This window comes from Vibrio sp. Y20_XG_PY13, assembly GCF_024181925.1.
GTDB classification, from domain to species: Bacteria; Pseudomonadota; Gammaproteobacteria; order Enterobacterales; family Vibrionaceae; genus Vibrio; species Vibrio parahaemolyticus.
In genome coordinates this window covers 57,672-108,285 of the sequence record NZ_JAMZAL010000011.1, presented here as the reverse complement: position 1 = coordinate 108,285, position 50,614 = coordinate 57,672, and the positions used below count along the sequence as shown (strand labels likewise).

Genomic DNA, 50,614 nt, shown 5'->3' with positions numbered 1-50,614 from the left:
ATTTAAGATTTTGTTCGGCTCAATGAATACTGAACATTACATAAAGTAATGTTTGAATTGACTGTGCTGAATCCGAAGATTCAATGGTCACTTCGTTTCATTGAAACCTAATTTGATACCGAAGTATCGAATTGGATTATCATCAACGAGTGCCCACACAGATTGATAGGTCTATATTGTTAAAGAGCTTGCTTTTCGAGAAGTTTTTCTCTCAAAGCGGAGGTGCATTCTAGCGATTTGGTTGTTAGTGTCAAACACTTTTTTCAACTAATTTTTCGTAGAAGCTTTTTACCTCTCCGACTCTGCTGAAGCCTTATCGCGTCTGCCGTGTCGGTGGATGCGCATTATAGGGAGAAGAATTTCTTTGGCAATACTAAAAATGCATTTTTTCTAAAAAAACATGCCAAATGGACACTTTCCACTCAACATCTAAATTCACCCAAATTAACACCCAGCATTTCTACAGAATACTCACAAAAAACTGTGGATAACTACTCATCACTGTCAAAGAAATAGGATATTCGCGAGCGTGGGTTTAGGTACTCTTTTATCTTATCTGGCAATTTAGATGGATGAATCGCATTTACGATCCTCAAATCTTTCGATGCAAGCTCAATGATGGGAGCTTGAGTTCTTGGCACTGATGGGTCGTAAACCAGAACATTTGGAAATAGCAGGTTTGAAGCGTTCACTGAGATGACCAATCCCACCATATTATTAGATAACTGAACAACCGTGCCAGGAGGGAAGACGCCCATGAACTTGATCAGAATATTAAGGTTTTCTTCTTTATATAGGTGTTTACAGTTTTTATATAAATGAGAAAGGGCGGTGTATGGGATTTTCTGTTCTGAAGCGATCGGTGTATGGCACAAATTATCAAATGCATTTGCCACTATGACAATTTGAGCCAATTCATCAATTTCATCCCCTTTAAGACCCTCAGGATAACCGGAGCCATCTCTTAACTCATGATGCTGAGCAATCACGGTTTTAGCTGGTTCAGGAAAACCTTCGATCTGATTCGCGAGATCCAAACCATATTTAGTATGTAACTTTAGGTAGTTGGTTTCTGGCTCGGTTAATGGCACTTGCTTTCTTAATATAGCGGTAGGGATTTTGATCTTACCCATATCATGAAACAGAGCAGCGAAAGAGAGCTCTTTTAGTTGCTTGGCAGAATACCCTTTCGCACGCCCAATCATCATGGCAATAACCGCAACGTTTAGAGAATGAAAATAGATATCTTCAAATTCGTTTTTGCCGTTCATTAGATGAAGCGTGACGTTATCATCGCACATCAACTTCTCAACAATGTCTTCTATTAACAGTCGAGCTTCATCAACAGCAGCAGTTGGGCGGTTACGAATTTTCGTCATGACTGATCGCATCCGCGCAAGTGAGCGCTCAAACTCTTTCTCACACTGAATCACTCGTCGACGATATGCACTGAGCTTTTCAATTCGTTTCTGTTTTTCTTGCCACAGTTTTTGCGTTTCTAGATCCAACGATTCATTGCTTGTTGTGCTGTCCGTTTGGATTTGATTAACGGGCAATGGTGCGGCGTCGCTTTGTTCGGGATTAAAGTACACGAACTTCACACCGAGATGACGAATCATCTCGATCTGTTCCTGGTCTTTAATTTTAAAACTATTGAGTAGGAAGGGGTGATCGTTCCACTTTAGCGGAAGGCGGATATGTAATCCCGGCTGAATACGATCCACTGTAAGTTTAATTGCTGCCACTTTTTCACTACTATTAAGTTTTCACGATAAACCAAGAATAGTAGTAGATTCTGTAAATAAATTCATCAATAAGAACTCACAAGTGCGAGTCATTCGCGTTAAGAACCAATGTGTTGTTCATAATTTGAATCAAGCTCATACCTGAGTATCAATCAGAGTCTTGTTTTAATACTCGATCCGCATGACGCAGTTTCAGCTTGGCTTCGAAGACAGGTTTTTCTATGTGCTCCTGTTTTTTTACTAACCCCATTAACGTTTGCACAGCCGCTCGCGCCATATCACTAATAGGGAAATGCACAGCAGATACCGTCGGGTACAAACTTTCACATAGGTCTACACTGTCAAAACTGGTTAAAGAGATTTGCTCCGGCACCGAAATTTTATGCTCATGAAGATATTGCATCGCCCCAACCGTCATTTCTTCGCTGCATGAAAATACAGCAGTTACCTCTGGGTGACGTTTTAAAATGGAAGCCATCGCATCATAACCGCTTTGTCTGCCGTAATTCCCTTCTTCACACCAACTTTCATCAATGTCGATACCAGCTGTTTTCATTGCATCAACATAGCCAAGCTTTCTGAGCAAACTATTGTGACGTAGGGATGGCCCGGTAATACAGGCAATGTTTTTATGGCCACCAGCGATTAAGTGCTCAACAGCGATACGACTTGCATGGTGGTGATTAAACGTAATGCAGCGCTCTTCAATCCCTTCGACATAACGATCGAGAAGCACAAAAGGCGTAGGAAGTTTTGCTAACTCACGTAGATCATTATCGGATAAATAGCGACTATGCAGAACATAGCCATCGCAACGAAGATCGTTGAAACGCTGAATCGCTTCTTTCTCTCCTTCAGCAGAATGATGGCCTTGCGCAGTGATGAGAAACTTCTTATGAATGTCTAATTCTGTTTGCACTTGCTCCATCATTTCACCGAAAAATCCACCGGTGTAATAAGTCACCAACAAACCGACCATATTACTTGACGATGTTGCAAGAGAACGGGCGATCGCACTTGGACGGTAATTCAATTGCGCCATGGCTTGTTCTACTTTTTTTCTAGTTTCTTCACGAAACTTTCCTTCCCCATTAATGATGCGAGAAACGGTAGAACGATTTACACCGGCGAGTTCGGCGACATCTTTAATCCTTGCCATAATGCTAATGAATCCAACTGCTAATAAATAATGAATGTTTTTATTCGAAAAATGGCTGCCAGCAATTCGTAAGGTGACTATAGGGGGCGAATCTGGCAGCCTTAATCATACACCTACAACTTGGCTGGTAGAAACGAGTGCGGAGTAATCCGTGACGGCTATACCATGCTGCGCCAATTGCTCTTTTAGAATGGGAGATGTGAGCACTTGTAGCTCTAACTCTCTTTGCAGTGCATAGCCACTTTTCATAATAAGGGGCTGGTCGGCATAAGCAGGATGACACATCACCTCTACCACATCGTAATTCTCTTTTAAGCTCAGAAGGTGTTGCATTAATCCGTCCAAACTTACCTTTTGATCGTAAAACTCATCGGTAAAGAAATAGCTTGTCGTCATTGGTTGATGACAGATACCACTCCCGCGAAGTGGCACGCGGTGCTCTTTCGCTAGTTTCTGAACAATAGGAAGAATCTGGGGGTGCGTATGAGCATGATGATGACTATCAAGATGACTGAGCGTTAGTCCAAGTGACAAGAAGTGATCAATTTGAGCTTTAGCTTCATCGTAAACCGCTTGAGCATCAAAATCTTGCTTGTTCCACAATTCACTGTATTTGACGAAATGCGTTCTACCATTGGTTAAGTTTGGGTGCTCCGTGAGAGGAGCACCTGCTGTAAACCGTAGATGTACGCCAATTTTTAAGTCTGGATTTTGATGAGCTAACTCGATTGCATTCTGCTCGGCATCCATCCCTACCATCATAGTAGTCGATTTCACGACACCATCTTGATGGGACTTTACAATGCCGTTATTAACACCTTGAGTCAGACCAAAATCGTCCGCATTAAAAATGACTTTCATTGACGCTCTTCCTTAGTATTACAACGCTGTAAGTTTAAATTGAGGCAAATAAGGCGCATTAACCGCTAACAGCTCATCCAATATCGCTTTCGCTCGACCAATGTCTGGCACCAAAGGATTATTCGTTAATGCCATTAATGCTTTGTCGTAGTTACCTTCAACAGCGGCTTCTATCGTCAACTGCTCATAAGCTTTCACTTGATGCAGTAGTCCTTTGATGTTGTTTGATAGCTCACCAACAGCAAGTGGTTTTGCTCCCCAACTACCAATCACTGCACTGCATTCAATCACGGCGTCATCCGGTAGACCATTGATCGCGCCATTGTTTAAGACGTTTACGACATGAATGCTGTTACGGTTGTTATAAATAGAGTCGACGAGATTGAGTGACGCATCTGAGTAATACGCTCCCCCTCGCTCTTCCAGCTCTTTCGGTTTGTGGTCTAAGTTCGGATCTTGATAGAGCTTAAACAATGCGTTTTCGGTTTCCATGACTTGCTCTGCGCGAGTCCCTTTTTCACCTGCGCTCTGCTTTTCTTCTGCCAACATAGCGTCTGTTTGGTAAAAATAGCGATGATAAGGACAAGGAATCGCACCGAGCGCTTTTAGAAATGCCGGATCCCACGGTTCTTCCCAAATGTTCTTCATACTGAAGTTAGCGCCATCTCCGACTTTCTCTAAGACGGTTTGAGTGATGTCTTCGCCTTTCAGCCACGCTTTATGTACCCAGACCAGATGATTTAGACCTGCAAACTCCAACTGTAGCTCTTTGGGCTCGCAATCCATCATCTCTGCAATCATCATTTCCATTGAGACGGGTACATTACATAAGCCGATACTTTTGACTTTAGTATGCTTACTCACCGCTTCTGAGACGAGACCAGCAGGGTTCGTAAAGTTGAGCATCCAAGCGTTTGGCGCCAACTCTTCAATGTCTTTACAGATATCAAGAATGACCGGAATGGTTCTCAGTGCTTTAGCAAATCCGCCAGGGCCTGTGGTTTCTTGTCCGATCACATCGTATTTGATAGGAATTCTTTCATCGTTTGCTCGAGCAGCAAGCCCGCCTACACGGAATTGAGTCATGACAAAGTCAGCGCCTTTGATCGCAGCACGGCGGTCAAAATCCGCTTTAATTTCAATATCCGCGCCCGCTTTATCGACCATCCGCTGAGCCAAGCCCTTGATGATTTCTAGTTTTTCCGCGCCGGATTCTATGTCCACAAAGTGAATCTGTTTAACTGGCAAGTAATCCAAGCGTTTGATTACCCCTTCAACCAATTCCGGGGTATAGCTACTGCCACCACCAATAATGGCAAGTTTGATCGCCTCTCTAGACATAATGATTTCCTTACTTGTTCGCGAGTTGCTTGTTCAAAGCGACAATCTCAACAGCCATTTCTTGCGCTAGAATCGTTGTCATTAAATGATCTTGAGCGTGCACCATAACCAGAGTCATCGGCACTTTGCCTTCCCCCTGATCTTCTTCGATCAGTTGCGTCTGAATTAAATGCGCCTTGTTAATGCACTCTCTGGCTTGCAACAATTTCTCTTCTGCTGCTTCAAATTTTTGCACTCTCGCCAAACGGAGTGCTTCATAACTTAAACTTCTGGCTTCACCCGCATTACAGATGATTTCCATTACAACCAGTTCTTGTTCCATTTTCTCTCTCCAGAAATATGGGCTGCTTGGTAAAACAGCCCATTCATAATTAAGCGGTTACGCCTTCACCAGCAGGTTGTTCTGCCTGTTTCGTTTCTTTGGTTGTTGGTAGTTCTTGCTCAAGCATTTGCTTCTCAAACATTTTGAAGAATGGGAAGTAGATAAGAAGGTCAAGAATCAACAGCCCCACTACGAGCAGTACCGGAGAAAACGTCCAGCCGCTTCCCCAAGACGCACCAATAATTGCCGGCGTCGTCCATGGCGTAGTAGCTACACCCATACCTACGAAGCCAAGGTGCACAGCAAAGTAAGCAATCGTTGCGTTAATTACTGGAGCAAAAACAAATGGGATGAACAATGTTGGGTTCATTACGATTGGGCTACCAAAAATCACTGGTTCATTAATTTGGAAGAAGCCAGGAACCGCACTCATTCGGCCGATACTCTTTAGGTGAACAGAGCGGCTAAATGACATCAGTAGAACCAACGCTAACGTCGCACCAGAACCACCAATGAAGATATAGAAGTCCCAGAACGGCTGAGTGAAGATATTCGGAACAGGCTGCCCAGCAACAAATGCGTCGATGTTTCCACTGATGTTTGTTAGAAAGATTGGCGATAGAAGGCCAACCACAATCGCGGCACCATGAATCCCTGCAAACCAAAGTAATTGACACATGAGTAGTGCACCAATGATGGCAGGCAAAGTATTTGATGCGCTGATTAATGGCTTGAACATCGCCATAACTGCATCAGGAATCAACATGTCGTATTGGGTTTGAACGAAGATGCTTAATGGATAAAGCGTGACAAACACAGCTAGAACAGGCAGTAACACCTCGAAAGAACGCGCGATCGCAGGTGGCACCTGCTCTGGCATGCGAATCGTGATGTTGTGCTTTTTCATAAATCGATACAGCTCAACAGCAAAGAAGGCACACATTACTGCAGTGAAGATCCCTGTACCGCCCATGTGTTTCATCGCTAACGTGCCATCTTGAGCTGGTGCAGCCACCAGCAAGAAACACATTAAAGATAAAACCGCGCTAGTGATCCCATCCATTTTGTACGCTTTCGCCAGACTGTAGGCGACACCGAGCGACACAAAGATGGTCATGATCCCCATCGACATATTGAAAGGCATCATAATGGTGTCAAAGTGAGTGGTAGCAAAGTCGAGCCAAAGACGACCAAAGGTAAACGTCGTATCTTCAGCAAATGGTGGAAATGCAAAAATCAAAATGAAACTGCCCACGATGATAAACGGCATAGCGACAATAAAACCATCTCTCATTGCGCGAACGTGGGGTTGATTACCCACTTTTGCAGCGATAGGGGCTATATGCTTTTCGACTGTTCCTATAATCGCGTCATAAAGCTTCATAGAGTCCATCCTTATTTCAGACAAAATAATCCCGCATCAAATATTTATATTTGATGAACAATTTTCTTTTATTTCAAATTATTGGCTTAGTTAATTAATTCTAATGCTTGTTCTAGAACTTCGTCCCCTTTCATCATTCCATATGCTTGGGGAGATATCGCATCGATATTTTTTCCGTACTCTTGCGCTGTTTTTCTTAACTCTTCCAGTTGAAAACGTACCTGAGGACCTAGTAAACAAACGTCATACTCTTTAATCGCCTCTTCAAATGCATTCACTGACATCGCATCAATTTTGCATTCAATTCCTTTAATTTCAGCAGCTTGCTCCATTTTTTTAACAAGCATACTGGTCGACATCCCTGCGCTACAGCATAAAAGGATCTTTTTCATAGCCTTACTCCCGTTGTGTAAATTTCAACCTGCAAAAACTGTAGCAAAAATAATCAGCACAAAAAAGCGCAACCGGTTGCGTTATTCGTGAACAGAATCTCACTTTAGAAAATAAGGTCTATTTTTTAATAATTATTTAGGTCTAGGATAAAAGTCAGAGAATTAAGGAAGATTACGAATTTACATTTACAACTATCAATATATTACTACTGACAACGTCATTATTAATTTCGAAAAGGAATCGAAAATGAAATTAAATAAACTGGCTATTGCAACGCTTGTAAGTGCCGCTCTATCTCAATATGCATTTGCCCAAACTGACACCAAAGGAACCATTTATCTGACGTTTGATGATGGCCCAATCAACGCCTCAATTGACGTCATTAATGTGCTAAATCAAGAAGAAGTAAAAGCGACGTTTTACTTTAATGCGTGGCATCTAGATGGTATTGGTGATGAAAACGAAGACAGAGCGTTAGAGGCACTAAAACTGGCGTTGGATAGCGGCCACATCGTCGCAAACCACAGTTATGACCATATGGTTCATAACTGTGTTGAAGAATTTGGCCCAAACAGTGCGGCAGAATGTAATGCAACGGGTGATCACCAGATCAACTCTTATCAAGATCCTGCCTACGATGCCTCGATGTTTGCAGAAAACTTGTCAGTACTAGAAAAATATTTGCCGAACATCACGAGCTACCCAAACTATAAAGCGAATGAGTTTGCTCGTTTGCCATATACCAATGGTTGGCGCGTCACTAAAGACTTCAAAGCAGACGGCTTATGTGCCACGTCCGATGATCTTAAACCTTGGGAGCCTGGCTATTCATGTGATACGGCAAACCCATCCAACAGTGTAAAAGCAGCCATCGCGGTTCAAAATATCCTAGCGAATAATGGCTATCAAACTCACGGTTGGGATGTGGATTGGGCCCCTGAAAACTGGGGTATTGCGATGCCAGCAAACAGCCTTACAGAAGCTGAACCATTCCTTGGGTATGTCGATTCCGCGCTAAATACTTGTGCGCCTACGACAATTAACCCTATCAACTCCAAAGCACAAGAGTTCCCATGTGGTACACCTTTGCATGCTGATAAAGTTATTGTGCTAACTCACGAATTCCTGTTTGAAGACGGTAAACGTGGCATGGGTGCAACTCAAAACCTGCCGAAGCTCGCGAAGTTTATCCAGCTAGCCAAACAGGCTGGTTATGTCTTCGATACCATGGATAACTACACGCCGAACTGGCAAGTTGGTAACAACTACAGCGCCGGCGACTACGTTCTACACCTCGGTACGGTATATCAAGCAGTAACAAGCCATACAGCGCAACAAGATTGGGCGCCATCACCAACATCTAGCTTGTGGACGAATGCGGATCCAGCTACTAATTGGACTCAGAATGTTTCATACAAACAAGGCGATGTGGTGACTTATCAAGGTTTGCGTTACCTAGTTAATGTACCGCATATATCTCAAGCAGACTGGAGTCCGAACTCACAGAACACCTTGTTCACAGCTCTATAAGCTGTTCCCTACTATCATCATGTAGTAGTTTGCGCGAGGCATACCCCTCGCGCTTTTTTCTTTTGAAACGCGGAAAATCGGTATTCAACTCGAATCTCCAAACACACGTAAATCTAAGCGCATCTCCCCCAAACGACGAAAGGCCGCTATAAAGCGACCTTTCTATGTATGGTACTGATAAGTGAGGGGAGTGGACTTACATCCAACTGTGCAGACACTCCTGACGCCACGCTGGATTTGAATTTACAAACGCCAGATACAACAAAGCCCCGACTTTCGTCGAGGCTCTGCCTTAGAATATGGTACCGGTGGGCGGACTGATTGGACAGGCATTCCTGCCGCCACCGCGAAGGCAACGTTAACTTTCTTTTGATATTTTCAAGCACCTAAAACGACGAAAGGCCGCTATAAAAGCGAACTTTCTATGTATGGTACTGATAAGTGAGGTGACAAGGCTTGCATCCAACTGGGCAGACACTCCTGACGCCACGCTGGATTTGAATTTACAAACGCCAGAAACAACAAAGCCCCGACTTACGTCGAGGCTCTGTCTTGGAATATGGTACCGGTGGGCGGACTTGAACCGCCACGCCCGAAGGCAACGGATTTTGAATCCGTCGTGTATACCAATTTCACCACACCGGCATCTCTGGGCTATTGCCCTTTGATGGTTGGCATTATACGGAAGCTTTTGACCTGCGCAAGCAGAAAAACCTTAAATAACTATCGTTTGCTGATAATTTCGCCACAAAGTGTGACAAAGCTAAGCTCAGAGAAGAAAATCAAATTCATCTTCACAAAAAACCGCGTAAAATTCTCTTGTTTAGAAAAGATTTACAGTCGATTCACTGTAATATCAGAAACGTAGCCGTTGCCAATGTTAGCGAGTGCGCCATGTATCATTAATGCTGCTTCTTCTGCGCTCATAAAGCTACTCGTATCCAAGCTCTTACCACTGGTTTCCCAAAACTCCGTCGCCATTCCTCCCGGATACACGGCAATAATCTTCATTGGCTTACCTTTCAGCTCCAGACGAACCGATTCAATCAATCCTTTGACTGCCCATTTCACAGCGCAGTATGTTGATTCCTGAGCTTTTGGTTGCTGCGCCGATTTGGGCTGACTTCATCAGCCTCCTCGACAGAGTCAGAGCAAGGGATACAAAACCATGAATGCACCATAATGCTAAAGCAATCTTATTGGTCACTTTCGGATTAAAAATACCGTTGCTTCGGGCGTAGCTAATCAGTAATGAAGCCTATCTAACCATCGCGTTTGCTCATAGTTCGCCAAGGAACTCTCAGCGAACTACAGCTCAAAAGCCAGTTTAATCAATCGATATAAATATAGCGTTACATCATAACGAATACAAACTTTAACTCCTACACATTCAAGAATAAATAGTAAGGTTTAGTTAGCAATGAACCGCAATATATATAAACTTAAATAATTCTAATTGGATCTGTAAAATTACATAGAGCATTTTAAATCTAGTCGTATTTATACAAACCTTTATTACCTTCCAAGTGAGTTAGAAAATTGAGCTTTGAATATCATATCCATTCGTTACATCCAATTGACCAAAGTTAATATAACATTTGATTAAAAGCATCGGATCACAGTAATGGCAGATAATTTCACCGTAATGGTCAATCGAATTCATATCACTAGCAAGCACTTTTCCTTGACCACGATTTCCGACCTTAGCTTTAAGTAAGTTCCGTTCTAATCCAGGAAATATAAAATGTAAAGTGACTGTAACATCGCAACCAGCGACTCCTTCCACGCACGAATTTTTAGCAGCAGTTTTATAAAAAAACTGCTTTACTAAATCTGACCATCCAGGTCCATCAGATGGAAATGAAGCTTTGTAGTATTTTGCATCGATAATTGCCCATCGAGTGTGTTCTTCATTTTTTATGACAGTATCTGTTCTTTGGCCTTTCCTTGCAACCTCATGAAAGTAGTCGTCTTGGTGGTAATATGGAACTGGTAATTCCTTGTTTAAGTTAATTTTATTCGGTAAACATGCATCCAACATACCTTCCCAAACATGGTGAAACTTTCTTGTTCCCACTAATAGCAGATCACCTTCTATCTCTGAACGACGCTCAATATAATTTTTCAACATTCCTATTAGCCGTATATCCCTCTCTGAGTAACTATTAGTTAATTCACGCTCAAGGTGAGAAAGTTGTACTTCATCATCACCTAAAGGTTCTGCAAAGTGACTTAGGCGCTCGTTAAAAAGAGTATCATCTCCAAATAGTAGAGCCCCATATATTCGTTTAACTTCTCGGATTATATTGGCGTGAATATTTGAAGTTTCGCATTCAGACACATAACTCATACTAATAGTTTCAAAATCTAAATAAACACCGGCCTTCCTTGAAGGAAAAGGAATATGTCGAGAGATAGTTTTGTTCCAATCAACTCGCCCTTGATTAGAGGTATACTGTTTCTTTTTTCGAACATATATACCGTTACTAAAGTAATCTTCAATAAGTTCTGAAGCTAGGGATAAGGAAACACTTCCAATCAATTCACCTTCATTGCCCTCATTTACAGAAGATAACTTACCATTATAGTATTGAGTCAGACTGTGAAGAAGAGAGCATGCTCCTTCAATACTTTTCCCTCTCTCACCGCTATTCTTAGGTAGAAAAACACTTATCTTTCCGTTTTGTGATATAAAACCACAGTAACGGATACTCATATGATCAGGGGCGATTAAACCTCTTTGTTGCATCAAATTTCTAAGAGGAAAAGGAAGTTCGGAAATAAGGCCCCCATCGTAATAATACTCAAACGTGGCCATCTTAATCTTCTTTTCTCGTACCATTCCCTATGATCAGTTTATCGATCTCATCAGAGAATATACTAACGCTTTCTTCCATAAATAGAGAATGTAACTCACCAAAGGTTTTTATTTTTGGACTGAACAAGCGATTTCTGTCTTGTTTTTTATGCCGAAGAACATCGTCCCACAAGTAAACGAATAGTTTGCCACATAAGGCGGAACGTGCGGAACTCCAATCCTCTCCCAAATCAACCTTGTTAAGGAAGAACGGGCCAATTAGACGGTCCTCAGCAACGTTAAAGGACTTTAATTGGAAATTGATGACGTCATCTGCAAATTTTCGCCATGAAATATTATATACCCCATCATTAGTTAAAATTTCTAACTGTTTATCAGGTGAATTTATGAAGTCTATAGGCAGATACTCAAAAGACCAACGACGCTTAAATGCAGTATCAAGAGGCATAACAGCTTGATCGCTACTGTTCATAGTAGCCAGTATTGATAGGTTTGATGGAATGGACAACTGATTTATTTCATCAAATCCAACATCATTTAACTTTTGATTAATGTAACTAAGCATATCAGGATCGGCTGCATCTATTTGGTAACAACTATTCCCGGCGTCATCTCGATCCAATAACTGGAATAGCTCACCAAATACAGCAGCAGCAGGTGCTCGATTAATCTCCTCAATAACTAAATAAACTTGTTCAGTCGGTTTTACTATTGCTTTGATAAGAGCTTTTGTAAATGGTCCAGCTCTATATTGATAGGTTATATCTCTGCCTTCCATTTTTGGCTTAAGAGCACCTACAAAATCACTGTATTGAGTATCTGGATGAAAAACCGTTTTTATACAATGTGCACCAGCAGTTTCAGATCCAATTTTATAGCTTTTACCTGTACCAGGCGCACCGTAATAAATCTTGTTAATACCCTTATCAAGAGCTGTTCGTAAATAGACTTCTGGTTTTTTAGTATTACTTGAACCATTAACACAAAAAACACCTTGATATAGAGGTGTACTAGTATTCAAAATCACAGAGTAAATAATACCCCTATCTCTTTGATGTCGAACAATAATAATCTCATGACCAGCCCCCCAATCTTGACGTACCTTTGCAACACCATTTCCAAATGAAAGTTGTATATAAGGATACTCTCCTTGTTGATTTGTTACTATTTTTCTACGGTAATTAATATCACCTTCACCAAGTTCAATATTTCCTTTCTTAATATAAAGAGCGTCAACAAAAGCTCGAGTATGAGTAAAGTTTTCTGAGTTTTCTAAAATAGGAAAAAAAACTCTAATCTCACCACCACTATTATCTAAATTCAATTGAACATTAGAGCTACTGGAGTCCCCTGTATAACCCCGCTTCACAGGAAATGCTAGAACTCCATAAACCTCATTTTCATCAATACCTAATGCTTCACACTCGCTTGAAAACGAGGATTTTACACGGGTAAACGCTTGAGATAATGTCATAGAAACTCTCTAAATATTAATCACATTAAAGAGACTATAACTTAAAAAATCAACTAGTTAAATAATTTAAAAGCAGATGATGAACCACAGCTTTAGCTAATGGTACTGGCACAGCATTCCCAATCAGCTTATAGGCTGCACTGTAAGATATTTTTAGACGCTTTCGAGTCTCCTCAAAACGATCATCAAAACCCTGTAGTCTAAAGCCCTCCAAAGGTGTGATTCGGCGAATAGGCTCACTAATTAGATCAACATCAGGTCTTACGAACGGATCTGAAGAGTTAATATAAGAATCGCTAAAGTAGTTATCTTGATTGGCTCTGTGCCACTTAGCCATTGAAGCAGTAATTGGCCTTGCAAGAGCATTATCAATATTAACATCACCTTGCCATTTAGGATTTTTATAAAGAACTGTTTGTCGAGTTCTTTTCGGTATGTAATGTTTACTGTCTACATTATTTTTTTCCAACAAATGCCAAGCTGTAGGGTACTTTGTCTTAGACAAGTCTAATTTAGGTGGGACATTAAGAGCCTTTTTTCTATGATAATTCTTGACTCCAGCAAAAAAAATCCTTCTCCTTTTTTGTGGAACCCCATAGTCAGAGGCTACTAAATCCCAAAGGTAAACATGATACCCACAATCCTCTAGGGCACTCTTCATCTCTTCTAGTACACTTCCCTTTTTTAAGGTTGCAATTTTCTGAACATTTTCTAAAACAAAGAACTCAGGCTCATATTCATCTAATAAATGAAGAATATTGTAAAATAATTGACCTCTTTCATCCTCTAGACCTTTTCGATAGCCTACGTTAGAAAAAGACTGACAAGGAAAGCCACCTAATAGCAAATCAAATTTATTTAATTTAAAACCTAAAGGATTTATTACTGTTTTTATATCTTCAACATTATTGACAAATTCAATATCCTTTAAGTCTCCATCAAAATAATGCTCAGAATAAAATTTTGATGCATTTTTTTCAATTTCACAAAACCCGGCATGTTCAAATTTAGCAGGTAAGTCATTAATCGCATCCACTGCGGATTTAAAACCACCAATTCCAGAAAAAAAGTCAAAGTACTTAATTTTTTTCATTGTTATTCTCAAATATGTTCTCTAACACCATAAAGCTAGCTAACCCCAAAGCTCTTGAGACTAATGGACTAACTGCATTGCCTATTTGGCGATACCATTCATTAGGCGTGCCTAAAAACAGATAATCATCACTAAAACCTTGAACACGCGCAGCTTCTCTTGGAGTCAACCCCCTTGCACTGTTTGGGTGTATATACATATGGCAATCATAGTACATGTGTGCAGTAATCGTTTTACATGGCTTGTTAAATGGCAATTTGTAAAATTTATCTTTGAAAATATTGTCTCTATTTTTATATGGATTTATATGTTCTATTTTGGGACTATCTGATTTATCACCTTCAGATAAAAGACTATATATTTCAATATCTCTATCATTGTTATATTTTGATTTATGGTTGAAAACCATTCCAGAATCAGGGTTAACATTTATTATACTTTTATATTCTGTAGATTTCTCACCACCTTTCATAAAGGTGCCACCCCACTCATCCATTTCGCAATAAGTAGCATTTCTTTTAGTTTTAGCTTTTATATCAGGCAAATCAAAAATAGCATCCCATAAAGTAAATCTTTTACTAACTTTACTCGACTCTACACTAGTTCTAAATATGTCAAATAGTTTATGTGATTTTAAATAAATACTCTTTTGCCCGAAAATGAAAAGCCTTTTCCTTGTTTGAGCTGCACCAAACTCAATAGAGTCTAGTATCATAACTTCGATTGAGTAACCGATTTTATAAAAATCAGATGATATTTCATCTAAGTGATTTGCAATTCCTACAACGTTTTCCATTATAAATATTTCAGGCTGTACAGAGTTTACTTTTTTAACGAAGTATTTATAAAGAAGGTTTCGACTATCATTTTCTTTTTTCTGCTTATTAGCATTACTAAAACCTTGACAGGGGGGGCCGCCAACAATCAGAGGAGCATACTCAAACCCATTAGTATCATCATGCTTTGTAATATCATCATTAATAATGTCTCTTACGCTTAAGTGAGGTCTATTAAAATGATATGTTTTTATTGCCGAGAGATCTTTTTCAACGGCCTTTACAACAGAAAAACCATTGCTCTCAAATCCGATAGACATACCACCCGCTCCACAAAACAAATCATAAAACCCATATTTAGAATTCGTAATTGGCGCTTTTTTCTTGTTAAAAAAATCCTTTACAGCCTCTAAATCCATAAGCAATTTATTTGACTTATTTAGATATTTAATCTTCGAAAGTAATTCATCAATGTAACCAGCTAACAAATTTTCCGTTGCAACATTACTGGTTCTTTGATGTACTTGCTCGTATTTTTGATACATAATCAAACTTCTAGGTAAATTTTAGAGTATTTTACCATGCTATGTTCTACATGGTAACAACTCAAATGTGTGCTTTTTATAAGTGAACAAATAGAGCCTAACTCAGAAATGCACGTTGTTGAATATCTAACCACCCACCTTCCGAATACTACAATACTTCCTCTACTCAGATGCTTGCTTTTATCCGGTTCATTAGCGTACTTCACGCCACATCTAACCATACAGCAGCTCGGCGCATACATAGATAAGTAGACCAGCGTTACTATCATATAATCTAACAGCAACAAAGACCTGATCCCACTAAAGGATCAGGCTATCTATACCGCACATACAGCCAGATCAAATCGTTCACCACTACACTATCAGGGTAATATCATATTAAATCGGACTTCCTAGCGGAGTTATTTATATGTTTAGTTACACTCGATGAAAATCAGCACCGTTTTGAGAGTTCCCATAAGCGACATAGACTTCCATTTACAACAACGCCATCAAAAACCATACCAAACATCAAGAAACTCAAAATCGTACAAGTCGGCAGTCAAGAGACCGACCAACCTAGACAGAACTCCACAACTAAATGAAAATCGTGCGGAGCACCACAACGTAAAACACTAGCCAACTTGATATCACACTGACTCGCTGAGTCAGCGACTAGGAGTGATTAAAACTCAATGATACGAACAGCATTAACGCTGCAACAACTTGCCACTCTAAGCTATAAAAGTAAAATTAATCAATAACTTGTAACCATATAAAACTGAAGCCAATTCAAACCATCAACATACCCTAACCCGAGCGTCCCTAAGCACTTCATTTGCTAATTAAGGTTAATCTAGGAAGCACCTTGAAACATCCCTACTTGTATCACCTTGAAATTTACACAGCCAATAGCTCTAGAACCCCTCAGTTACGCACTCAAACACCAAGAAGTGGGGGAGTTTGCTCCGGGTTTATCATTTACAACCCGCCCACAAACAACAAAACCCCGACCACATGCATGATCGAGGCTCCAATAGTGAAACGTCATTATGTCGTTTCACTCAGTAAAGTAGAGAGGAACCTAAGCTGCGACGTCCAGCGCCACCGCTCCATTGCCGGTAGACTCAATAGAGACATCCAGTACGTTGACCATATCAAGCTCCGAACTTGCGAGTTTATCCCGTAACGTTTTATTCTCCGCTTCAAGTTCAGCGATACGCACTTCCATTGCTTCAAACTTCAATGACAGCTCATCCGCTTCAACGGATTGCTGTTCTTCCTTAACCACTTTCTCACGTTGAATAAAATCACTCATCATCTGAGAGATAACAGCACTCTCCACATTAGGGTCACTTTCCAACACATCCAGCACCTTACCTCTTAATCCCGCATAGCGTTTACCAGCGAGCTTATACACATTAGTAAATCCCACCTTACGACACTGCTCTAGTGTTCCAAATTCACACAGACTCGACCAACGGGTTAAAGTGCGGTTGTCCACAGTACGCTGACCATTACCGATAATGTTTTCTTCACGCCATTTACCGAACTTATTCTTGTTACCTTGAAACAGCTTCTTGGCTTCCGACATGGCTTTACCAATATCGTACTGAGCTTGCTCGCACAGATCTTTATCGACAACACGACCTGCACCCGCATTTTCTAATGCTTCAATAATATTCTCGGCAAGAGCTGTAGCCGTTCTTTAGTCAGTTCTAATAGATCAATTTGTTCATTCATGGGTATGATCCTTATTTTTAATTGATGCCCAGAATTTAGTACCAAAACCCAACATAATCAAAAGGTTAAAAATTAACCAGAAAAATATCAAATAGAATCTAATTGTTCAAACAATTGTTCCACTTCTTGATGGGATGCGAGATCACAAGCTCGATAGCCAACATTGTTCGATAAGCAGTTTGTGACTGTAGAGAGCTTACTCTCACTTCGGCCAGTCAGATAAGTGGCTTTCCCTTCCGCATCATAAAGCTTGGCCAACTCCGCCCCTAAGCCGCTACTTGCACCTGTGATGACAATCATTTTCTACCTCGTTCGTAAAAGTGCTTTCTAATGTGTGTACCAATTAAGGTAACGGAATATAGGCTGATTCACATCTTACGAACGCCATTCTTTGAAGCAGCATGACTTTCTGATTTTAACGCTCGTTAACTTCTAAATATGCCCAATAGTTTTCAAAACTATCCAATGGTTCGGATACCAGTACCTTGATCACGAAGCCCATCAAGCACAAAGAGAACCCGGAAATTTCACCTATGCTTAAACCAAGAATAATGTTTTGAATTTCCTATCGACTTTCTCACTAAAGATAAGAGGCACATGAGAATGACCGGCTCCAAATGGCAGTGGCTGCTTAAACAAATGACACGCAAACTGTGGGTTCGTACATCACTTTTCGCCTTACTTGCTGTTGTAACCGCCCTGATCTCTATTGTTTTAAATAAATTCATTACCCTGCCTCCCACCATCAATGTCAGTAATGAGCTGCTGAATAACATATTGAATATTCTCGCGACGTCGATGCTGGCGGTGACTACGTTTTCACTCAACATTATGGTTTCAGCGTACAGCGCGGCCAGTGCAGGGGTCACTCCTAGAGCTACTAAGCTATTGATGGAAGACAGCACAACGCAAAATGCTCTGGCGACTTTTCTTGGCTCATTCTTGTTTAGTTTGGTAGGCATCATCGCACTTGGTATTGGCGCCTATCACGAGCAGGCACAAATCTATTTGTTCATCGTAACCATGGTGGTGATCATTATGATCATCCTGACTCTACTTCGCTGGATTCAGCACCTATCTGTACTTGGTAGAGTCTCGGAAACCACCTCAAATGTGGAACAAGCGCTATTAAGTGCGATTCGAAAACGAGGCTGTGAGCCTTGGCTGGGTGCATTTCCTTGGAGTCATCCAGAACACACGCCGAGAGGAAGCAAACCGATTGTCAGCAAAGAAATTGGTTACTTACAACATATTGATATGCACCATCTAGATAGTGTTGCTAAAGCCTCTCAATCCACTATCTATATTGAGAGGCAGCCAGGGAGTTTTGTTTATCTTGGTCAACCATTGGCTTGGGTCTGTGGCGAATTAGCAGAAGAAAGTGAGGTAACGGCAGCGTTCACGATCCGAACTGAGCGATCCTATGACCAAGATCCTCGCTTTGGCTTAGTTGTACTTGCGGAAATAGCTTCTAGAGCCCTCTCTCCTGCCGTGAATGATAATGGTACTGCGATTGATGTTCTGGGACGTTCGATTCGGGCGCTTTCACTTTGGGGAGAACTTATTAGCCAACAGCCGACCAAAACTCGCTTCCCAAGATTGTTTGTGCCCTCGCTAAACTGCCAAGATTTATTCGATGATGTCTTTTTGCCGATAGCGCATGATGGGGCAGCTCAACTGCAAGTTCAGGTTCGCCTGCAAAAGGCATTACTAGCTTTGTCTAGTATGCATCCCAAGCTGTTTAGCGCTCCAGCAACCAAGCTTTCAGAGAAAGCTTTAGAACTCGCGTTGACCCAACATTTTACTGAAGATGAAAAGCATCAACTTGCGCAACTTTCGAACCAGGTAACTGACCCAAAAACACGGCGCTGACGATCCATTCAATCAGCATCGTTTTAAGCATACGCCTCAAACATGCGTATGCGCAGCCATCATCCTTCGTGAAAAGCTCTTAGATTTGGTCGTAATTGGAGAGTCTGTGCGTCAGCTCTCTTTTCACAGACTGGCGGAATCTATATCCTGACGCACAATTTTTAAGGTAAGTGATGGAATTATGACTACTTCTACAACTCTTCCACCAGCGGGATTTTTCCGTCGATTGGCCGCTTTGTTTTATGACACTCTAATTGTCTTAGCCATTGAGATGATGGCGGCGGGTGTCGTAATAGCAGTGGTGTTTGCTTTGAATACAGCAGGCTTACTGAGCTACGGAGAATATGTGGATGCCGCAGATATGTTAGGGAAACACCCGGTGTTGAGTCCGATATTCACACTTTATCTGGCGGTAGTCTGGATTTACTTCTTCGTCTTTTTCTGGACGCGAGCAGGTCAAACCCTAGGCATGCGCGCTTGGAAAATGCAAATTCGAAACGCGAAAGACGGCGCTCCAATTACGGCAACTCAAGCATTAATCCGCCTTGCGACATCAGGCTTTGGTCTTGCGAACTTAACCGTGCCAATTGACCCGCAAAAACGTGGTTTCCACGATATCTGGGCAAAAACTGAAGTGGTGGTTTTGCCAAAAGCAAAATAAATCGCCTAGAAACAAAAAAGGAAGGCATAGCGCCTTCCTTTTTCTTTGATTATAGCTTTCTTCTTAGCAACGCCACCGCAATCGCCAAAAACGCTAAGCTCGGAGCTAAGGCACCAAATATCGGCGGTATGCCATACACCAGAGTCAATGGCCCGAAGAACTCGCTGGAGATATAGAAAGTGAAACCAGCCACAACGCCAGATAAAACTCTCGCCCCCATTGTTACGCTTCGCAGCGGACCAAAGACGAAAGACAATGCCATCAACATCATTACGGCAATCGACAAAGGCTGCGTCAGCTTACGCCAAAATGCGAGTTCGTAACGTGAAGCATCTTGCTCTGATGCTTTCAAATACGTCACGTAATCATATAAGCCGCTCAGAGAGAGCTCTTCTGGTTTTACTGTCACCACGGCTAGCTTGTCAGGAGCCAACGACGTGTGCCATTCCATTTGATCCATCTCTTGTTTGGAAATCACGTTTTCGTCTTGCATGTTGGTGATTTGCACGTCACGCATCAACCAATTGTTATCTTGTTGGTAATCCACTTCTTCAGCGAAGATAACTTTTTCTAAGTTCTTGTCATCATCAAAGCGCCACATGTTCAACGCATACAACTTGTCATCTTCCACTTTACCGATGAAGATGAAGTCGTTGGCATCACGAGCCCAAACCCCAGCACGAACCGAAACGATGCTGCCGCCAGACAATGCAAAAGATCGCAAATCACGCGCCATTTTCTGAGCTTCTGGTGCCCCCCATTGGCCTAAAGTCATCACGATAAGCATCAATGGAACGGCCGTTTTTAGCACGGACAAACCGATATCCAGCTTGGAGAAACCCGCCGCTTGCATGACCACAAGCTCAGAGCTCGACGCCAGCATACCCAAACCGATCAGCGCACCCAGCAATGCTGCCATTGGGAAAAACATTTCAACATCACGAGGCACGCTCAACAAAACGAAATACAAAGCGTGCGTCAGGTCATATACACCACGCCCCACTTTTCGTAGCTGTTCCACGTATTTGATGATACCCGATAGGCCAACAAATGTTGCCAGAACCAAGGCTGTGGTAGAGATGATGGTTCTACCGATGTAAAGGTCTAAGATTTTGAACACAGCTTACGCGAGCCTCTTCTTACGGAATTTTTCTTTCATTCGTCGAGCAGGAACACTGTCCATCATATTGGCCATGATCGCGACAATCAGCAACATCGCATTAATAGGCCACATTCCAATCGCCGCCGGAATCGCACCATCTTCCAATGCCGATTTTGTCGCACTAATCGCAAGGAAGTATGCCAAGTAAATCAGAATCGCCGGGCCCATTTTGGCAAAGCGCCCTTGACGAGGGTTCACCGCAGACAAAGGAATCACAAGCATCGTCAACAATGGGATACATACAAACAGAGAAATACGCCATTGCAGCTCCGCTTGCGCTTCAGGATCCGGATGGCCAATCAAATCCGCCGTTGGGTAAGCTTCCCAGTCACGACCTTTCTGTTTGACTTCACGCTGCCCGATCACCCCTTCATATTCATCAAATTTGGTGATCATATACTCCACGCGAGTTGGCACACCTTCATAACGCGTACCTTCTTGCATCGTAATAACCTGACGGCCATCTGACAGTTCTTTTACTTCACCTGAAGAAGAGAACATCACACTAGGTAGAACCGAATCTCGTGGACGCATTTGCGCGACAAACACGTTACTAAGCGTGCTGTCTTTAATATCGTCAATGAATACCACGGATGAACCATCTGGCGTACCTTGGAACTGACCCTTTTTAAGTAAGTCGACGCTGTTTTCCGCCGCGACTTGTTCGTAAAGGTGCTCCACTCGGTCTTGAGACCAAGGTGATAACCAAAGTGCATTAAACGCAGCCACACCAGAGGTGATCAACGCCAAGTAAAGTGCAGCTTGCACTAGGAACTTGTTGCCGATCCCCGTCGCATTCATCACGACAATTTCGCTTTCTGCATAGAGACGACCAAAAGTGATCAATATGCCGATGTACAAACTCAATGGCAGCATCAATAAACCCATTGCTGGCATGTTCAAACCAACAATAGAGAAAATCAATCCAGCAGGAATATCCCCGTCAGAAGCATCAGCGAGAACACTGATGAACTTCTGGCTCACAAACACCAAAAAAAGTACGAAAAAAATCGCAAATTGACTCTTGAGTGTTTCGCGGATCAAATATCTAACAATAATCACGCTGAAATTACCTATACAAAACTTGTTTTTTTGGTCGAATCACTATAGTTTCCCGTTGAACCATTTATTTTTTTAAAAATTATAAACTAAATGTTAGTCGCTTAAATCAGCTCTAAATGTAAGCTCGGAGCTAAAATTCAACAAGTAAGCGATCATTATCTAACATTTAGAGCAATTTGTCTTCAGGATGTAGGAGTACGCATGGAGTTCAGTGTTAAAAGTGGCAGTCCAGAGAAACAACGTAGCGCATGTATCGTTGTTGGTGTGTTTGAACCACGTCGCCTTTCTCCAGTAGCCGAGCAACTTGATAAAATCAGTGACGGTTACATCAGTTCACTACTTCGCCGTGGTGATCTAGAGGGTAAACCTGGTCAGATGCTGCTACTGCATCAAGTACCAGGTGTTTTGTCAGAGCGCGTTTTACTTGTCGGTTGCGGTAAGGAACGTGAGCTTGGCGAGCGCCAGTACAAGGAAATCATTCAAAAGACGATCAGCACACTTAACGAAACAGGTTCAATGGAAGCTGTATGTTTCCTAACAGAACTGCACGTTAAAGGTCGCGATACTTACTGGAAAGTTCGCCAGGCAGTAGAAGCGACGAAAGATGGTCTATACACATTCAACCAATTCAAGAGCGTTAAACCTGAAACTCGCCGCCCACTGCGTAAACTTGTTTTCAACGTACCAACGCGTCGTGAATTGAGCCTAGGTGAAAAAGCAATCACCCACGGTCTAGCCATTGCGTCTGGTGTAAAAGCATCGAAAGACCTTGGCAACATGCCACCAAACGTAGCCAACCCAGCTTACCTTGCCTCTCAAGCTCGTCGTCTAGCGGACGATTACGAAAGCGTCACCACCAAGATCATTGGTGAGCAAGAGATGGAAAAACTGGGCATGACATCTTACCTAGCGGTAGGTCGTGGTTCGAAGAACGAATCTATGATGTCTATCATCGAGTACAAGGGTAACCCTGACTCAGATGCAAAACCTATCGTGCTTGTGGGTAAAGGTCTAACCTTCGATTCAGGCGGTATCTCATTGAAACCGGGCGAAGGTATGGATGAGATGAAGTACGACATGTGTGGTGCGGCATCGGTATTCGGTACAATGAAAGCGCTAGCGAAGCTAAACCTACCAATCAATGTAATTGGTGTTCTAGCAGGCTGTGAAAACATGCCAGGCAGCAACGCTTACCGTCCAGGTGACATCCTGACCACAATGTCAGGTCAAACTGTTGAAGTACTAAATACTGACGCAGAGGGCCGTTTGGTTCTGTGTGATGCACTGACTTACGTAGAGCGTTTCGAACCAGACTGTGTTGTTGACGTAGCAACGCTAACAGGCGCTTGTGTTATCGCACTTGGTCACCACATCAGCGGCGTTCTATCGAACCACAACCCACTGGCGCACGAACTTGTAAACGCTTCTGAGCAATCAAGTGACCGCGCGTGGCGTCTACCAATGGCGGATGAATACCACGAACAGTTGAAGAGCCCATTTGCTGATATGGCAAACATTGGTGGTCGCCCTGGTGGCACTATCACTGCGGGTTGTTTCCTGTCTAAGTTTGCGAAAAAGTACAACTGGGCACACATTGATATCGCAGGAACTGCGTGGAAGTCAGGCGCAGCGAAAGGCTCAACGGGCCGCCCTGTCTCAATGCTTGTCCAATTCCTTTTGAACCGCAGCGGCCAAGAGACAGAAGAGTAATTTCTGAACTAAATCGAAAAGGGCCGCAAGGCCCTTTTTTATTACCCCGATTTTCTTCATTGAAAATGGGCTTTAAGATGGTCTTAGGATGAGACCAAGGCAAGTGAGAGAATGATGCAAACTGCGACCTTCTACATCATTAACGAAGAGAGCCCGCAAGCAACGACGGCTGGCTTTGAAGAGTACATCGTTTTTTTGGCGCAGCATTTCGCACGCCAAGGCGCTAAAGTGTACCTAAACTGCCAAGATAAACCGCATGCCGAACAGCTTGCTGAAGCTTTCTGGCAAATTGATGCAGACCAGTTCATGGCACATAATCTCGTTGGCGAAGGACCGAAATACGCCACCAATATTGAAATCGGCCACGATGGCGTGAAACCATCTTGGAATCGTCAACTGGTAATTAATTTGGCGGAAAATGAGACAACCTTTGCGAACAAGTTTGCTCAAGTGGTAGACTTCGTGCCTTGCGAAGAAAAAGCTAAACAGCTCGCAAGGGAAAGATATAAAATTTACCGACAAGCAGGCTACCAGCTGCAAACGATCGAAATTCAATATCCTTAGCGGTCAATCCTTATAGTTAAGCTCTCTCTTTAGAGAGTTCACTTATAGAGATTGACTAAGATTCAACCATCAACGTATCCATTTAAAGAGCGCTATGGAAAAGACATACAACCCAACTTCAATCGAACAAGCTCTGTATCAGACTTGGGAAGAGAAAGGCTACTTTAAGCCACACGGTGACACTACTAAAGAATCATACAGCATCATGATCCCGCCACCGAACGTCACTGGTAGCCTACATATGGGCCACGCGTTCCAAGATACGATCATGGATACGCTTATCCGTTGTGAACGTATGAAGGGTAAAAACACCCTTTGGCAAGTAGGTACTGACCACGCAGGTATCGCTACTCAGATGGTTGTTGAGCGTAAGATCGCAGCAGAAGAAGGCAAAACTAAGCACGATTACGGTCGTGATGCTTTCATCGACAAAATCTGGGAATGGAAAGGCGAATCAGGCGGCACAATCACTAAGCAGCTTCGTCGTCTTGGCGCATCGGTAGACTGGGATCGTGAACGCTTCACGATGGACGATGGTCTGTCTAACGCCGTTCAAGAAGTTTTCGTTCGTCTATACGAAGATGACCTAATCTACCGCGGTAAGCGCCTAGTTAACTGGGATCCAAAGCTACACACCGCTATCTCAGATCTAGAAGTAGAGAACAAAGACACTAAAGGCCACATGTGGCACTTCCGCTACCCGCTAGCAGATGGCGTTAAAACAGCAGATGGCAAAGACTACATCGTTGTTGCGACCACTCGTCCAGAGACCATGCTAGGCGATACTGGTGTTGCGGTTAACCCTGAAGATCCACGTTACAAAGATCTTATCGGTAAAGAAATCATCCTTCCTATCGTTGACCGTCGCATCCCAATCGTGGGCGATGAGCACGCTGATATGGAAAAAGGTACTGGCTGTGTGAAAATCACACCTGCGCACGACTTCAACGACTACGAAGTTGGTAAGCGCCACCAGCTACCAATGATCAACATTCTGACGTTTGACGCAAACATTCGCGGTGCGGCTGAAGTATTCAACACAAACGGCGAGCCAAGCGACGCTTACTCAACAGAACTTCCTGCTAAGTACCACGGCATGGAACGTTTTGCTGCACGTAAAGCTATCGTTGCTGAGTTTGACGAGCTAGGCCTGCTTGAAGAAGTGAAAGATCACGATCTACAAGTTCCTTACGGCGACCGTGGTGGCGTGGTTATCGAACCAATGCTAACTGATCAATGGTACGTACGTACTGCGCCTCTAGCGAAAACAGCAGTTGAAGCAGTAGAAAACGGCGACATCCAATTCGTACCTAAGCAATACGAAAACATGTACTTCTCTTGGATGCGTGACGTTCAGGATTGGTGTATCTCTCGTCAGCTATGGTGGGGTCACCGCATCCCAGCTTGGTACGACAACCAAGGCAATGTTTACGTAGGTCGCACTGAAGAAGAAGTTCGCAAGAACAACAACCTAGAGTCAGTAATTGAACTGCACCAAGACGAAGACGTACTGGATACCTGGTTCTCTTCTGCACTATGGACGTTCGGCACTCAAGGTTGGCCAGAGCAAACTGACGATCTGAAAGTATTCCACCCTTCAGACGTGCTAGTGACTGGTTTCGACATCATCTTCTTCTGGGTTGCGCGCATGATCATGATGACCATGCACTTCGTGAAAGACGAAAACGGCAAACCACAAGTACCATTTAAAACGGTTTACGTTACTGGTCTAATCCGTGACGAAAACGGCGACAAGATGTCTAAGTCGAAAGGTAACGTGCTTGACCCAATCGACATGATCGATGGTATCGACCTAGAGTCTCTAGTAGAGAAGCGCACTGGCAACATGATGCAACCTCAGCTAGCGAAGAAGATCGAGAAGAATACTCGTAAGACGTTTGAAAACGGTATCGAAGCATACGGTACAGACGCACTACGTTTCACGCTGGCAGCAATGGCATCAACAGGTCGCGATATCAACTGGGATATGAAGCGCCTTGAAGGTTACCGTAACTTCTGTAACAAACTATGGAACGCTAGCCGTTACGTAATGATGAACACAGAAGAGCAAGACTGTGGCTTCAACGGTGGTGAGATCGAATACTCACTAGCGGACAAGTGGATCGAGTCTCAGTTTGAACTTGCAGCGAAAGCGTTCAACAACCATATCGACAACTTCCGTCTAGATATGGCGTCTAACACGCTGTACGAATTCATCTGGAACCAATTCTGTGACTGGTACCTAGAGCTAACGAAACCCGTTCTATGGAAAGGTACAGAAGCGCAGCAACGTGGCACTCGTCGTACACTAATCACGGTTCTTGAGAAGACGCTACGTCTGGCTCACCCAGTGATTCCTTACATCACTGAAACTATCTGGCAAAGCATCAAGCCACTAGTAGACGGTGTTGAAGGTGAGACAATCATGCTGCAAGCACTGCCTCAATTCGACGAAGCAAACTTCAACCAAGAAGCGCTAGACGATATCGAATGGGTGAAAGCGTTCATCACTAGCATCCGTAACCTACGTGCTGAATACGACATCAACCCAGGTAAGCCGCTTGACGTTATGTTGAAAGCAGCAAACGCAGAAGACGCAGCGCGTCTAGAAGCAAACAAACAAGTACTGATGTCTCTAGCGAAACTAGAATCTGTACGCGTACTTGCTGCTGACGAAGAAACGCCAGCGTGTGCGACAGCATTGGTTGCTAAGTCTGAGCTGATGATCCCAATGGCGGGTCTGATCGACAAAGATGCAGAACTTGCTCGTCTTGATGGCGAAATCAAGAAGACTCACGGCGAAATCAAGCGTATTGAAGGCAAACTAGGTAACGAAGGCTTCGTTGCGAAAGCACCTGAAGCAGTTGTTGCTAAAGAGCGTGAGAAGCTTGAAGGCTACAAAGAAACACTAGCGAAGCTGGAAGATCAAAAGAAAACCATCGCCGCTCTTTAATCGTTAGCGTTGGACTAGAAGCGAAACGCTTATGCTCTTAAAATCAGAAAGGTTGGTCATCATGGCCAACCTTTTTTGTATTAATCCATTCAGTAAAAACCTCCTATCGATAGTTTTTACCTATCAAATTAATATCCACCACCCATTGGCGTTAATGAGAAGTATTATCGATAATGTATTCATCGAAACAAACACGATTGAGTAATTATCATGAAAAAGACACTAACATTCGCAACGCTGCATTTTACTATCGCATTTAGTGTCGCTTACGTGCTTACTGGCGACATTCTAATTGGTAGTTTAATTGCCATGATTGAGCCATCAGTAAACACCGTCGCTTTTTACTTTCATGAAAAAGCTTGGGCAAGTGTTCCCGCTTTAAAAGCTCGTCAGTTCATGACCAAGCTAAAAACCGCGAGTTTCGCAACAGTACACTTTAGCGTAGCGTTTACGGTGGTTTACTTGTTAACGGGTGATGCATTTATCGGTGGTGTTATGGCAATGCTAGAGCCATCATTAAATACCGTAGCCTACTACTTCCACGAAAAAGTTTGGTTACGCAAATCGTCTGATCAGAGTTCAGCGCCGCATTTTTGCTTCCACAAACACGCATAAGAGCGGGTCGAAACCGAAGCAACAGCGAGCTCAAACCGATTCATCATTGACAATGTTGCGTATCGCAATTAAATTAATTGCGATACGCAACTTATTATAGGTAACTTAAGATGAATCCTCGTCAGCTCAGACATTACTCCCGACAAACCGTCCGCTTGTTAGGTATGCTTGATAAACAATGTGGCGAGGTTACCCTCACCCCAGTACAAGCTCACGCCTTGGGCGAGATCCAATTACAGCCACTGACTATCAATCAACTGGCGCAGCAGCTTAACGTGGATAAATCCAATGCCAGCCGCACCGTAACTGCTCTCATCAAGCAGAGCCTGGTTGAGAGCATCGAAAATCCAAAAGACAAGCGCAGCCAGTTCATAGCTTTGACCGAGCAAGGCCAACACGCGCTATCTCAACTCGACCAACAACAAAATACTTTCTTCGAATCATTGCTATCCCATCTGGACGAAAACGAACAGCAACAGCTCAAACAAGGGCTTGAAGTGTATCTAAAAGGCTTAACCAAAGTATGCCAAGCAAACCAATTTGTTCTTCGCCCACTCAGCAAGGCCGATAACCCACAAGTCGCCGACGTGATTCGTCAGGTTTCCGCGGAATATGGTCTAACCGCAGACAAAGGATACGGCGTCGCAGACCCAACACTTGATGACATGTATTCTGTGTATAACCAACAAGGTGCCGCTTATTGGGTAATTGAGCACAATGGCGTCATCGTCGGTGGTGGTGGTTTTGCTCCACTAGCAGGCGAACCTAACGTGTGTGAACTACAGAAAATGTACTTTTTACCCCAAACTCGCGGACACGGCTTGGCAAAACGTATCGTCGCGCTGAGTTTGCAACTGGCGAAGCAACTTGGCTATCAAAAGTGTTATTTGGAAACGACAGAGTGCTTAAAAGAAGCGATAGGTTTGTATGAGAAGTTAGGCTTTGAGCATTTACATGCCCCGCTTGGACAAACAGGGCATGATGCATGTGAAGTAGTGATGCTTAAAACACTGTAATAAAGAGCATTACTAAGAATTAAAGCACAACATGGGTAACGCAAAGCTCTTGGCTAAGCGCAACTGAAAATGCTTGGCGCTGCCCATCTAATTCCACCGCAAGTTGGTAGAGATCTTTCGGATCGGGATTATTCAAATCAGCGTACTTAGGCGCTTCGATCTGAAATAACGCACTGGCATGATCGGCGCGCACATCAATTGGAATATGGTAAGTCATACCATCAAACTTCACTGATGCCGAGACCAAACCCGGCACAAAAGTCTGATAGTAAAGATCCACTTTAAACTCACAACCACCACCGTGGTGCCAGATTTGTTCGGTCGCGACACGCTCTAAACGTACGTTGCGAATAAACTGCAGATAAGGCACTTGCCACACGCCTAAGCGGTCATCGCTTTTTCTATATTCATGATCGGACAGTGAACACAGCTCAGGTTTATCTTCATCAAACAGAAGATCTTCGTCTTCCTCTAAGAACAAGATTTCAAAGCGGTTGCGCCCCATTTGCATGTAAGGGCGAATGTCTTTCTTGTAGACATTCTGAGAGCCATCGCAGTCAAACAATGCAACGCCATTCAAACGCACCTCAGCGTGGTAGTCCACCCCACCCAGCACCATTTCAACCGCCGGGAACGCCATCATGGATTCATCCACCTCAATGTCGTGCATCAAGTGCCATTCTTGTTGGCGAATGGCCGATTCCGTCAATTCAGCGGGCAGCACCTGACTCAGAGGAGCAGGGAAAGTGATGTCATCCTGTGGGATAGAAAGGTCCGTCAGTGGAGAGACTTGCCATAATCCGGCGAGTGAGAGTTGCATATTTACCTTGAGCTAGATCAATTTTCACGCATTATAGGGAGAAATCCCCCATAAACTCAACGTGAATTGTTTATCGTTACCCACCGTTGTCATTTTCTAGGCATAAAAAAACCAGCGATAAACGCTGGTTTTTCGAAAACATTAAATTACTCGTCTTCATCATCTTCGTCAGAGTAAAGCGCATCTTCGCCTTCGTAGTACGTACCCCATCCATCGTAGATGATGTCGTATTTTTCAGCTAGGTGAACCAGCTTTTCAACTTGTGCGTCAATCGCCTCTGCATTTAGAGCCGATTCCATTGTCGCGTCACAACACAGCAGTTTGTTGCCGTCTTCGTCTTCTGTTTCTTCTGCTTCTAGAACTTCGAAGCCCATTTTGAACGCTTCAACAACCGCTTTTTCTAGCGTATCGAAATCTTCAGCAAAAAGGTGGTGCTCAATTTCGTATAGCGAATCTGGATCGCTGCCATCTTCTAGCAATGCTGCAATGATATCGCGAGTCTCTTCCTTTTGAATCTCAATTAATTCTTCTACTGATAGATATTCATCTTCGTGAGACATGTTTTTGGCTCCAGATTAGTTACTTGATGGAAACACTATACCCGATACTGAGTATGCTGATCCGGTGAAATATGGCATGGATTGCGATGAAAAGCCACAAACAAACGCCAAACCGCGATGATTCTTCCTGCCCAAATATTAAAACCCATCACAAAGAAACAAAAAGTTAACAAAAAACGGTATTTTTTAATATTCAGAAGATCCTAATTGAGCTCATTGTAGGATATTTGATGGTTTGTTGAGTGATTATGACGCCTGAGTGAATACAGCCACGCTACCAATTTGGAAGGATAACGAATAAAGAAAACTTAAAAACTGCATATTTTAGAATAGAAATGCACATTTTATGCACTAAACATGTAATCTTTCCTGCAAAATACAAAAAGAATAAAAACGCATTCATTTAAAAACCAGCAATATGGAATTAAAAACCAAAAATTAAATACAAAAATGCCAACCAAAATAAAAACCACTAAAAACACAACCGATCACGACATTTAAACGAAGTTAACGAATTTGCATCTTTGCCGTAAGATTGTCATAACTAATGGCTGGAAAATTTGTAAGGATGCAAAATGAGTAAGCTGTACGTTGGATCAGAAGTTGGTCAACTTAGACGAGTACTTTTAAACCGCCCAGAGCGCGCCCTCACCCACCTCACGCCGTCAAACTGTCATGAGCTATTGTTTGATGACGTACTTGCTGTAGAAGCCGCGGGTGAAGAGCATGATGCTTTTGCTCGAACCTTGAGAGAGCAAGATGTTGAAGTACTTCTGCTCCACGATTTACTGGTGGAAACCCTAGCCGTTCCAGAGGCAAAACAGTGGCTGTTGAACACGCAGATTTCTGACTTCCGCTACGGGCCAACCTTCGCTCGCGATTTACGCCAATATCTTTTGGAAATGGACGACGAACACCTCGCGACTATTTTGCTTGGCGGCTTAGCCTATTCTGAGTTACCTATTCAATCTTCTTCGATGCTACCGAAGATGAAGCGCCCACTGGATTTCGTGATCGAGCCACTACCAAACCATCTATTTACCCGCGACACCTCATGTTGGGTATATGGCGGTGTATCACTCAACCCAATGATGATGCCTGCGCGCCAACGCGAAACAAACCATTTACGCGCTATCTATCGCTGGCACCCGATCTTTGCAGGCCAAGACTTCATTAAATATTTTGGTGATGATGATCTGCATTACGACAACGCAAACGTTGAAGGCGGTGACGTACTGGTGATCGGTAAAGGCGCGGTATTGATTGGCATGTCTGAGCGCACCACGCCACAAGGGGTAGAAAACTTAGCGGCAAGCCTGTTTAAAGCAGGACAAGCGAGCGAAGTGATCGCCATTGACCTGCCTAAGCACCGCTCTTGTATGCACTTAGATACGGTCATGACACATATGGATGTGGATACCTTCTCAGTCTACCCAGAAATCATGCGTAAGGATCTGGATACATGGCGTCTGACCCCGAAAGGCACAGATGGTGAAATGCATGTCGAAGCGTCACACAACTACCTACACGCGATTGAATCCGCTCTTGGTCTTGATCAGCTTAAAATCATCACCACAGGCGGTGACAGCTACGAAGCAGAGCGCGAGCAATGGAATGACGCGAACAACGTGCTAACTGTGAAACCAGGCGTTGTGATTGGTTACGAGCGCAACGTCTACACCAACGAGAAATACGACAAAGCTGGCATCCAAGTGCTGACCGTTCCTGGTAACGAATTGGGTCGTGGTCGTGGTGGTGCTCGCTGTATGAGCTGTCCAATAGAACGAGACGATATATAGCCGATTCACCTTTTACATTAAGTGAATAAAAACTAAGGTTGATGTGAATGCATCAACCTTTTTTAGTTTTATTTTAAAATAATTATTCACAAATAAAGCATTTATATGTTTTAATGCAATGACTCAATTCAATCACACGTACTAAGGGACGAGCTATGGCTTTCAATTTACGTAACCGCAACTTTTTGAAGCTATTGGATTTCTCAACCAAAGAAATCCAGTTCTTGCTCGAACTGTCTGCAGAGCTAAAAAAAGCAAAATATGCAGGAACAGAGCAGAAGACACTTCAAGGTAAAAACATTGCACTCATCTTTGAGAAATCTTCTACTCGAACCCGATGTGCGTTTGAAGTCGCCGCCTTTGATCAAGGCGCACAAGTCACCTATATCGGTCCTTCAGGATCTCAAATCGGCCATAAAGAATCGATGAAAGATACCGCACGCGTCTTAGGTCGCATGTATGACGGCATCGAATACCGCGGCTTTGGTCAATCCATTGTGGAAGAGCTTGGCGCTCATGCGGGCGTGCCGGTTTGGAACGGATTAACTGACGAGTTCCACCCAACGCAAATCCTCGCAGATTTCCTTACCATGCAAGAACATGGTCGTGGCAAACAGCTCCACGAAATGACCTTTGCATACCTTGGCGACGCTCGTAACAACATGGGTAACTCATTGATGGTTGGCGCAGCGAAAATGGGCATGGACATTCGCCTAGTGGCACCAAAAGCGTTCTGGCCAGAAGAACATCTTGTCGCGACTTGCCAAGACATTGCCAAACAAACCGGCGCGAAAATCACCTTGACGGAAAACGTCGAAGAAGGCGTGAAAGACTGTGATTTCCTCTACACTGATGTTTGGGTTTCAATGGGTGAAGCAGCAGAAGCATGGGATGAACGTGTCGCGCTTATGACGCCTTATCAAATCAATATGGATGTCATCAAGCAGACGGGTAATCCGCACGTGAAGTTTATGCATTGTCTACCTGCGTTCCATAATGATGAAACCACTGTCGGTAAAGAAATCGCAGAGAAATACGGCATGAAAGGCCTAGAAGTCACCGAAGATGTGTTTGAGTCAGAGTACTCTATCGTCTTTGATGAAGCAGAAAACCGCATGCACACAATCAAAGCCATTATGGTTGCAACGCTAGGAAGTTAGTGTTTTTTTGGAAAGCAAAAAGCATGATGTAATCGCTTGCGCTCGCAAAAGTTAGGCGTATAATGCTCGGCAATTTGTCTGAGGATTAAGAAATGACCAAGCTGATTGCTGACGTAAAAACGCGATTTGCTCTAACTAAGCGACTACGCTTACGTGGTGTTATTTTCGTTAATTCTATCGATTTTTAAACCTCCCCATTTGGGGAGGTTTTTTTATGTCCAAAATTCCTCAGCGGTCAATTTTGGAGATAGTCATCACTGTTATAGGGAAGAAGATCATGGCGAACTCGCTTTACCAGAAGCACATCATCTCTATTCCAGAGCTTTCTCGTGAAGAGCTGGAACTTATCGTCGAAACTGCAGGTAATCTGAAAAAGGAACCTCGACCAGAACTGATTAAAAACAAAGTCGTTGCGAGCTGTTTCTTTGAGCCATCAACGCGTACTCGCTTGTCGTTTGAGACCGCGATTCAACGCATTGGTGGTGATGTCATTGGTTTTGATAACGATGGTAATACGTCTCTGGCGAAGAAAGGGGAAACGCTTTCTGATTCTGTACAAGTTATCTCTTCATACGTCGATGCATTTGTGATGCGCCACCCTCAAGAAGGTGCAGCGCGCCTTGCTTCCGAGTTTTCGAATGGCGTTCCAGTGATTAACGCGGGCGACGGTGCTAACCAACACCCAACACAAACTCTGCTTGACCTCTACACCATCGCGGAAACGCAAGGTCGCTTAGACAACCTAAACGTAGCATTTGTCGGCGATTTAAAATACGGCCGCACCGTTCACTCACTGACTCAAGCACTGGCGAAGTTCAATAACATCCGCTTCTACTTTGTCGCTCCAGACGCATTGGCGATGCCAGAGTACATCTGCGAAGAACTCGATGAAGCTGGCATTGAATACAGCCTACACACAGAGATGGAAGCGGTAATTCCTGAGCTCGATATTCTTTACATGACTCGCGTTCAAAAAGAGCGTTTCGACGAGTCTGAATATGCGCACATCAAATCGGCTTACATTCTGACGGCGGCTCTATTGGAAGGCGCGCGTGAAAATCTAAAAGTACTGCACCCGCTACCTCGTGTTGATGAAATCACGACAGACGTAGATAAAACCCCACACGCGTACTACTTCCAGCAGGCACAAAATGGCGTGTACGCTCGCCAAGCGCTGTTGGCTTTGGTTCTAAACAAAACACTGTAATCGAGGAGACAAAAACATGGCTAAAGAAACTCAATTGCAGGTAGAAGCAATCAAAAACGGCACCGTCATCGACCACATTCCAGCACAAATTGGTATCAAAGTGCTGAAGTTGTTCGATATGCACAATTCTTCTCAACGTGTAACGATTGGTCTGAACTTGCCATCTTCAGCTCTGGGTCACAAAGACTTGCTGAAGATTGAGAACGTGTTCATCAATGAAGAACAAGCAAGCAAACTGGCGCTGTACGCACCGCACGCGACGGTAAACCAAATCGAAAACTACGAAGTCGTGAAAAAACTGGCTCTAGAGTTGCCAGAGAAAATCAACAACGTGTTTGAGTGTCCAAACTCAAACTGTATCTCTCACAACGAGCCAGTAGAAAGCAGTTTTAAAGTTTTCGAGAAGAAAGAAGAGATTCGTTTGAAGTGCAAATACTGTGAGAAAGTATTCTCACGTGAGATTGTGACTGAGCGATAATCTCGCCAACGTCCCGAACTCTCATACGCATGAAATACCCTGTCTCGGCAGGGTATTTTGCTCTTTACCTGCCGCAGGTTTAAAGGCAAACTGATTACCTTCAAGCATATTAATAAGGCTTGGGTATACTCTTTCTTCCCCTAAAACAGATGGAAAAATCAAATGACGAAAGTACTTCACACTGAGTCTGCACCAGCAGCAATCGGTCCTTACGTTCAAGGCGTAGATCTAGGCAACATGGTTCTAACTTCTGGTCAAATTCCAGTAAACCCAGCGACAGGTGAAGTGTCTGCTGACATCGCAGAACAAGCTCGTCAATCTCTAGACAACGTTAAAGCGGTTGTTGAAGCATCTGGTCTTAAAGTGTCAGACATCGTAAAAATGACGGTTTTCGTTAAAGATCTAAATGACTTCGGTACAGTAAACGAAGTGTACGGCAAATTCTTTGATGAGCACGAAGTAGCAAACTACCCTGCTCGCTCTTGTGTTGAAGTTGCACGTCTACCAAAAGACGTAGGTATCGAAATTGAAGCAATCGCGGTTCGCAAATAATTGCGATATCAGATTGAATGAATAAAAAATGGGTAGCCTTAGCTACCCATTTTTTATTCGGTGTTTAACCCGTTTAAGCGGCGTTACGCTGTTTTACTTCTTCATCCAGCGCTTCTAGCTTTTCCTTCATCTGCTCGCGGCATACATTTGCGAGTTCACGAATGCCATCTTTACCGTAACCTTCAGTGCTCACCGGTGGCAACATTTCAACAATCACATGACCATTGTTCCAGCGGTTAAGTTTAATGTGGTCAGTAGAGCTGCATACGATTGGAATAATTGGCACTTCAGCGCCGATTGCCGCATGGAACGCACCCGTTTTAAACGGCAGCAAACCACGACCACGTGAGCGTGTACCTTCTGGGAACATCCAAACCGACACATCACTTTCTTTCATGCTGTTAACCACTTGATCGATGGTACCTTTGGCTTTTGAACGGTTTGCACGGTCAATCAGAATATTGCCCGTCAACCAGTACAGCTGACCAAACAGTGGCATCCACGCTAGGCTTTTCTTACCGACGGTCACCACTTTTGGTGTCACTGCCGCAGACACAGTAAACATGTCCCAGTTGTTTTGGTGGTTAGCGATGTAAACGTGCTGACCACGAGAGTACGCATCTTCAGGAATACGTAATTCTAGCTTTACCCCAAATACGCGAGACATCTTGGCAAACAAGCGGCCAAATGTGAAAACGTGTTTAGGATTTCGAGGGCTTAATAGGCAGTAACCACAACCACCAATAAACATCACAATTGCGAAAATTGCGACAGCAAATACACGTAACAGTGCAATCATTCTTGTTCTCCAGGAACCGGCTTTTGCCAGATACAGCTATTAATATCGCTTTTTACATAGTCAGAAACTATGACAGAAAGCGCGATATAAAAAAGCCGAAACCTGAGTTTCGGCTCTCTTCATATCCAAGTCACCTGCTGTGCAGTTTAACTTGACTAGCTCACTCGCTCAATATTTGCGCCAAGTGCAGCCAGTTTATTTTCAATTTTGTCATAACCGCGATCGATGTGATAAATACGATCTACGATGGTTTCGCCTTTCGCGATACAACCAGCAATCACCAAACTTGCCGAAGCACGTAGATCCGTTGCCATCACTTGTGCACCACTTAGTGATTCAACGTCACCACAAATAACCGTATTACCTTCAATCTCCGCTTTCGCACCCATACGCATCAGCTCAGGCACGTGCATAAAGCGGTTTTCAAAGATAGTTTCAGTGATCACGCCGCCGCCTTTCGCCATCATGTTCAATAGCGTAAATTGCGCTTGCATGTCTGTCGGGAAACCAGGGTGAGGCGCAGTACGGATACTCACCGCTTTTAACTCACGGTCTGTCATATCAACAGAGATCCAGTCTTCACCTGTCTCCACCAATGCGCCCGCTTCTTCTAGCTTCGCTAGAACCGCTTCAAGCAAGTGACCGTTGGTATTACGACAAACCACTTTACCGCCAGATACCGCTGCAGCTACTAGGAATGTCCCCGTTTCAATACGGTCTGCTACGACACTGTGCTTGCCACCACCTAAGCGCTCAACACCTTCGATAGTGATGGTGTCTGTACCCGCACCAGAGATTTTTGCGCCAAGTTTATTTAGGAAATCCGCCGTATCGACGATTTCAGGTTCGCGCGCTGCGTTATCTAACGTTGTGGTACCTTCAGCCAAAGCTGCTGCACACATGATGGTAATGGTCGCGCCAACGCTCACTTTGTCCATCACGATGTGCGCGCCTTTCAGACGAGCATCAACTTCAGCTTTCACGTAACCATCTTCAAGTGTGATGGTTGCGCCTAGTTGTTCCAGGCCAGTAATGTGCAAGTCAACTGGACGTGCGCCGATAGCACAACCACCAGGTAGAGAAACTTGACCTTGACCAAAACGAGCCACAAGTGGGCCTAACGCCCAGATAGAAGCACGCATGGTTTTAACTAAATCATAAGGAGCGCAATATTCATTGATGCTGCTTGGATCGACGTGAACAGAACCGTTACGGCTTACTTTAGCGCCAAGGCGTTTTAGTAGCTCCATGGTTGTGTCGATATCGCGAAGATGCGGTACGTTTGCCACTTCTACAGGCTCTTCAGCCAAGATAGACGCAAATAAAATAGGCAGTGCTGCGTTTTTTGCACCAGAAATGGTCACTTCACCAACTAGTGGTTTATCTGACCCAATAACTCGAAACTTTTCCATCAATAAACCTTAAAGCGACATCAGTTTCTTATCACGAGCCCACTCTTCCGGTGTGAACGCTTTGATCGATAATGCGTGAATGTCGTTACGCTGGATGTATTCCATCAGAGGACCATAAATCAATTGCTGCTTCTTAACGCGGCTCATTCCTTCGAAACAAGCATCAACAGCAACCACTTCATAGTGGCTACCTTCACCTTTTACATGCACTTCTTGAAGGTTTAGTGCTTCTTCTAATAACTGTTGTACTTTTGCGCTGTCCACAATTTACCCCTGATAATTCTTTATGTGTTTGGCCACTAAAGATTCAACGTTGCTAAGTTGAAACAAAGTGCGCAGTTGCGCCGGCACGAAACTGAGCATTATATGACAGTTTTGCTTTTTTGCATGCTCTAATAAGTGGATTAACATCACCATTCCTGCAGAGTCGACTCGTTCGATCTCTTCTAGTGAGCATTCCAGTTCTTTTTGCGACGGTTTCCACTGCTGGGCAAAGGCCCACAATGACGGCACTGAGTCTCTATCCAGCGCCCCCGTTAGTGTTAACGTATCTTGTTGCAACTGCCACTGTGCGTGAGACTGAGCCATTACTTTTTCGCCTCAAAGCGAATTGGCTCCGCTGCAAGTTTTTCAAGGTCTTGCGCTACCGCAAGAATACCGTCTTGGCGAATTTTGGTGTTCCACTCAGATTGCTTGCTTGAAAGTAAACTAATGCCTTCTGCAACCATGTCGAACGCTTCCCATTCGTCAGTTTTGTTGTCTTTACGCAGTTTAAATTCTAGTTTGATGTTTGGACGAGGCGCATCAATGATCTCAACTTTGATGCTGGTAATACGTTTAGAGTCGTCTAATTTCGGCTCTGGACCAAACTCAATTTGTTGATCGCTGTATTGCGTCAAGACTTGTGCGTAAGACGCAATCAAGTAAGCACGGAACGCATCTACAAACTCTAGCACGTCTTCACGTTTTGCCCCTTTCAAGTTAGGGCCAAGCAGTTTCAGTGCTGCATAACGGTCGTTGACGTAAGGCATCAGCTCTTGCTCAACAATCACCTTTAATAGATTAGGATCTTGTTTGATTTTTGGCTGTTCTGCTTTTAGTCGGGCAAATGTCACTTCAGCCACTTGCTTCATCATTTGATATGGCTGAGTTTTATCCACTTCTGCCGCGCCAACCCCAAAAGCGGTAAGCACCACAGAAAATGAAAGTAATAGTCTAGCTAACATAGTTATTCCTTACTTGAACCGTCTGAACCACCAACGCTGTAAAGTACCTGACCAATTAAGTCTTCAAGCACTAACGCAGATTTAGTGTCTTCGATGGTATCTCCGTCTACCAGCATAGCTTCGTCATCAAAAACAAACCCTGGTACTAAACCAATGTACTGCTCACCGATCAACCCTGACGTCAGAATTTGTACGCTGGATGTTTCTGGAAATTGATTGTACTGGCTGTTAATGGACAAGCTGACCACTGGCAATAAGTTATCTGGATTCAGAGTAATGTTACTTACACGACCGATAACCACGCCTCCAACTTTCACCGGAGAGCGTACTTTCAAGCTGCCAATATTATCGAACTCGGCTTTGAGGGTGTAAGTATCACCAGAGCCAATGCTTTTTACGTCAGCAACTTGAAAAATCATCACAAGAATCGCGCAAATTCCCGCTAATACAAAGCTGCCAACCCATAATTCTGTTTTACGTGTTTGTTGCATGATTAATTCCCAAACATCAATGCGGTCAGTACAAAGTCTAGTCCTAGTACTGCTAAAGAAGAATGCACAACAGTGCGCGTAGTTGCTCGGCTGATCCCTTCCGAAGTAGGAATCGCATCGTAGCCATTAAATAGAGCAATCCAAGTTACCGTAATGGCAAACACAAAGCATTTGATCATGCTGTTGCCGATATCTTGTCCCAACTCAACAGAAGATTGCATGGCTGCCCAAAAGCTGCCGTGATCCACACCTTTCCAATCCACACCGACGAGCTGTGCCCCCCAGATGCCAACAGCCATGAAGATCATCGCAAGTAGTGGCATTGAGATAGCCCCAGCCCAAAAACGTGGTGCAATCACTCGTTTCAGTGGGTCAACTGCCATCATTTCTAAGCTTGAAAGCTGCTCAGTAGCTTTCATCAAACCAATTTCTGCCGTCAGCGCAGAGCCTGCACGTCCAGCGAAAAGAAGCGCAGTAACCACCGGCCCAAGTTCACGCAGTAGTGACAACGCGACCATCTGACCAAGACTGCCTTCCGCGCCGTAATCCACCAGCACTACATAGCCTTGCAAGCTAAGAACCATGCCGATGAACAAACCGGAGACTACGATGATAGCCAGTGATTGCACGCCAACGGAATACAACTGTTTGATGAGTAGAGGAAAACTTTTAGAGGGTTGAGGCTTAGAGAAGATAGCGCCAACAAGCATCAAGGTTGCACGGCCAAAAGCTTCACAGATGGCGAGCGTGCGTCTTCCTAATGAAGCGACAAATTGAATAAAGCTAGCGACCATCAAATAGATCCTTTTCGATACTTTGCGCAGGAAAACGAAACGGCACTGGGCCATCTGCATCACCTTGTAAGAACTGCTGCACTCGCGGGTCTGGGTTTTGACTCAACTCCTCTGGCGTGCCAAACGCGATGATCTTGCCATCTGCTAGTAGGTAAACCCAATCAGCAATACTCATGACCTCCGGTACATCGTGTGATACCACAATAGACGTAAGGCCTAGAGCTTGGTTTAAGTCTTTGATCAACTCAACCAAAACACCCATGGTAATTGGGTCTTGTCCCACAAATGGTTCATCGAACATGATTAAATCAGGGTCAAGTGCGATGGCACGAGCCAATGCGGCGCGCCTCGCCATACCGCCCGAAAGCTCACTTGGCATTAATTGCGCGGCTCCGCGCAGGCCAACCGCTTCGAGCTTAAGCAGCACCATAGTACGAATCAAATCTTCTGAAAGATTGGTGTGTTCACGCAGTGGAAAGGCCACATTGTCAAACACATTCAAATCCGTGAACAGAGCTCCGGATTGAAACAGCATGCTCATTTTCTTACGAGCGTTGTAGAGTTTTTTGCGAGAAAGAGTCGGAATGTTGTCACCATCAAACCAAATCTCTCCTTGTTCGGGATACAACTGACCGCCAATTAAACGGAGCAGTGTCGTTTTACCGATTCCCGATGGTCCCATAATCGCCGTCACTTTACCTTCAGGAACATGCAGATCAATACCATCAAAGATCGTGCGATTTCCTCGTGAAAAAGTGAGGTTGTTCACGGTGACTAAATCGTTGTTCGACATATCATCTCTTCTACTGTCAGAGCATTAACGCTCGCAGAGTTGTCAAGTCAATCCACTTCCGAATAGCGCTAAGGGTTCCCTTATCGCCGCTTCGGTACATTTATTAGGCTGCAATCATAAGCACATTGGCTTGGAATTTAAAGCACTGTTCGATTAAATAAAGCCGACCAAATTCAAGCTATTCTCCATAAATTATGGCCTGATCGTCACCAAGTGTTTAAATCCTAGACCAGAATCATCACTTTATTTGCAATGATTGAATGAGTGACAATTACATACATTTTCGTTACTAACCTTTAATTTATTCGTTGTTTATCTTCCATTTTAAGCTGCAAAAGGTCAAAATTAGCGGTTACTCATTTCACTCATTTAATACTTAGGAATTCTCATGCTCGAAGCCGTAGCGTTGCTTATCGTCGGTCTTGTTTTACTTGTTTGGAGCGCAGATAAACTTGTTTTTGGTTCTGCAGCTATAGCCCGCAACGTCGGTATTTCACCTTTAGTGATCGGTATGACCATTCTTGCAATGGGCTCATCAGCACCAGAAATGATGGTGTCAGCAACAGCCGCTTGGGACGGTAAAACCGATACCGCTGTCGGTAACGTTTTGGGTTCAAACATTGCTAACATTGCCCTAATCCTAGGTATTACTGCGCTGATCAAACCTCTTTCTATTAGTTCTGCAGTTATCCGTCGCGAATTACCATTAATGATCGCGGTAACTGTGTTAGCTGGGATTTTACTGTGGAACAGCCACCTTGGTTTTTATGAAGGTGTCTTACTATTTGTTCTGTTTGGTGCTTTTTTATTTGCTATGTTGCAAATTAGCCGCAAAGAACAAAAATCTGGCGATGCGTTTCTTGAAGATCAAGAATCAGAAATCCCACAAGGCGTTAGCAACCCTAAGGCCATCATGTGGGTGGTTATCGGTTTAATATTGCTTCCTTTGGCAGCAAGCCTGCTGGTCGACAATGCGGTTATTATTGCTAAGCATTTCGGCATGAGCGACCTAGTGATCGGTCTGACAATTATTGCCATCGGTACGAGTCTTCCTGAGCTTGCAGCATCACTTGCTGGTGTATTGAAAGGCGAAGACGACATGGCAGTTGGTAACATCATCGGCTCGAACGTTTTCAATATTTTGGCGGTAATGGGCCTTCCTGGCATCATTAACCCATCCACACTAAGTGAATACGCAATGGGACGTGACTTTTGGGTCATGCTTGGCGTGTCACTGTTGTTAGTAGCAATGTGTTTAGGTAAGTCACGCAGCATCAACCGCCTCGAAGGGGCGATTCTGTTTACGTGTTTCTTGGGTTACCAAGTGTACCTATTTGCCAACATGGCCGCTTAATCCCATTAATAAGTAGAGACAAATTGGAGCCCTGATATGTCCAATCCATTTGATTTTCGCGCTGCAGCTAAACAAGTTCTAGATATCGAAGTCTCGGCTCTGCAAGAGCTAGACAAATACTTTGATGAGCAGTTTGAACAAGCTTGCGAATTGATCCTTTCCAATAGCGGCAAAGTTGTCGTGATGGGTATGGGCAAATCAGGCCACATTGGCAACAAGATTGCAGCAACGCTTGCCAGCACAGGTACATCAGCGTTTTTCGTTCACCCGGGTGAAGCAGCGCATGGTGACTTGGGTATGATCAGCGCGGGTGACATTGTTATCGCCATTTCTAACTCTGGCGAGTCCCATGAAATCTTGTCTCTCTTCCCTGTTCTAAAGCGTTTAAACATTAAAATCATTAGCATGACGGGCAAGCCAGAATCCAACATGGCCAAACTGGCTGACTTGCACTTGCAAATCACAGTCCCTCAAGAAGCTTGTCCACTTGGCCTTGCACCAACCAGCAGTACCACAGCAACTTTAGTAATGGGTGATGCGCTAGCAGTTGCCCTACTTCAAGCGCGTGGATTCTCAGCAGAAGACTTCGCTCTCTCACATCCTGGTGGTGCTTTAGGAAGAAAATTGCTACTTAAGCTGTCTGATATTATGCACTTCGGAAATGCATTACCGAAAGTGTCTCCAGATGCGTTGATTCGCGATGCACTTTTGGAGATTTCAGAGAAAGGTTTGGGAATGACCGCAATCGTGGACGAACACGATGCTATGCTTGGTATATTCACCGATGGTGACTTACGCCGCACTTTGGATAAGCGCATTGATATTCATACCACGGCTATTGGCGAAGTCATGACGAAAAATCCAACCACGGCACATCCAGAAATGTTAGCAGTGGAAGGATTGAACTTAATGCAGAACAAAAACATCAACGCACTTATCCTATGCAAAGAAGATAAAATCGTTGGCGCATTAAATATGCATGATTTACTAAAAGCTGGTGTGATGTAATATCGGCAACACGAAACATTCAAACGATTGATTACACAGATTAAGGCAATAGTCAGGGAAGTACTGAGCTAAACAAAAGGCCTTTAATATATGAGTTTTACTCGCCTTATTTATTTGCTCTTGGTTTTCGTCGTCGCATGGTGTGGTTATTACCTGCTCACACCAAAAGGTAACGATGCAATTCAAGTAGCCCCAGACACCGAACTGCCATTGTTCAGTGGAACTGGTTTAGAAAACATCACCTATGGTGAAGATGGTGTACGTAGTTACATCATCCGCTCCAACAACTTAGATTACTATGCTAAGAGTGGAGAAACGATTTTTAACAGCCCTACCTTGATGGTTTACCGAGAAGGTAGCGTCGTCGAGTGGAAGGTAACAGCCACAAGAGCTGTTTTAGATGAAGACCAAGTGCTGACTTTGTACGACAAAGTCTTAATGCAAAACCTATTACCGGGCGCCAGTTTCGATACGATGGCGACCGATAAGTTGGTCATCAATCTAACCAATCGTGATTTTAAAGCCGATCAACAAGTAATGTTGGTTGGACCGCAATTTGAAACTACTGGAGGCGCGATGCAAGGAAACTTAAAGCAGCACACCGCGACTCTAACGAATGAAGTTCAAGGTCGATATGAAACCGTTACACCTTAGTCTACTGGCACTAGTATTAGCAGCGCCTCAAGCGTTTGCACTTAAGTCGGATACTCAACAGCCGGTTTACATTAACTCTGACACCCAAGAGGTGGACATGAAGAGTAACCAGGTCATTTTTAAAGGTGATGTCTCGCTTAAGCAAGGCAGCATCAATATCGATGCAGATAGAATTGTTGTCACTCGCGATCCAAAAACGGAAGCAATCAAACAAATTCAAGCATTTGGTAAGCCTGCGACATTTTCGCAGCTGATGGACGATGGTAAAACGTTAAGTGGTCAAGCAACCGAGCTCGATTATCGCATCTCGACTGACGAACTGACCATGAAAGGCCAAGCGCAGCTCGCTCAAGATGGTAACACCATCAAAGGCTCGTCGATTCGTTACCAAATCGGTCAACAGAAGTTGGTGGCTGACAGCTCTAAAAACGAGCGTGTAACCACGATTTTGCAACCAAATCAGATAGAGAACTAATATGGCGGTACTGAGTGCAAAAAATCTCGCAAAGAGCTACAAAAAGCGCAAAGTCGTCACCGATGTTAGCTTAGAAGTAGAGTCTGGTCAGATTGTGGGCTTACTTGGTCCTAACGGTGCCGGTAAAACCACCTCGTTTTACATGATTGTTGGTCTGGTGCCTCGTGATGAAGGCACCATCACCATTGACGACAAAGACATCAGTATTTTGCCAATGCACAGCCGCTCTCGCATGGGTATTGGCTATCTACCGCAGGAAGCGTCGATTTTCCGCAAACTGTCCGTGGAAGATAACATCATGGCCGTATTGGAAACTCGCCAAGAAATGACCCGCGAAGAGCGTCAGGACAAGCTGGAAGATTTGTTGGAAGAATTCCACATACAGCACATAAGAACCAGTGCAGGTATGGCACTATCGGGTGGTGAACGTCGCCGAGTCGAAATCGCTCGAGCTCTTGCGGCAAACCCACAATTCATTTTGTTGGATGAACCTTTCGCAGGTGTCGACCCTATTTCGGTTAATGACATCAAGAAAATCATCGAGCACCTACGCGATCGTGGCCTTGGTGTATTAATCACAGACCATAACGTACGTGAAACACTGGACGTATGTGAAAAAGCCTATATCGTAAGCCAAGGGCACCTCATTGCATCGGGAACTCCGGAAGAAGTTCTGAACAATGAACAGGTGAAACAAGTTTATCTCGGCGAACAATTCCGTCTATGATTACATTAGGAACGGTAAGATTCTGAGCATTACAAGGTAAGTAACACTGAATGAAACCTTCATTACAACTCAAGCTAGGTCAACAGTTAGCCATGACGCCACAGTTGCAACAAGCAATTCGCTTGCTGCAGTTGTCGACTCTCGATCTTCAACAAGAAATCCAAGAAGCGTTGGACTCAAACCCGCTATTGGAAGTTGAAGAAGGCCACGAAGAACCTCAAGCAAATGGTGAAGACAAATCAGCACTCGAAACTGCTGACAACAGTGCCAACGAGCCAACAGAAATCGAAGTTCCTGATAGTTCTGACGTCATCGAAAAATCCGAAATCAGCTCAGAGCTTGAAATCGACACAACTTGGGATGATGTCTACAGCGCAAATACGGGCAGTACCGGTTTAGCGTTAGACGATGATATGCCGGTCTACCAAGGCGAAACCACAGAATCGCTGCACGATTACTTAATGTGGCAACTCGACTTAACGCCTTTCAGTGAAACCGACCGTACGATTGCCATTGCCATCATTGATGCGATTGACGATTACGGCTATCTGACCCTATCTCCTGAAGAGATTCACGAAAGCTTCGACAACGAAGATATTGAGTTGGATGAAGTCGAAGCCGTGCGCAAACGTATCCAACAGTTTGACCCGCTTGGTGTGGCATCGCGGAACCTGCAAGAATGCTTACTCCTGCAACTTGCAACCTTCCCAGAAGACACGCCTTGGCTTGCGGAAGCCAAAATGATTCTTGCCGATCACATCGATCACCTTGGTAATCGCGATTACAAACTGGTCATCAAAGAAACTAAGCTAAAAGAAGCGGATCTACGCGAAGTATTAAAACTGATCCAACAGTTAGATCCTCGTCCGGGCAGCCGCATTACCCCAGACGACACAGAATACGTCATTCCGGACGTATCGGTATTTAAAGATCATGGGAAATGGACCGTTTCCATCAACCCTGACAGCATTCCAAAGTTAAAAGTTAACCAACAATACGCTCAATTAGGCAAAGGCAACAGTGCGGATAGCCAGTACATTCGCAGCAATTTGCAAGAGGCAAAATGGTTAATTAAGAGCTTAGAGAGCAGAAACGAGACGCTACTCAAAGTTGCAAGATGTATTGTTGAACATCAACAAGATTTCTTCGAGTATGGTGAAGAAGCTATGAAGCCAATGGTACTCAATGATGTAGCCTTGGCGGTGGACATGCATGAATCCACAATATCTCGTGTTACGACACAAAAGTTCATGCATACGCCACGTGGCATTTTTGAATTGAAGTACTTCTTCTCCAGCCACGTCAGTACAGACAATGGCGGAGAATGTTCGTCAACAGCAATCCGCGCACTCATTAAGAAACTGGTCGCGGCAGAGAATACTGCTAAACCACTTAGTGACAGTAAGATTGCTGCTCTTCTGGCTGACCAAGGGATTCAGGTCGCAAGACGTACGATAGCTAAATATCGCGAATCCTTGGGTATTGCCCCTTCAAGTCAGCGTAAACGCCTACTTTAAGGCACTAACTGAAAAGGAAAGTCTATGCAAATCAATATTCAAGGCCATCACGTTGATCTTACCGATTCAATGCAAGACTATGTTCAATCTAAGTTTCAGAAGCTCGAAAGGTTCTTCGACCATATCAATCAAGTACAAGTTGTACTAAAAGTTGAAAAAATTAACCAAATCGCGGAAGCTACACTCCACGTAAATCATGGCGAAATCCACGCATCAGCCGATGACGAGAATATGTATGCCGCGATCGATTCGCTGGTAGATAAATTGGTTCGCCAACTTAATAAGCACAAAGAAAAATTAAACAGTCATTAATCATGCAACTGAGCGAAATACTGTCATTGGACTGCACGAAAAGTGCAGTCCACTGTACGAGTAAAAAACGCGCCCTCGAAATGATCAGCCAAATCGTCGCTGAACACACGGGCCAAGATTCTACCGAGCTGTTTGAGTGCATGCTCAACAGAGAGAAAATGGGCAGTACTGGTATCGGAAACGGTATTGCAATCCCACATGCACGAATGCAATCTAGCGACAAAGCCATTGCGGTACTTCTGCAATGCGATGAAGCAATTGAATTTGATGCGATTGACAATCGACCTGTCGACCTTTTGTTTGCACTCCTTGTACCAGAAGAACAGTGCAAAGAGCACCTCAAGACTCTATCCTCTATGGCAGAACGTCTGAGCGACAAGCAAGTACTGAAATTGCTACGCAATGCTCAGAGTGATGAAGAACTCTACGACATCATGATTCACCAATAAGCAGGACGATCACCATGCGATTAATTGTTGTTAGCGGGCACTCTGGTGCAGGCAAAAGTATTGCGTTGCGCGTGCTAGAGGACTTAGGGTACTACTGTGTCGACAACCTACCAGTAAACCTATTGGATGCGTTTGTACATTCCATCGCTGACAGCAAGCAAAATGTTGCGGTGAGCATTGATATCCGCAACATCCCAAAAAAGCTCAAAGAACTGACTGGCACATTAGAGCAGCTGAAAACTGAACTCGATGTAACCGTACTTTTCTTAGACGCCAATAAGGAAACCTTGCTCAAACGCTACAGCGAAACTCGTCGCATTCATCCGCTATCATTAGGCGGTCAGTCGCTATCGCTCGATCAAGCTATCGAGCGAGAAAAAGAGATCCTGACACCACTAAAAGCGCATGCGGATTTAATCCTCAACAGTAGCGGTCAGTCTTTGCATGAACTGAGTGAAACAGTTCGCATGCGAGTAGAAGGACGTGATCGCAAAGGCTTGGTGATGGTGTTTGAATCATTCGGCTTTAAATACGGCCTCCCGTCTGATGCGGATTACGTATTTGATGTGCGATTCCTACCGAACCCACACTGGGAACCTGCACTGCGCCCACTGACGGGGTTAGATGCTCCTATCGCTGCGTTTTTGGAACAGCACCAGTCGGTATTGAGCCTCAAGTACCAGATAGAAAGTTTTATTGAAACTTGGCTACCTTTGCTCGAAAAAAATAATCGCAGCTATCTCACCGTAGCCATTGGCTGTACTGGCGGCAAGCACCGCTCAGTGTATTTAACCCAACAGATTGGCGAGTACTTTGCGGATAAAGGACATCAAGTTCAGATTCGTCACACCTCGCTCGAGAAAAATGCTAAGGAGTAGCAGTGGAGTTAAGTCGTAAAGTATTGATTCAAAATCGTCTTGGGTTACACGCGCGCGCCGCAGTTAAGTTGGTAGAACTTGCGCAAAGCTTTGATGCTGTAGTAACCATCGACAACGAAGAAGACAAAACCGCCACCGCAGACAGCGTGATGGGGCTGCTGATGTTGGAATCGGCTCAAGGACAATACGTAACGATTCATGCCACAGGCGATCAAGCAGAGTTGGCACTCGACGCTGTATGTCATCTGATTGAAGACAAGTTTGACGAAGGCGAGTAATTTACTCGCTTTTTTAGTTCCAATCTCTAGCCTCCAAACTGAATAGAGCGCAATCCCCTTTCCTAGCTAAAAAGCACAGCGATATCTCTCCCAAATCTTTGCGACTGCTCTGGTCACTCAGCAAATAATTTTGTCCTGTTTCACAAGTTGTTATTAAAAGGTGCCTAGAATTAAGTTATTATTCAAAGCATTGTAAATATCAGGAATTGGGAGGAACGAATGGCAGAGCAAATAGAATTCGACCAAGCTCACCAAGCCCTCCAAGAAGTCACAGAAGCGCTGGAAAACGGCCGCTTCGTCCATGTTCGTCGTCAGCTTCAGGACATGGAACCTGAGGATATTGCTCACCTTTTAGAAGCATCCCCACGTAAAAGCCGTGAAGTTCTTTGGCAACTTACCGACCCCGAAGATTACGGTGAAATTCTTGACGAACTAAACGAAGACGTTAAAGACAGTCTCGTATCAAAAATGGCTCCCGAAGACCTTGCAGAGGCGACGGAAGGCATGGATACCGATGACGTTGCGTACGTCCTACGTAGCTTGCCAGATGATCTTTCTCGTGAAGTTCTCTCCCAAATGGATTCAGCAGATCGTGCTCGTGTTGAGACGGCACTGTCTTATCCTGAAGACACCGCTGGTGGGTTGATGAACACCGACGTTATCACGATTCGTGGTGACGTTGATGTCGACGTAGTCCTGCGTTATCTGCGTATGAAGGGCGAGTTGCCTGAAGCCACCGATGCGCTCTACGTGATTGATGACGAAAGCAAACTGATTGGCGAACTCCCAATCACGACACTTATCACGACCCAACCCGACGTAAAAATTATCGACGTCATGGAAGATGCTGACGATGCGATTACCGTTGACACCAGTGACTCAGACGTTGCTAGCCTGTTTGAACGTCGTAATTGGGTGTCAGCACCCGTAGTGGATGAAAACCAGCACCTTGTCGGTCGTATCACCATCGATGACGTGGTTGACGTTATTCGTGAAGACGCCGAACACTCAATGATGAGTATGGCGGGTATGGATGATGACGAAGATACCTTCGCTCCCGTCTTCAAATCCGCGCGTAAACGAAGTGTTTGGCTCGGAGCCAATGTCCTAGCTGCATTAGCTGCTGCTTCGGTTTCCAACATGTTTGAAGCCACGCTGGACCAAATGGCGGCAATTGCGGTCTTGATGACCATCGTGCCATCCATGGGTGGTGTTGCAGGTAACCAAACCGTTGCACTGGTTATTCGTGGCCTTGCTTTAGGTCATATCGGTGACTCGAACAAACGTGAACTGTTGATGAAAGAAGCCGCGATCGGTTTGCTTAACGGCATCATGTGGGCGTTGATCATCGGTGGTATCGTTGTGGTTTGGAAAGGCAACTGGATGCTCGGAGGTATCATCTCTGCCGCCATGTTGACCAACCTGTTCGTCGCCGGGGTTGCAGGGGTAACCATCCCTGTCCTTCTGAAGAAGATGAATATCGATCCTGCCCTTGCTGGCGGTATGGCACTGACGACTGTCACTGATGTGATTGGCTTGTCTGTTTTCCTCGGTCTCGCAACCTTGCTGATCTAAGCCAGTAACCAACAATGAGCATTAAAAAAGCCTGATGAACACATCAGGCTTTTTGGTATTTCCGCGCTAGTAACTATTATTCACCTGCGACTTTCATTGTGTCGAGCAAGATAGAACCGGTTTGGATTTGTGAGCGTGTTTCAATATCACTACCAACGGCCACAATCTTGGTGAACATGTCTTTTAGATTACCGGCGATGGTAATTTCAGAGACTGGGTATTGGATTTCACCGTTCTCAACCCAGAAGCCTGCCGCACCGCGAGAGTAATCACCCGTTACCACGTTCACACCTTGGCCCATCACTTCTGTTACCAAAAGGCCTGTGCCTAATTCCTTCAGCATTTGCTCAAAGTTTTGACCTGTCGACTTCACGTACCAGTTGTGAATACCACCAGCGTGACCGGTTGGACCCATCTTCATCTTGCGTGCGGCATAACTGGTCAGTAGATAGGTCGCCAACACACCATCGGTAATGATTTCACGATCTTGCGTATAAACGCCTTCGCTATCGAATGGG

50 protein-coding genes, 1 tRNA gene and 2 pseudogenes (1 of these 53 running past the window's edge) are annotated in these 50,614 nt (G+C 44.1%); 25 read left to right on the top strand and 28 right to left on the bottom strand.

Annotated features, from left to right (window positions below):
* Positions 1-491: 491 nt before the first annotated feature.
* From NL646_RS20430 to NL646_RS20400, 7 genes are all read right to left on the bottom strand, one after another.
* The gene (locus NL646_RS20430) at positions 492-1,745 is read right to left on the bottom strand and encodes an HD-GYP domain-containing protein (RefSeq protein ID WP_025789745.1); all 1,254 of its coding nucleotides are present in this window, start codon (positions 1,743-1,745) and stop codon (positions 492-494) included.
* Positions 1,746-1,893: 148 nt separating this feature from the next.
* Complete coding sequence (locus NL646_RS20425) at positions 1,894-2,904, bottom strand: LacI family DNA-binding transcriptional regulator (protein WP_025789744.1); 1,011 nt, start codon at positions 2,902-2,904, stop codon at positions 1,894-1,896.
* Positions 2,905-3,009: 105 nt separating this feature from the next.
* Positions 3,010-3,765, bottom strand: a complete 756-nt coding sequence (gene chbG / locus NL646_RS20420) for a chitin disaccharide deacetylase (RefSeq protein WP_253664620.1) — start codon at positions 3,763-3,765, stop codon at positions 3,010-3,012.
* Positions 3,766-3,783: 18 nt separating this feature from the next.
* Positions 3,784-5,106 (bottom strand): 6-phospho-beta-glucosidase, encoded by a 1,323-nt coding sequence (locus NL646_RS20415; RefSeq protein ID WP_015297302.1) that lies wholly within the window; start codon positions 5,104-5,106, stop codon positions 3,784-3,786.
* 10 nt (positions 5,107-5,116) lie between these two features.
* Positions 5,117-5,428: a PTS lactose/cellobiose transporter subunit IIA gene (locus NL646_RS20410; RefSeq protein ID WP_253664619.1), complete on the bottom strand. Its 312-nt coding sequence runs from the start codon at positions 5,426-5,428 to the stop codon at positions 5,117-5,119.
* Positions 5,429-5,477: 49 nt separating this feature from the next.
* Positions 5,478-6,812: a PTS sugar transporter subunit IIC gene (locus NL646_RS20405; protein WP_015297303.1), complete on the bottom strand. Its 1,335-nt coding sequence runs from the start codon at positions 6,810-6,812 to the stop codon at positions 5,478-5,480.
* Between the two features lie 86 nt (positions 6,813-6,898).
* Complete coding sequence (locus tag NL646_RS20400; RefSeq protein ID WP_005478850.1) at positions 6,899-7,204, bottom strand: PTS sugar transporter subunit IIB; 306 nt, start codon at positions 7,202-7,204, stop codon at positions 6,899-6,901.
* A gap of 247 nt (positions 7,205-7,451) precedes the next feature.
* On the opposite strand from NL646_RS20400, the gene cod reads away from it, so the two are divergent.
* Positions 7,452-8,735, top strand: coding sequence for a chitin oligosaccharide deacetylase (cod, locus tag NL646_RS20395; protein WP_253664618.1), 1,284 nt, complete (start codon positions 7,452-7,454; stop codon positions 8,733-8,735).
* A gap of 560 nt (positions 8,736-9,295) precedes the next feature.
* Here the strand turns inward: cod and NL646_RS20390 are convergent.
* The 8 genes and pseudogenes from NL646_RS20390 to NL646_RS20355 form a co-directional block, all read right to left on the bottom strand.
* A tRNA-Leu gene (locus tag NL646_RS20390) sits at positions 9,296-9,380 on the bottom strand.
* Positions 9,381-9,569: 189 nt separating this feature from the next.
* Positions 9,570-9,848: pseudogene (locus NL646_RS20385) on the bottom strand (SDR family NAD(P)-dependent oxidoreductase); the annotation flags it as partial.
* A 418-nt stretch (positions 9,849-10,266) separates the two neighbouring features.
* Positions 10,267-11,553, bottom strand: coding sequence for an LlaJI family restriction endonuclease (locus tag NL646_RS20380; RefSeq protein WP_253664617.1), 1,287 nt, complete (start codon positions 11,551-11,553; stop codon positions 10,267-10,269).
* A gap of 1 nt (position 11,554) precedes the next feature.
* A complete protein-coding gene (locus NL646_RS20375) occupies positions 11,555-13,027 on the bottom strand; it encodes an AAA family ATPase (protein ID WP_025536157.1) in 1,473 nt (490 codons plus the stop codon).
* 49 nt (positions 13,028-13,076) lie between these two features.
* Positions 13,077-14,120, bottom strand: a complete 1,044-nt coding sequence (locus NL646_RS20370) for a DNA cytosine methyltransferase (RefSeq protein WP_025536159.1) — start codon at positions 14,118-14,120, stop codon at positions 13,077-13,079.
* Positions 14,107-15,441 carry a DNA cytosine methyltransferase gene (locus NL646_RS20365; protein ID WP_089203528.1) on the bottom strand — a complete coding sequence of 445 codons (1,335 nt, stop codon included), beginning with the start codon at positions 15,439-15,441 and terminating at the stop codon, positions 14,107-14,109. The genes NL646_RS20370 and NL646_RS20365 overlap by 14 nt, the downstream gene beginning before the upstream one ends.
* A gap of 1,063 nt (positions 15,442-16,504) precedes the next feature.
* Complete coding sequence (locus NL646_RS20360; RefSeq protein ID WP_253664616.1) at positions 16,505-17,014, bottom strand: hypothetical protein; 510 nt, start codon at positions 17,012-17,014, stop codon at positions 16,505-16,507.
* A gap of 248 nt (positions 17,015-17,262) precedes the next feature.
* Positions 17,263-17,463 (bottom strand): annotated as a pseudogene (locus NL646_RS20355) (SDR family NAD(P)-dependent oxidoreductase); the annotation flags it as partial.
* Between the two features lie 303 nt (positions 17,464-17,766).
* On the opposite strand from NL646_RS20355, the gene NL646_RS20350 reads away from it, so the two are divergent.
* Positions 17,767-19,035: a DUF2254 domain-containing protein gene (locus NL646_RS20350; protein WP_253664615.1), complete on the top strand. Its 1,269-nt coding sequence runs from the start codon at positions 17,767-17,769 to the stop codon at positions 19,033-19,035.
* 181 nt (positions 19,036-19,216) lie between these two features.
* Positions 19,217-19,696: an RDD family protein gene (locus NL646_RS20345; RefSeq protein ID WP_025522749.1), complete on the top strand. Its 480-nt coding sequence runs from the start codon at positions 19,217-19,219 to the stop codon at positions 19,694-19,696.
* Between the two features lie 49 nt (positions 19,697-19,745).
* Here the strand turns inward: NL646_RS20345 and lptG are convergent, their stop codons facing one another.
* Together lptG and lptF are read right to left on the bottom strand one after the other, a co-directional pair.
* Positions 19,746-20,816, bottom strand: coding sequence for an LPS export ABC transporter permease LptG (gene lptG, locus NL646_RS20340; protein WP_005461103.1), 1,071 nt, complete (start codon positions 20,814-20,816; stop codon positions 19,746-19,748).
* A 3-nt stretch (positions 20,817-20,819) separates the two neighbouring features.
* Positions 20,820-21,920: an LPS export ABC transporter permease LptF gene (gene lptF, locus NL646_RS20335; RefSeq protein ID WP_005461105.1), complete on the bottom strand. Its 1,101-nt coding sequence runs from the start codon at positions 21,918-21,920 to the stop codon at positions 20,820-20,822.
* 201 nt (positions 21,921-22,121) lie between these two features.
* On the opposite strand from lptF, the gene pepA reads away from it, so the two are divergent.
* The 5 genes from pepA to NL646_RS20310 all read left to right on the top strand — a co-directional run bounded on the left by pepA (position 22,122) and on the right by NL646_RS20310 (position 28,778).
* Positions 22,122-23,630: a leucyl aminopeptidase gene (pepA, locus tag NL646_RS20330; protein WP_005461107.1), complete on the top strand. Its 1,509-nt coding sequence runs from the start codon at positions 22,122-22,124 to the stop codon at positions 23,628-23,630.
* A 114-nt stretch (positions 23,631-23,744) separates the two neighbouring features.
* Positions 23,745-24,194 (top strand): DNA polymerase III subunit chi, encoded by a 450-nt coding sequence (locus tag NL646_RS20325; RefSeq protein ID WP_005497325.1) that lies wholly within the window; start codon positions 23,745-23,747, stop codon positions 24,192-24,194.
* A gap of 94 nt (positions 24,195-24,288) precedes the next feature.
* Positions 24,289-27,147 (top strand): valine--tRNA ligase, encoded by a 2,859-nt coding sequence (locus tag NL646_RS20320; RefSeq protein WP_025633535.1) that lies wholly within the window; start codon positions 24,289-24,291, stop codon positions 27,145-27,147.
* A 210-nt stretch (positions 27,148-27,357) separates the two neighbouring features.
* A complete protein-coding gene (locus NL646_RS20315; protein WP_015297309.1) occupies positions 27,358-27,762 on the top strand; it encodes a DUF2061 domain-containing protein in 405 nt (134 codons plus the stop codon).
* Between the two features lie 110 nt (positions 27,763-27,872).
* Complete coding sequence (locus NL646_RS20310) at positions 27,873-28,778, top strand: bifunctional helix-turn-helix transcriptional regulator/GNAT family N-acetyltransferase (protein ID WP_020841310.1); 906 nt, start codon at positions 27,873-27,875, stop codon at positions 28,776-28,778.
* Positions 28,779-28,797: 19 nt separating this feature from the next.
* Here the strand turns inward: NL646_RS20310 and NL646_RS20305 are convergent, their stop codons facing one another.
* Both NL646_RS20305 and rraB read right to left on the bottom strand, forming a co-directional pair.
* A complete protein-coding gene (locus NL646_RS20305; RefSeq protein WP_025534365.1) occupies positions 28,798-29,598 on the bottom strand; it encodes a hypothetical protein in 801 nt (266 codons plus the stop codon).
* 146 nt (positions 29,599-29,744) lie between these two features.
* Positions 29,745-30,158: a ribonuclease E inhibitor RraB gene (rraB, locus tag NL646_RS20300; protein ID WP_005455099.1), complete on the bottom strand. Its 414-nt coding sequence runs from the start codon at positions 30,156-30,158 to the stop codon at positions 29,745-29,747.
* Between the two features lie 575 nt (positions 30,159-30,733).
* Between rraB and arcA the strand changes: the two genes are divergently transcribed.
* From arcA to NL646_RS20270, 6 genes are all read left to right on the top strand, one after another.
* A complete protein-coding gene (gene arcA, locus NL646_RS20295) occupies positions 30,734-31,957 on the top strand; it encodes an arginine deiminase (RefSeq protein WP_005455102.1) in 1,224 nt (407 codons plus the stop codon).
* Positions 31,958-32,112: 155 nt separating this feature from the next.
* Positions 32,113-33,117, top strand: a complete 1,005-nt coding sequence (locus NL646_RS20290) for an ornithine carbamoyltransferase (protein WP_140103006.1) — start codon at positions 32,113-32,115, stop codon at positions 33,115-33,117.
* A gap of 92 nt (positions 33,118-33,209) precedes the next feature.
* Positions 33,210-33,305, top strand: coding sequence for a hypothetical protein (locus NL646_RS20285; RefSeq protein ID WP_005497312.1), 96 nt, complete (start codon positions 33,210-33,212; stop codon positions 33,303-33,305).
* 89 nt (positions 33,306-33,394) lie between these two features.
* On the top strand, positions 33,395-34,324 hold the full coding sequence (pyrB, locus tag NL646_RS20280; protein WP_025442281.1) for an aspartate carbamoyltransferase: 930 nt from the start codon (positions 33,395-33,397) through the stop codon (positions 34,322-34,324).
* A gap of 16 nt (positions 34,325-34,340) precedes the next feature.
* Positions 34,341-34,802, top strand: coding sequence for an aspartate carbamoyltransferase regulatory subunit (pyrI, locus tag NL646_RS20275; protein WP_005455107.1), 462 nt, complete (start codon positions 34,341-34,343; stop codon positions 34,800-34,802).
* A 162-nt stretch (positions 34,803-34,964) separates the two neighbouring features.
* Entirely contained in the window at positions 34,965-35,354 is a 390-nt protein-coding gene (locus tag NL646_RS20270) for a RidA family protein (protein ID WP_005455108.1), read from the top strand.
* Between the two features lie 73 nt (positions 35,355-35,427).
* On the opposite strand, the gene NL646_RS20265 is transcribed toward NL646_RS20270, so the two are convergent.
* The 8 genes from NL646_RS20265 to mlaF all read right to left on the bottom strand — a co-directional run bounded on the left by NL646_RS20265 (position 35,428) and on the right by mlaF (position 40,869).
* Positions 35,428-36,153, bottom strand: coding sequence for a 1-acylglycerol-3-phosphate O-acyltransferase (locus NL646_RS20265; protein WP_005455109.1), 726 nt, complete (start codon positions 36,151-36,153; stop codon positions 35,428-35,430).
* A 155-nt stretch (positions 36,154-36,308) separates the two neighbouring features.
* Entirely contained in the window at positions 36,309-37,565 is a 1,257-nt protein-coding gene (gene murA, locus NL646_RS20260; RefSeq protein ID WP_253664614.1) for a UDP-N-acetylglucosamine 1-carboxyvinyltransferase, read from the bottom strand.
* A gap of 9 nt (positions 37,566-37,574) precedes the next feature.
* Entirely contained in the window at positions 37,575-37,829 is a 255-nt protein-coding gene (gene ibaG / locus NL646_RS20255) for a BolA family iron metabolism protein IbaG (RefSeq protein WP_005484869.1), read from the bottom strand.
* Positions 37,830-37,832: 3 nt separating this feature from the next.
* Positions 37,833-38,153, bottom strand: coding sequence for a lipid asymmetry maintenance protein MlaB (locus tag NL646_RS20250; protein WP_005455113.1), 321 nt, complete (start codon positions 38,151-38,153; stop codon positions 37,833-37,835).
* On the bottom strand, positions 38,153-38,791 hold the full coding sequence (locus NL646_RS20245; protein ID WP_005478835.1) for a phospholipid-binding protein MlaC: 639 nt from the start codon (positions 38,789-38,791) through the stop codon (positions 38,153-38,155). Before NL646_RS20245 ends, NL646_RS20250 begins: the two co-directional genes overlap by 1 nt.
* A 2-nt stretch (positions 38,792-38,793) precedes the next feature.
* A complete protein-coding gene (gene mlaD / locus NL646_RS20240) occupies positions 38,794-39,282 on the bottom strand; it encodes an outer membrane lipid asymmetry maintenance protein MlaD (RefSeq protein WP_005455116.1) in 489 nt (162 codons plus the stop codon).
* Positions 39,283-39,284: 2 nt separating this feature from the next.
* Positions 39,285-40,076: a lipid asymmetry maintenance ABC transporter permease subunit MlaE gene (gene mlaE / locus NL646_RS20235; protein ID WP_005455118.1), complete on the bottom strand. Its 792-nt coding sequence runs from the start codon at positions 40,074-40,076 to the stop codon at positions 39,285-39,287.
* Entirely contained in the window at positions 40,066-40,869 is an 804-nt protein-coding gene (gene mlaF / locus NL646_RS20230) for a phospholipid ABC transporter ATP-binding protein MlaF (protein ID WP_005455119.1), read from the bottom strand. The genes mlaE and mlaF overlap by 11 nt, the downstream gene beginning before the upstream one ends.
* A gap of 388 nt (positions 40,870-41,257) precedes the next feature.
* Between mlaF and NL646_RS20225 the strand changes: the two genes are divergently transcribed.
* The 11 genes from NL646_RS20225 to mgtE all read left to right on the top strand — a co-directional run bounded on the left by NL646_RS20225 (position 41,258) and on the right by mgtE (position 50,096).
* The gene (locus NL646_RS20225) at positions 41,258-42,223 is read left to right on the top strand and encodes a calcium/sodium antiporter (RefSeq protein ID WP_005455122.1); all 966 of its coding nucleotides are present in this window, start codon (positions 41,258-41,260) and stop codon (positions 42,221-42,223) included.
* A 36-nt stretch (positions 42,224-42,259) separates the two neighbouring features.
* The gene (gene kdsD, locus NL646_RS20220) at positions 42,260-43,231 is read left to right on the top strand and encodes an arabinose-5-phosphate isomerase KdsD (RefSeq protein WP_020841311.1); all 972 of its coding nucleotides are present in this window, start codon (positions 42,260-42,262) and stop codon (positions 43,229-43,231) included.
* A gap of 90 nt (positions 43,232-43,321) precedes the next feature.
* Complete coding sequence (lptC, locus tag NL646_RS20215) at positions 43,322-43,885, top strand: LPS export ABC transporter periplasmic protein LptC (RefSeq protein WP_005467805.1); 564 nt, start codon at positions 43,322-43,324, stop codon at positions 43,883-43,885.
* Positions 43,866-44,360, top strand: coding sequence for a lipopolysaccharide transport periplasmic protein LptA (gene lptA / locus NL646_RS20210; protein ID WP_253664613.1), 495 nt, complete (start codon positions 43,866-43,868; stop codon positions 44,358-44,360). The genes lptC and lptA overlap by 20 nt, the downstream gene beginning before the upstream one ends.
* Position 44,361: 1 nt before the next feature.
* Positions 44,362-45,087, top strand: a complete 726-nt coding sequence (gene lptB / locus NL646_RS20205) for an LPS export ABC transporter ATP-binding protein (RefSeq protein ID WP_005467801.1) — start codon at positions 44,362-44,364, stop codon at positions 45,085-45,087.
* Between the two features lie 50 nt (positions 45,088-45,137).
* Positions 45,138-46,604 carry an RNA polymerase factor sigma-54 gene (locus NL646_RS20200; RefSeq protein ID WP_005484866.1) on the top strand — a complete coding sequence of 489 codons (1,467 nt, stop codon included), beginning with the start codon at positions 45,138-45,140 and terminating at the stop codon, positions 46,602-46,604.
* Positions 46,605-46,628: 24 nt separating this feature from the next.
* A complete protein-coding gene (hpf, locus tag NL646_RS20195) occupies positions 46,629-46,916 on the top strand; it encodes a ribosome hibernation promoting factor (RefSeq protein ID WP_005467451.1) in 288 nt (95 codons plus the stop codon).
* Positions 46,917-46,918: 2 nt separating this feature from the next.
* Complete coding sequence (gene ptsN / locus NL646_RS20190) at positions 46,919-47,365, top strand: PTS IIA-like nitrogen regulatory protein PtsN (protein WP_005467453.1); 447 nt, start codon at positions 46,919-46,921, stop codon at positions 47,363-47,365.
* Positions 47,366-47,379: 14 nt separating this feature from the next.
* Positions 47,380-48,243: an RNase adapter RapZ gene (rapZ, locus tag NL646_RS20185; RefSeq protein ID WP_005468663.1), complete on the top strand. Its 864-nt coding sequence runs from the start codon at positions 47,380-47,382 to the stop codon at positions 48,241-48,243.
* A gap of 2 nt (positions 48,244-48,245) precedes the next feature.
* Positions 48,246-48,521 carry an HPr family phosphocarrier protein gene (locus tag NL646_RS20180; protein WP_005468661.1) on the top strand — a complete coding sequence of 92 codons (276 nt, stop codon included), beginning with the start codon at positions 48,246-48,248 and terminating at the stop codon, positions 48,519-48,521.
* A 219-nt stretch (positions 48,522-48,740) separates the two neighbouring features.
* The gene (gene mgtE / locus NL646_RS20175) at positions 48,741-50,096 is read left to right on the top strand and encodes a magnesium transporter (RefSeq protein ID WP_005468659.1); all 1,356 of its coding nucleotides are present in this window, start codon (positions 48,741-48,743) and stop codon (positions 50,094-50,096) included.
* Positions 50,097-50,172: 76 nt separating this feature from the next.
* On the opposite strand, the gene pmbA is transcribed toward mgtE, so the two are convergent.
* Positions 50,173-50,614, bottom strand: partial view of a metalloprotease PmbA gene (pmbA, locus tag NL646_RS20170; protein ID WP_253664612.1) — the 3' portion only. Its footprint extends 902 nt past the window's final position; only the last 442 of its 1,344 coding nucleotides appear in the window; the start codon falls outside the window, past its right edge; the stop codon is at positions 50,173-50,175.

Bases quoted from the DNA above. Each gene is read 5' to 3' on its own strand.
- NL646_RS20375 (WP_025536157.1), bottom strand. From the start codon at position 13,027: ATGACATTATCTCAAGCGTTTACCCGTGTAAAATCCTCGTTTTCAAGC.
- NL646_RS20200 (WP_005484866.1), top strand. From the start codon at position 45,138: ATGAAACCTTCATTACAACTCAAGCTAGGTCAACAGTTAGCCATGACG.
- chbG (WP_253664620.1), bottom strand. From the start codon at position 3,765: ATGAAAGTCATTTTTAATGCGGACGATTTTGGTCTGACTCAAGGTGTT.
- lptA (WP_253664613.1), top strand. From the start codon at position 43,866: ATGAAACCGTTACACCTTAGTCTACTGGCACTAGTATTAGCAGCGCCT.
- NL646_RS20265 (WP_005455109.1), bottom strand. From the start codon at position 36,153: ATGATTGCACTGTTACGTGTATTTGCTGTCGCAATTTTCGCAATTGTG.
- NL646_RS20345 (WP_025522749.1), top strand. From the start codon at position 19,217: ATGACTACTTCTACAACTCTTCCACCAGCGGGATTTTTCCGTCGATTG.
- mlaE (WP_005455118.1), bottom strand. From the start codon at position 40,076: ATGGTCGCTAGCTTTATTCAATTTGTCGCTTCATTAGGAAGACGCACG.
- mlaD (WP_005455116.1), bottom strand. From the start codon at position 39,282: ATGCAACAAACACGTAAAACAGAATTATGGGTTGGCAGCTTTGTATTA.
- hpf (WP_005467451.1), top strand. From the start codon at position 46,629: ATGCAAATCAATATTCAAGGCCATCACGTTGATCTTACCGATTCAATG.
- NL646_RS20315 (WP_015297309.1), top strand. From the start codon at position 27,358: ATGAAAAAGACACTAACATTCGCAACGCTGCATTTTACTATCGCATTT.
- NL646_RS20415 (WP_015297302.1), bottom strand. From the start codon at position 5,106: ATGTCTAGAGAGGCGATCAAACTTGCCATTATTGGTGGTGGCAGTAGC.
- NL646_RS20285 (WP_005497312.1), top strand. From the start codon at position 33,210: ATGACCAAGCTGATTGCTGACGTAAAAACGCGATTTGCTCTAACTAAG.
- arcA (WP_005455102.1), top strand. From the start codon at position 30,734: ATGAGTAAGCTGTACGTTGGATCAGAAGTTGGTCAACTTAGACGAGTA.
- NL646_RS20410 (WP_253664619.1), bottom strand. From the start codon at position 5,428: ATGGAACAAGAACTGGTTGTAATGGAAATCATCTGTAATGCGGGTGAA.
- NL646_RS20370 (WP_025536159.1), bottom strand. From the start codon at position 14,120: ATGAAAAAAATTAAGTACTTTGACTTTTTTTCTGGAATTGGTGGTTTT.
- NL646_RS20305 (WP_025534365.1), bottom strand. From the start codon at position 29,598: ATGCAACTCTCACTCGCCGGATTATGGCAAGTCTCTCCACTGACGGAC.
- NL646_RS20350 (WP_253664615.1), top strand. From the start codon at position 17,767: ATGACCGGCTCCAAATGGCAGTGGCTGCTTAAACAAATGACACGCAAA.
- NL646_RS20290 (WP_140103006.1), top strand. From the start codon at position 32,113: ATGGCTTTCAATTTACGTAACCGCAACTTTTTGAAGCTATTGGATTTC.
- NL646_RS20310 (WP_020841310.1), top strand. From the start codon at position 27,873: ATGAATCCTCGTCAGCTCAGACATTACTCCCGACAAACCGTCCGCTTG.
- NL646_RS20400 (WP_005478850.1), bottom strand. From the start codon at position 7,204: ATGAAAAAGATCCTTTTATGCTGTAGCGCAGGGATGTCGACCAGTATG.
- NL646_RS20325 (WP_005497325.1), top strand. From the start codon at position 23,745: ATGCAAACTGCGACCTTCTACATCATTAACGAAGAGAGCCCGCAAGCA.
- mgtE (WP_005468659.1), top strand. From the start codon at position 48,741: ATGGCAGAGCAAATAGAATTCGACCAAGCTCACCAAGCCCTCCAAGAA.
- NL646_RS20380 (WP_253664617.1), bottom strand. From the start codon at position 11,553: ATGGCCACGTTTGAGTATTATTACGATGGGGGCCTTATTTCCGAACTT.
- NL646_RS20425 (WP_025789744.1), bottom strand. From the start codon at position 2,904: ATGGCAAGGATTAAAGATGTCGCCGAACTCGCCGGTGTAAATCGTTCT.
- ptsN (WP_005467453.1), top strand. From the start codon at position 46,919: ATGCAACTGAGCGAAATACTGTCATTGGACTGCACGAAAAGTGCAGTC.
- NL646_RS20360 (WP_253664616.1), bottom strand. From the start codon at position 17,014: ATGTCGGAAGCCAAGAAGCTGTTTCAAGGTAACAAGAATAAGTTCGGT.
- rapZ (WP_005468663.1), top strand. From the start codon at position 47,380: ATGCGATTAATTGTTGTTAGCGGGCACTCTGGTGCAGGCAAAAGTATT.
- lptC (WP_005467805.1), top strand. From the start codon at position 43,322: ATGAGTTTTACTCGCCTTATTTATTTGCTCTTGGTTTTCGTCGTCGCA.
- NL646_RS20225 (WP_005455122.1), top strand. From the start codon at position 41,258: ATGCTCGAAGCCGTAGCGTTGCTTATCGTCGGTCTTGTTTTACTTGTT.
- NL646_RS20405 (WP_015297303.1), bottom strand. From the start codon at position 6,812: ATGAAGCTTTATGACGCGATTATAGGAACAGTCGAAAAGCATATAGCC.
- NL646_RS20270 (WP_005455108.1), top strand. From the start codon at position 34,965: ATGACGAAAGTACTTCACACTGAGTCTGCACCAGCAGCAATCGGTCCT.
- pepA (WP_005461107.1), top strand. From the start codon at position 22,122: ATGGAGTTCAGTGTTAAAAGTGGCAGTCCAGAGAAACAACGTAGCGCA.
- NL646_RS20365 (WP_089203528.1), bottom strand. From the start codon at position 15,441: ATGTATCAAAAATACGAGCAAGTACATCAAAGAACCAGTAATGTTGCA.
- cod (WP_253664618.1), top strand. From the start codon at position 7,452: ATGAAATTAAATAAACTGGCTATTGCAACGCTTGTAAGTGCCGCTCTA.
- lptB (WP_005467801.1), top strand. From the start codon at position 44,362: ATGGCGGTACTGAGTGCAAAAAATCTCGCAAAGAGCTACAAAAAGCGC.
- murA (WP_253664614.1), bottom strand. From the start codon at position 37,565: ATGGAAAAGTTTCGAGTTATTGGGTCAGATAAACCACTAGTTGGTGAA.
- NL646_RS20245 (WP_005478835.1), bottom strand. From the start codon at position 38,791: ATGTTAGCTAGACTATTACTTTCATTTTCTGTGGTGCTTACCGCTTTT.
- kdsD (WP_020841311.1), top strand. From the start codon at position 42,260: ATGTCCAATCCATTTGATTTTCGCGCTGCAGCTAAACAAGTTCTAGAT.
- rraB (WP_005455099.1), bottom strand. From the start codon at position 30,158: ATGTCTCACGAAGATGAATATCTATCAGTAGAAGAATTAATTGAGATT.
- mlaF (WP_005455119.1), bottom strand. From the start codon at position 40,869: ATGTCGAACAACGATTTAGTCACCGTGAACAACCTCACTTTTTCACGA.
- NL646_RS20250 (WP_005455113.1), bottom strand. From the start codon at position 38,153: ATGGCTCAGTCTCACGCACAGTGGCAGTTGCAACAAGATACGTTAACA.
- pyrI (WP_005455107.1), top strand. From the start codon at position 34,341: ATGGCTAAAGAAACTCAATTGCAGGTAGAAGCAATCAAAAACGGCACC.
- pyrB (WP_025442281.1), top strand. From the start codon at position 33,395: ATGGCGAACTCGCTTTACCAGAAGCACATCATCTCTATTCCAGAGCTT.
- NL646_RS20320 (WP_025633535.1), top strand. From the start codon at position 24,289: ATGGAAAAGACATACAACCCAACTTCAATCGAACAAGCTCTGTATCAG.